Source organism: Stappia sp. ABD4_338 (genome assembly GCF_056312175.1).
The window spans coordinates 1,636,246-1,691,104 of the sequence record NZ_CM149982.1 but is presented as its reverse complement, the minus strand read 5'-3'; the positions used below and the strand labels follow the sequence as shown (position 1 = coordinate 1,691,104).

Annotated in this window: 60 protein-coding genes (2 of these 60 running past the window's edge); 26 read left to right on the top strand and 34 right to left on the bottom strand. The window is 63.4% G+C overall.

Annotated features, from left to right (window positions below):
• On the top strand, positions 1-405 hold the 3' portion of the coding sequence (locus ACYX4S_RS07840) for an acyl-CoA thioesterase (protein ID WP_476362496.1). Its footprint begins 33 nt before the window's first position; the window shows 405 of its 438 coding nt (coding positions 34-438); its start codon lies beyond the left edge, outside the window; its stop codon occupies positions 403-405.
• A gap of 99 nt (positions 406-504) precedes the next feature.
• Here ACYX4S_RS07840 and ACYX4S_RS07835 read toward each other — a convergent pair whose 3' ends face one another.
• From ACYX4S_RS07835 to ACYX4S_RS07815, 5 genes are all read right to left on the bottom strand, one after another.
• The gene (locus tag ACYX4S_RS07835; protein WP_476362835.1) at positions 505-1,089 is read right to left on the bottom strand and encodes a L,D-transpeptidase; all 585 of its coding nucleotides are present in this window, start codon (positions 1,087-1,089) and stop codon (positions 505-507) included.
• Positions 1,090-1,473: 384 nt separating this feature from the next.
• Positions 1,474-3,111 carry a fumarate hydratase gene (locus tag ACYX4S_RS07830; RefSeq protein WP_476362495.1) on the bottom strand — a complete coding sequence of 546 codons (1,638 nt, stop codon included), beginning with the start codon at positions 3,109-3,111 and terminating at the stop codon, positions 1,474-1,476.
• A 161-nt stretch (positions 3,112-3,272) separates the two neighbouring features.
• Positions 3,273-3,833 (bottom strand): YceI family protein, encoded by a 561-nt coding sequence (locus tag ACYX4S_RS07825; protein ID WP_476362494.1) that lies wholly within the window; start codon positions 3,831-3,833, stop codon positions 3,273-3,275.
• Between the two features lie 23 nt (positions 3,834-3,856).
• Positions 3,857-4,450, bottom strand: coding sequence for a cytochrome b (locus ACYX4S_RS07820; protein ID WP_476362493.1), 594 nt, complete (start codon positions 4,448-4,450; stop codon positions 3,857-3,859).
• Between the two features lie 59 nt (positions 4,451-4,509).
• A complete protein-coding gene (locus tag ACYX4S_RS07815; protein WP_293724629.1) occupies positions 4,510-5,085 on the bottom strand; it encodes a YceI family protein in 576 nt (191 codons plus the stop codon).
• Between the two features lie 356 nt (positions 5,086-5,441).
• Here ACYX4S_RS07815 and ACYX4S_RS07810 point away from each other — a divergent pair, with 356 nt between their 5' ends.
• A complete protein-coding gene (locus ACYX4S_RS07810) occupies positions 5,442-6,074 on the top strand; it encodes a glutathione S-transferase N-terminal domain-containing protein (RefSeq protein WP_476362492.1) in 633 nt (210 codons plus the stop codon).
• Between the two features lie 92 nt (positions 6,075-6,166).
• Here ACYX4S_RS07810 and ACYX4S_RS07805 read toward each other — a convergent pair whose 3' ends face one another.
• Together ACYX4S_RS07805 and ACYX4S_RS07800 are read right to left on the bottom strand one after the other, a co-directional pair.
• Positions 6,167-6,817 (bottom strand): L,D-transpeptidase, encoded by a 651-nt coding sequence (locus ACYX4S_RS07805; protein WP_476362834.1) that lies wholly within the window; start codon positions 6,815-6,817, stop codon positions 6,167-6,169.
• 139 nt (positions 6,818-6,956) lie between these two features.
• Positions 6,957-7,322: a gamma-butyrobetaine hydroxylase family protein gene (locus tag ACYX4S_RS07800; protein WP_422068870.1), complete on the bottom strand. Its 366-nt coding sequence runs from the start codon at positions 7,320-7,322 to the stop codon at positions 6,957-6,959.
• A 258-nt stretch (positions 7,323-7,580) separates the two neighbouring features.
• Between ACYX4S_RS07800 and moaA the strand changes: the two genes are divergently transcribed.
• Both moaA and ACYX4S_RS07790 read left to right on the top strand, forming a co-directional pair.
• The gene (gene moaA, locus ACYX4S_RS07795) at positions 7,581-8,582 is read left to right on the top strand and encodes a GTP 3',8-cyclase MoaA (protein ID WP_476362491.1); all 1,002 of its coding nucleotides are present in this window, start codon (positions 7,581-7,583) and stop codon (positions 8,580-8,582) included.
• 2 nt (positions 8,583-8,584) lie between these two features.
• Positions 8,585-8,923 (top strand): hypothetical protein, encoded by a 339-nt coding sequence (locus tag ACYX4S_RS07790; protein WP_476362490.1) that lies wholly within the window; start codon positions 8,585-8,587, stop codon positions 8,921-8,923.
• An 18-nt stretch (positions 8,924-8,941) separates the two neighbouring features.
• Here ACYX4S_RS07790 and ACYX4S_RS07785 read toward each other — a convergent pair whose 3' ends face one another.
• Together ACYX4S_RS07785 and ACYX4S_RS07780 are read right to left on the bottom strand one after the other, a co-directional pair.
• Positions 8,942-9,703 carry a DUF3306 domain-containing protein gene (locus ACYX4S_RS07785; RefSeq protein ID WP_476362489.1) on the bottom strand — a complete coding sequence of 254 codons (762 nt, stop codon included), beginning with the start codon at positions 9,701-9,703 and terminating at the stop codon, positions 8,942-8,944.
• On the bottom strand, positions 9,700-10,239 hold the full coding sequence (locus tag ACYX4S_RS07780; protein WP_422068874.1) for a DUF3305 domain-containing protein: 540 nt from the start codon (positions 10,237-10,239) through the stop codon (positions 9,700-9,702). The genes ACYX4S_RS07785 and ACYX4S_RS07780 overlap by 4 nt, the downstream gene beginning before the upstream one ends.
• Before the next feature lie 83 nt (positions 10,240-10,322).
• Here ACYX4S_RS07780 and ACYX4S_RS07775 point away from each other — a divergent pair, with 83 nt between their 5' ends.
• On the top strand, positions 10,323-12,662 hold the full coding sequence (locus ACYX4S_RS07775) for a 4Fe-4S binding protein (RefSeq protein WP_476362488.1): 2,340 nt from the start codon (positions 10,323-10,325) through the stop codon (positions 12,660-12,662).
• A 42-nt stretch (positions 12,663-12,704) separates the two neighbouring features.
• Here ACYX4S_RS07775 and ACYX4S_RS07770 read toward each other — a convergent pair whose 3' ends face one another.
• From ACYX4S_RS07770 to ACYX4S_RS07710, 13 genes are all read right to left on the bottom strand, one after another.
• Positions 12,705-13,928 carry a multidrug effflux MFS transporter gene (locus tag ACYX4S_RS07770; protein WP_476362487.1) on the bottom strand — a complete coding sequence of 408 codons (1,224 nt, stop codon included), beginning with the start codon at positions 13,926-13,928 and terminating at the stop codon, positions 12,705-12,707.
• Positions 13,929-14,006: 78 nt separating this feature from the next.
• Complete coding sequence (locus ACYX4S_RS07765; RefSeq protein WP_476362486.1) at positions 14,007-14,933, bottom strand: DMT family transporter; 927 nt, start codon at positions 14,931-14,933, stop codon at positions 14,007-14,009.
• A 22-nt stretch (positions 14,934-14,955) separates the two neighbouring features.
• Positions 14,956-15,972, bottom strand: coding sequence for a DUF6352 family protein (locus ACYX4S_RS07760; RefSeq protein WP_476362485.1), 1,017 nt, complete (start codon positions 15,970-15,972; stop codon positions 14,956-14,958).
• Complete coding sequence (locus tag ACYX4S_RS07755) at positions 15,972-16,460, bottom strand: DUF6505 family protein (protein WP_476362484.1); 489 nt, start codon at positions 16,458-16,460, stop codon at positions 15,972-15,974. The genes ACYX4S_RS07760 and ACYX4S_RS07755 overlap by 1 nt, the downstream gene beginning before the upstream one ends.
• 96 nt (positions 16,461-16,556) lie before the next feature.
• Positions 16,557-17,297 (bottom strand): biotin/lipoate--protein ligase family protein, encoded by a 741-nt coding sequence (locus ACYX4S_RS07750; RefSeq protein WP_476362483.1) that lies wholly within the window; start codon positions 17,295-17,297, stop codon positions 16,557-16,559.
• Positions 17,298-17,471: 174 nt separating this feature from the next.
• Positions 17,472-17,636: a hypothetical protein gene (locus tag ACYX4S_RS07745; RefSeq protein ID WP_293721510.1), complete on the bottom strand. Its 165-nt coding sequence runs from the start codon at positions 17,634-17,636 to the stop codon at positions 17,472-17,474.
• Between the two features lie 121 nt (positions 17,637-17,757).
• Complete coding sequence (locus ACYX4S_RS07740) at positions 17,758-18,945, bottom strand: formate dehydrogenase subunit gamma (protein ID WP_476362482.1); 1,188 nt, start codon at positions 18,943-18,945, stop codon at positions 17,758-17,760.
• A 44-nt stretch (positions 18,946-18,989) separates the two neighbouring features.
• Positions 18,990-19,151, bottom strand: coding sequence for a hypothetical protein (locus ACYX4S_RS07735; protein ID WP_476362481.1), 162 nt, complete (start codon positions 19,149-19,151; stop codon positions 18,990-18,992).
• 208 nt (positions 19,152-19,359) lie between these two features.
• A complete protein-coding gene (gene fdh3B, locus ACYX4S_RS07730) occupies positions 19,360-19,959 on the bottom strand; it encodes a formate dehydrogenase FDH3 subunit beta (RefSeq protein ID WP_293721506.1) in 600 nt (199 codons plus the stop codon).
• A gap of 83 nt (positions 19,960-20,042) precedes the next feature.
• Positions 20,043-23,024 (bottom strand): formate dehydrogenase subunit alpha, encoded by a 2,982-nt coding sequence (locus ACYX4S_RS07725; protein ID WP_476362480.1) that lies wholly within the window; start codon positions 23,022-23,024, stop codon positions 20,043-20,045.
• Between the two features lie 111 nt (positions 23,025-23,135).
• On the bottom strand, positions 23,136-23,327 hold the full coding sequence (locus tag ACYX4S_RS07720) for a twin-arginine translocation signal domain-containing protein (protein WP_293721504.1): 192 nt from the start codon (positions 23,325-23,327) through the stop codon (positions 23,136-23,138).
• Positions 23,328-23,440: 113 nt separating this feature from the next.
• The gene (locus ACYX4S_RS07715) at positions 23,441-24,130 is read right to left on the bottom strand and encodes a TorD/DmsD family molecular chaperone (protein ID WP_476362479.1); all 690 of its coding nucleotides are present in this window, start codon (positions 24,128-24,130) and stop codon (positions 23,441-23,443) included.
• A gap of 414 nt (positions 24,131-24,544) precedes the next feature.
• Positions 24,545-25,738, bottom strand: coding sequence for an Mrp/NBP35 family ATP-binding protein (locus ACYX4S_RS07710; RefSeq protein ID WP_476362833.1), 1,194 nt, complete (start codon positions 25,736-25,738; stop codon positions 24,545-24,547).
• A gap of 270 nt (positions 25,739-26,008) precedes the next feature.
• On the opposite strand from ACYX4S_RS07710, the gene ACYX4S_RS07705 reads away from it, so the two are divergent.
• The 10 genes from ACYX4S_RS07705 (at position 26,009) to ACYX4S_RS07660 (ending at position 34,575) form a co-directional block, all read left to right on the top strand.
• Positions 26,009-26,461, top strand: coding sequence for a BLUF domain-containing protein (locus tag ACYX4S_RS07705; RefSeq protein ID WP_476362478.1), 453 nt, complete (start codon positions 26,009-26,011; stop codon positions 26,459-26,461).
• Between the two features lie 159 nt (positions 26,462-26,620).
• Positions 26,621-27,094: a BLUF domain-containing protein gene (locus ACYX4S_RS07700; protein ID WP_476362477.1), complete on the top strand. Its 474-nt coding sequence runs from the start codon at positions 26,621-26,623 to the stop codon at positions 27,092-27,094.
• A 114-nt stretch (positions 27,095-27,208) separates the two neighbouring features.
• On the top strand, positions 27,209-28,141 hold the full coding sequence (gene fdhD, locus ACYX4S_RS07695) for a formate dehydrogenase accessory sulfurtransferase FdhD (RefSeq protein ID WP_476362476.1): 933 nt from the start codon (positions 27,209-27,211) through the stop codon (positions 28,139-28,141).
• Positions 28,138-28,764 carry a molybdenum cofactor guanylyltransferase MobA gene (gene mobA, locus ACYX4S_RS07690; RefSeq protein ID WP_476362475.1) on the top strand — a complete coding sequence of 209 codons (627 nt, stop codon included), beginning with the start codon at positions 28,138-28,140 and terminating at the stop codon, positions 28,762-28,764. Before fdhD ends, mobA begins: the two co-directional genes overlap by 4 nt.
• Complete coding sequence (gene mobB, locus ACYX4S_RS07685; RefSeq protein WP_476362474.1) at positions 28,761-29,303, top strand: molybdopterin-guanine dinucleotide biosynthesis protein B; 543 nt, start codon at positions 28,761-28,763, stop codon at positions 29,301-29,303. The genes mobA and mobB overlap by 4 nt, the downstream gene beginning before the upstream one ends.
• Positions 29,293-30,579 (top strand): molybdopterin molybdotransferase MoeA, encoded by a 1,287-nt coding sequence (locus ACYX4S_RS07680; RefSeq protein WP_476362473.1) that lies wholly within the window; start codon positions 29,293-29,295, stop codon positions 30,577-30,579. The genes mobB and ACYX4S_RS07680 overlap by 11 nt, the downstream gene beginning before the upstream one ends.
• 208 nt (positions 30,580-30,787) lie before the next feature.
• Positions 30,788-31,531, top strand: a complete 744-nt coding sequence (locus ACYX4S_RS07675; RefSeq protein WP_422070337.1) for an ABC transporter substrate-binding protein — start codon at positions 30,788-30,790, stop codon at positions 31,529-31,531.
• Between the two features lie 181 nt (positions 31,532-31,712).
• Positions 31,713-32,426 (top strand): ABC transporter permease, encoded by a 714-nt coding sequence (locus ACYX4S_RS07670; protein WP_476362472.1) that lies wholly within the window; start codon positions 31,713-31,715, stop codon positions 32,424-32,426.
• Positions 32,423-33,262, top strand: a complete 840-nt coding sequence (locus ACYX4S_RS07665) for an ABC transporter permease (RefSeq protein WP_476362471.1) — start codon at positions 32,423-32,425, stop codon at positions 33,260-33,262. The genes ACYX4S_RS07670 and ACYX4S_RS07665 overlap by 4 nt, the downstream gene beginning before the upstream one ends.
• A 140-nt stretch (positions 33,263-33,402) precedes the next feature.
• Positions 33,403-34,575, top strand: a complete 1,173-nt coding sequence (locus ACYX4S_RS07660) for a trans-sulfuration enzyme family protein (protein ID WP_476362470.1) — start codon at positions 33,403-33,405, stop codon at positions 34,573-34,575.
• Positions 34,576-34,578: 3 nt separating this feature from the next.
• Here the strand turns inward: ACYX4S_RS07660 and ACYX4S_RS07655 are convergent, their stop codons facing one another.
• Entirely contained in the window at positions 34,579-35,499 is a 921-nt protein-coding gene (locus tag ACYX4S_RS07655; protein ID WP_476362469.1) for a LysR family transcriptional regulator, read from the bottom strand.
• A 370-nt stretch (positions 35,500-35,869) separates the two neighbouring features.
• Between ACYX4S_RS07655 and ACYX4S_RS07650 the strand changes: the two genes are divergently transcribed.
• Positions 35,870-36,751 carry an NAD(P)-dependent oxidoreductase gene (locus tag ACYX4S_RS07650; RefSeq protein ID WP_476362468.1) on the top strand — a complete coding sequence of 294 codons (882 nt, stop codon included), beginning with the start codon at positions 35,870-35,872 and terminating at the stop codon, positions 36,749-36,751.
• Positions 36,752-36,827: 76 nt separating this feature from the next.
• Here the strand turns inward: ACYX4S_RS07650 and ACYX4S_RS07645 are convergent, their stop codons facing one another.
• On the bottom strand, positions 36,828-37,334 hold the full coding sequence (locus tag ACYX4S_RS07645) for a DUF302 domain-containing protein (RefSeq protein ID WP_476362467.1): 507 nt from the start codon (positions 37,332-37,334) through the stop codon (positions 36,828-36,830).
• A 130-nt stretch (positions 37,335-37,464) separates the two neighbouring features.
• A complete protein-coding gene (locus ACYX4S_RS07640; RefSeq protein WP_293721522.1) occupies positions 37,465-37,956 on the bottom strand; it encodes an Lrp/AsnC family transcriptional regulator in 492 nt (163 codons plus the stop codon).
• A gap of 202 nt (positions 37,957-38,158) precedes the next feature.
• Between ACYX4S_RS07640 and ACYX4S_RS07635 the strand changes: the two genes are divergently transcribed.
• On the top strand, positions 38,159-39,130 hold the full coding sequence (locus tag ACYX4S_RS07635; protein WP_476362466.1) for a sulfurtransferase: 972 nt from the start codon (positions 38,159-38,161) through the stop codon (positions 39,128-39,130).
• A gap of 99 nt (positions 39,131-39,229) precedes the next feature.
• Here the strand turns inward: ACYX4S_RS07635 and ACYX4S_RS07630 are convergent, their stop codons facing one another.
• Positions 39,230-39,901 (bottom strand): uracil-DNA glycosylase family protein, encoded by a 672-nt coding sequence (locus tag ACYX4S_RS07630; RefSeq protein WP_476362465.1) that lies wholly within the window; start codon positions 39,899-39,901, stop codon positions 39,230-39,232.
• A gap of 145 nt (positions 39,902-40,046) precedes the next feature.
• Between ACYX4S_RS07630 and ACYX4S_RS07625 the strand changes: the two genes are divergently transcribed.
• Positions 40,047-41,612, top strand: coding sequence for a sensor histidine kinase (locus ACYX4S_RS07625; RefSeq protein WP_476362464.1), 1,566 nt, complete (start codon positions 40,047-40,049; stop codon positions 41,610-41,612).
• 21 nt (positions 41,613-41,633) lie between these two features.
• Here the strand turns inward: ACYX4S_RS07625 and ACYX4S_RS07620 are convergent, their stop codons facing one another.
• Positions 41,634-42,677 (bottom strand): alpha/beta hydrolase family protein, encoded by a 1,044-nt coding sequence (locus ACYX4S_RS07620; RefSeq protein ID WP_476362463.1) that lies wholly within the window; start codon positions 42,675-42,677, stop codon positions 41,634-41,636.
• 141 nt (positions 42,678-42,818) lie between these two features.
• Here ACYX4S_RS07620 and ACYX4S_RS07615 point away from each other — a divergent pair, with 141 nt between their 5' ends.
• Positions 42,819-43,844 (top strand): helix-turn-helix domain-containing protein, encoded by a 1,026-nt coding sequence (locus ACYX4S_RS07615; protein WP_476362462.1) that lies wholly within the window; start codon positions 42,819-42,821, stop codon positions 43,842-43,844.
• Here the strand turns inward: ACYX4S_RS07615 and cobT are convergent, their stop codons facing one another.
• Complete coding sequence (cobT, locus tag ACYX4S_RS07610; RefSeq protein ID WP_476362461.1) at positions 43,845-44,873, bottom strand: nicotinate-nucleotide--dimethylbenzimidazole phosphoribosyltransferase; 1,029 nt, start codon at positions 44,871-44,873, stop codon at positions 43,845-43,847.
• A gap of 102 nt (positions 44,874-44,975) precedes the next feature.
• On the opposite strand from cobT, the gene ACYX4S_RS07605 reads away from it, so the two are divergent.
• From ACYX4S_RS07605 to ACYX4S_RS07590, 4 genes are all read left to right on the top strand, one after another.
• Positions 44,976-45,812: an adenosylcobinamide-GDP ribazoletransferase gene (locus ACYX4S_RS07605; RefSeq protein ID WP_476362460.1), complete on the top strand. Its 837-nt coding sequence runs from the start codon at positions 44,976-44,978 to the stop codon at positions 45,810-45,812.
• Positions 45,813-45,923: 111 nt separating this feature from the next.
• Positions 45,924-47,102, top strand: coding sequence for an alpha/beta hydrolase (locus ACYX4S_RS07600; RefSeq protein ID WP_476362459.1), 1,179 nt, complete (start codon positions 45,924-45,926; stop codon positions 47,100-47,102).
• A gap of 49 nt (positions 47,103-47,151) precedes the next feature.
• The gene (locus tag ACYX4S_RS07595) at positions 47,152-47,340 is read left to right on the top strand and encodes a DUF1289 domain-containing protein (RefSeq protein ID WP_476362458.1); all 189 of its coding nucleotides are present in this window, start codon (positions 47,152-47,154) and stop codon (positions 47,338-47,340) included.
• A complete protein-coding gene (locus tag ACYX4S_RS07590; RefSeq protein ID WP_476362457.1) occupies positions 47,340-48,056 on the top strand; it encodes a retropepsin-like aspartic protease family protein in 717 nt (238 codons plus the stop codon). Before ACYX4S_RS07595 ends, ACYX4S_RS07590 begins: the two co-directional genes overlap by 1 nt.
• Before the next feature lie 76 nt (positions 48,057-48,132).
• On the opposite strand, the gene ACYX4S_RS07585 is transcribed toward ACYX4S_RS07590, so the two are convergent.
• From ACYX4S_RS07585 to ACYX4S_RS07565, 5 genes are all read right to left on the bottom strand, one after another.
• Positions 48,133-48,966, bottom strand: coding sequence for a sulfite exporter TauE/SafE family protein (locus ACYX4S_RS07585; RefSeq protein WP_293721472.1), 834 nt, complete (start codon positions 48,964-48,966; stop codon positions 48,133-48,135).
• 66 nt (positions 48,967-49,032) lie between these two features.
• The gene (gene dusA, locus ACYX4S_RS07580; protein WP_476362832.1) at positions 49,033-50,067 is read right to left on the bottom strand and encodes a tRNA dihydrouridine(20/20a) synthase DusA; all 1,035 of its coding nucleotides are present in this window, start codon (positions 50,065-50,067) and stop codon (positions 49,033-49,035) included.
• Between the two features lie 273 nt (positions 50,068-50,340).
• Positions 50,341-50,760: a carboxymuconolactone decarboxylase family protein gene (locus tag ACYX4S_RS07575; protein WP_476362456.1), complete on the bottom strand. Its 420-nt coding sequence runs from the start codon at positions 50,758-50,760 to the stop codon at positions 50,341-50,343.
• Positions 50,699-51,124, bottom strand: coding sequence for a MerR family transcriptional regulator (locus ACYX4S_RS07570; protein WP_476362455.1), 426 nt, complete (start codon positions 51,122-51,124; stop codon positions 50,699-50,701). Before ACYX4S_RS07570 ends, ACYX4S_RS07575 begins: the two co-directional genes overlap by 62 nt.
• Positions 51,125-51,234: 110 nt before the next feature.
• Complete coding sequence (locus tag ACYX4S_RS07565; RefSeq protein WP_476362454.1) at positions 51,235-52,029, bottom strand: alpha/beta fold hydrolase; 795 nt, start codon at positions 52,027-52,029, stop codon at positions 51,235-51,237.
• An 83-nt stretch (positions 52,030-52,112) separates the two neighbouring features.
• On the opposite strand from ACYX4S_RS07565, the gene ACYX4S_RS07560 reads away from it, so the two are divergent.
• Together ACYX4S_RS07560 and pdxY are read left to right on the top strand one after the other, a co-directional pair.
• Positions 52,113-52,469 (top strand): MerR family transcriptional regulator, encoded by a 357-nt coding sequence (locus ACYX4S_RS07560; protein ID WP_293721464.1) that lies wholly within the window; start codon positions 52,113-52,115, stop codon positions 52,467-52,469.
• Between the two features lie 130 nt (positions 52,470-52,599).
• Entirely contained in the window at positions 52,600-53,448 is an 849-nt protein-coding gene (pdxY, locus tag ACYX4S_RS07555) for a pyridoxal kinase (protein WP_476362453.1), read from the top strand.
• A gap of 133 nt (positions 53,449-53,581) precedes the next feature.
• Here the strand turns inward: pdxY and ACYX4S_RS07550 are convergent, their stop codons facing one another.
• Complete coding sequence (locus ACYX4S_RS07550) at positions 53,582-54,769, bottom strand: citrate synthase family protein (protein WP_476362452.1); 1,188 nt, start codon at positions 54,767-54,769, stop codon at positions 53,582-53,584.
• Between the two features lie 82 nt (positions 54,770-54,851).
• On the opposite strand from ACYX4S_RS07550, the gene ACYX4S_RS07545 reads away from it, so the two are divergent.
• On the top strand, positions 54,852-54,859 hold the 5' end (the start) of the coding sequence (locus ACYX4S_RS07545) for a citrate synthase/methylcitrate synthase (protein ID WP_476362451.1). 1,099 nt of this gene lie beyond the right edge of the window; 8 of the gene's 1,107 nt are visible here — the first part of the coding sequence; the start codon lies at positions 54,852-54,854; its stop codon lies off the right edge, out of view.

The following is a 54,859-nucleotide window of genomic DNA, read 5'->3' as shown; positions in this document are numbered from 1 at the left end:
GCGTTTCCGGTTCTGCGCACGATCCCTACGCGCTGGATGGACGTCGATACCTACGGCCACGTCAACAACGTGGTCTACCTCAGTTTCTTCGATACGGCCGTGAATGCCTGGCTCATCGAAAACGGTGCGCTCGACCCGAGGACATCGGAGACGGTGTTTCTCGTGGTCGAGACCCGTTGCAGCTATTTTTCCGAACTCGTCTTCCCCGACGACGTGACCGCCGGAATCCGTGTGGCACGTCTGGGCGGCAGCTCCGTCACCTATGAGATCGCCCTGTTTCGTGGAGAGGCCGAAGAAGCATCCGCGCAGGGGAGCTTCGTCCATGTGCTGGTTGACGCCAAGACACGGCGCTCGGTTCCCATCGACGAGGCACGCCGCCGCCTTCTCGCCTCTATCACCGTTTGATCCGGCCGCTCGACGACGCATGCGAAAAGGGCCGGAGAAATCTCCGGCCCTTCCCAACACGTCGATCTTTCGGCTTCGCTTGCGCTCGGCCTTGCAGCCTCAGCGCTTGACCACGACGCGGGTTCCCACCTTGACGTTGTCATAGAGGTGGATGACATCGTCGTTCGCCATTCGGATGCAGCCCGAGGAGACAGCGGTTCCGATCGTCCAGGGCTCGTTGGACCCATGGATCCGGTACAGCGACGATCCCAGGTACATGGCGCGGGCACCGAGCGGATTGTTCGGACCACCTTCCATGTAGGCGGGAAGCTTGCGGCCCTTGCGACGCTCGCGCGCGATCATCTGCGGCGGCGGCGTCCAGCCCGGCCACTCGGCCTTGCGGGTGATGTTCTTGGTTCCTGCCCACTGGAACCCCTCACGGCCAACACCGATGCCGTATTTCATCGCCCGACCACCCGGCAGCACGTGGTAGAGACGGCGCTCTCCGGTGTCGATGACGATGGTTCCCGGCGCATAGGGGCCGTCATAGCTGACGCGCTCGCGCGGAATCGGCGACTTTCCACTCGGAACCCCGTAGGCGGAGTATTCCTTCCACTCGCGCGTGACCGGGTCGAAAAAGCGGCTGGCGGAGGCCGGCGTTGCAACAACGGCGGCCACGAGCATTACACCAAGCAAGCGAAACATGCGCATTCTGTCATTCCCATCCCTGCTCGGGGCTGCATGAAGAGACGGATCTCGAGCAACGCCCCTGCAACGAAAACGTGATCGGCTCAGGTCATCCGGAGCACGACGCTCCGAACAGGCCAGGCCCCGGTCTCCGCCACATCGGCAGTCAGGGAATTGGCCCATGTAAGCACTATCCCCGGGCGACGTTGCAGCGCGGTTAACGAAAGCCTGCCTCGAACCCAGAGTATGGCGAATGAAAGGCGAACGCTGTGGTGATCTGAATCACAAGGACGTGAGGTCAGTTGCAGGTTTCCCTGCATTTTGGGGGGCAAATGCCACGAAAAAGGCCGGGGCGATCCGCCGCCCCGGCCCACGCTTCGAGAATGTCCGCGCCTTGCAGCCTCAGCCGAGGTTCAGCTCCTTGAAGAAGTCGTTCCCCTTGTCGTCAATGACGATGAAGGCGGGGAAGTCCTCGACCTCGATCTTCCAGATCGCTTCCATCCCCAGTTCCTCGAACTCGACAACCTCGACCTTCTTGATGCAGTCCTGCGCGAGACGCGCGGCCGGGCCGCCAATCGAGCCGAGATAGAAACCGCCATGTGCCTGGCAGGCCCGGCGCACCTGGGCCGAACGGTTACCCTTGGCAAGCATCACCATCGACCCGCCGGCAGCCTGGAACTGGTCGACATAAGCATCCATGCGCCCGGCCGTCGTGGGACCGAACGCCCCCGAGGCATAGCCCTCCGGCGTCTTGGCGGGGCCAGCGTAATAGATCGGGTGGTTCTTGAAATAGTCGGGAAGCGGCTCGCCCTTCTCAAGCCGCTCGCGCAGCTTGGCATGAGCAAGATCGCGCGCCACGATCAGCGGCCCCGTGAGCGAGAGCCGCGTCTTGATCGGGTGGCGCGTGAGTTCAGCCAGGATCTCCGGCATCGGACGGGTCAAATCAACCTTGACCACATGGTCGGAAAGCGCATCGCTGGTGACCTCGGGCATGTACTTGTGCGGCTCGCGCTCTAGCGCCTCGAGGAAGATGCCTTCCTTGGTAATCTTGCCGAGCGCCTGCCGGTCCGCCGAGCAGGACACGCCGATGCCGATGGGAAGCGAGGCGCCATGGCGCGGCATGCGGATCACGCGGACGTCGTGGCAGAAATACTTGCCGCCGAACTGGGCGCCCACCCCCGTTGCCTGCGTCAGCTTGTGGATCTGCTCTTCCATCTCGTGATCGCGGAAGGCATGGCCAAGTGCGGAGCCGTGATCCGGCAAGGCATCCAGATAGCGCGCCGAGGCGAGCTTGACCGCCTTGAGGTTCAGTTCGGCGGAAGTGCCTCCGATCACCACTGCCAGATGATACGGCGGACAGGCGGCAGTGCCGAGCGTCAGGACCTTCTCCCTGATGAACTCGACGAGCCGCTCGGGCGTCAGCAGCGAGGGCGTCCCCTGAAACAGGAAGGTCTTGTTGGCCGACCCTCCGCCCTTGGCCATGAACAGGAACTTGTAGGCGTCATCGCCCTCGGAATAGAGCTCGACCTGTGCCGGCATGTTGTTCGCGGTGTTCTTCTCCTCGAACATGGAGATCGGCGCGAGCTGGGAGTAGCGCAGGTTCTTCTTGAAGTAGGCGTCGCGCGCGCCCTCGCCGAGCGCTGCCTCATCACTTCCGTCGGTCCAGACCCGGCGCCCCTTCTTGCCCATGATGATGGCCGTGCCGGTGTCCTGGCACATGGGCAGAACGCCATGAGCCGAGATGTTCGCGTTCTTCAGGAGGTCGAAGGCAACGAACTTGTCGTTCTCCGTCGCTTCCGGATCCTCGAGAATACGGGCGAGCTGTGCAAGATGCCCCGGGCGCAGGAAGTGATTGATGTCGGCGAAAGCCTCTTCCGCCAGGAGCTTCAACCCCTCGGGCTCCACCACCAGAACCTCTTCGCCACGGAATGTCTCCGTGGAAACGAAATCGGAGGTGAGCTTGCGGTAGGGCGTTTCATCCTTGCCCAGCGGAAAAAGGGTGGAATGATTGTAGGACGGCGGAGTTTTCGGCTCGGACATGGTTCTGCCTTGGCTGGGTCGGCGTGTTGCGGACCGGAAAGCGAACGGGATCGTGCCGACCTTCTACGCCAAAGGGCGCCGCCGCGCCAAGTCGGCGCGGCGAACAAATTCAACTCGCTGGACAACCGGTCCCGAAGAGACGCCGGGGTGTTCTCCCCGGATCAGCGGGTGGCGGTGATATCCAGTATCACCTTTACCTCGTCCGCGACCGTTCCGGTGGGAATGTCGGATCCGAGCGAATATGCGGTGCGTGCCAGCGGGACCTCGGCGGTGGCATGGGCCGTGTCGCCATCGATTTCCAGCGTGAACGGGAGAACGAAGGACTTCGACACGCCCTTGATCGTCAGTTCGCCGGAAGCCTCATAGGTATTCTCGCCGGTCCCGGTGATTTGCGACGACGTGAACACGGCCTCCGGGGTCGAGGCGACGTCGAACCACGCGCCCCCGGGCAGTGTGCCGTCGATCTGGGCCTGACCGGTCGCGGCCGACCCGGTGCGAACCCGCGCCTCGATACGCGCGGAAGCGAGATCGGAGGGATCGAGCGTGATATCGGCCGACCAGTCGGAGAAGGCGCCCTCTACCGGCGCGCCGTTCTGCATCGCGATGAAGGCAAGCCGGCTGTTGTCCCGGTCCACCGTCCAGGTGTCGGCAAACGCCGGAGAGACCAGAAATGCCAACGGCAGGAACAGTGCCGCACGGCGTGCAAGGGTCAATACAGTCATCAAGGTCTCCGTCAGAATGACAGTCAGATGCGCCCGGAAGAACCGGCGGCGCGCGTCGAGATCATGCGCCGAAGCACCACGTCCCGATTGATGAAATGATGCTTGAGTGCCGCGGCCACATGCAGCAACACCAGCACGAGCAGCAGGTTGCCGACGATCTCGTGCACACTTTTCAGCGTCGCCTCCGCAGCCGCCTTGTCACCAAGCGCGGCCGGCACGGGAAGATGGGGAACCGGCAGGACCTCGAAGAGAACCGTCGGAATGCCCCAGGGCGAAGCGGACACTATGAGCCAGCCGGACAGGGGCAGCAGGATCATCGCGCCGTAAAGGCCAGCATGCCCGAGCCTGGACGCGAGCCGCTCGTACCAGGGCATCCCATCGGGGAGCTCGGGTGACGGGTTCAGCGCGCGCCAGACAAGGCGCGCGAGAACAAGCGCCAGCGCGACAAAGCCGAAGGACTTGTGCCACTGGTACAGCGCGAAAGTGTCAGGCGCCATCGGGTCGAGATCGGTCATGATCTTGCCGAGCACGAAAAGCCCCGCCATCAGAAGCGCCATCGTCCAGTGAAAAGCGATCGCAACGGCCCCAAAGCCGCTGGTCGTGTTGCGTATCTGCATGGCCTGTCTCCGTGCCCGACAGGGCTCCCGGACGATTGTCGTCGTCCGGGAGGAACCCCTTACTTGGCCTGCAGCGCTTCGGCACTGAACGTGATCGTCACGTCATCGCCGACATAGGGGACGAACTTGTCCATACCGAAATCGGAGCGCTTGACGACGGTGGTTGCGTCGAGCCCGACGGCGGGAACCTTTGCCATCGGATGTTCGCCGATGGAGTTGACGGTAACATCAAAGGTGACCGGCTTCGTGATGTCCTTGATGGTCAGGTCGCCGGACACGGAAAGAGTGTCGTCGCCGGTCTTCTCGACCGAGGTCGAGACGAAGGTCGCCTTGGGGAACTTGGCGACATCGAAGAAGTCCGCGCTCTTGAAATGCGTGTCACGCTCGCCCCAGAACGTGTCGAGGCTGTCGATGTCCACGGTGAAGTTGATCTTGGAATTCGCCGGCTCGTCCTGGTCGATCACCAGATCTCCCTCCCAGGAGCCGAACCGCCCATCGGTCGTGGAATATCCAAGGTGGCTGTAGGAGAAGGCCAGATTGGCGTGGGACTTGTCGAACTCGTAGGCGACGGGCTCGGCAAGAACCGGGGTCGCGAAAACGAGGGCGGCAAGAGCCGGGGCGGCAAAGCGGATCATGCGATACTCTCCTGTGAGTTCGGCCAAAGCAAAGGCTTTGGCCTGTCATCTTGGGCGCGGGATCGTCCGCCCCGCGCGAGGGCTGTCCGCCAGCGGCGGCGACCCCCATGAGATCGTATGGCACTGCAACATCATCAACTGCGTGCGGCTGGAAAGACTGTCTTCGGAAATCGAACAATCACTCAAAGGCAGCACGGATTGTCACCCTTGCCCTGCGACACCTGTGCCGACACCGGTTTCGCTGGTTGAGACCGGCGCGCGGATCGGAGAATGTCTGACATCAAACGGGAAACACGCGGGCGACATCGCACCGATGCGGGCGGAGAAGGCCATGCGACCCTGGCAGGAGCGCAAGTATGATTGATCTCTACACCTGGACAACGCCGAACGGCCGCAAGGTGTCCATCATGCTCGAGGAATGTGGTCTCGAGTACGAGGTATTTCCCATCGACATCATGGGGCGCGAGCAGTTTGCCCCTGCCTTTCTTCACATCTCCCCGAATGGCAAGATCCCCGCGATCGTTGATCGGGAGGCTGGCCTCAGCCTCATGGAGTCGGGCGCGATCCTGCTGTATCTGGCCGAAAAGACGGGGCGCTTCCTTCCCGCCTCGGGCGCGGAGCGGCTTCGGGTCATCGAATGGCTGATGTGGCAGATGGGTGGCTTTGGCCCGATGCTCGGCCAGGCACACCATTTCCTGCACTTCAATCCGGGCAAGGCCCCCTACGCCGAGGAGCGCTACGGCAAGGAGGCGGAGCGCCTTTACAGGGTGCTCGACCGCCAGCTCGAGACGCATGAGTTCGTCGCTGGCGCCTACTCCATCGCCGATATGTCCATCTGGCCCTGGGCAAGCCGGTTCGAGTGGCAGGGCATAGACCTGGCCGACTATCCCAATGTCCGGCGCTGGTATCTCGACGTCGCGGGGCGCCCGGCCGTTCAGCGCGGATATGACGTCCCCGCGAGGACCAATCCGATCCCCCTGCCCGCCTGACCTCTTTCACGTGATATCGGACCAAACGCAAAACGCCCGCATCCGTAACGGTGCGGGCGCTTTTCGTCAGAGCCGGCGTGAATTGTCGGAACTCAGCCCAGGACCACGACCTTGGTTCCAAGCTCCACGCGATTGTAAAGGTCGATCACATCCTGCTGCCACATGCGGATACAGCCCGACGAGGCATTCGTGCCGATGGAGCGGGGCTGGTTCGTCCCGTGAATTCGGTAGAGCGTGTCTTTGTTGCCCTGCCAGAGGTAGAGCCCTCGCGCACCGATCGGGTTGCGCGGCCCGCCATCCTGTCCGTCGCGGTACTTTTCCAGCTTCGGATCGCGCTCGATCATCTCTGCTGGCGGGAACCACTTCGGCCATTCGCGCTTGAAGCGGATCACGGCATCGCCCTGCCAGGCGAAACCTGCACGCCCGACGCCGATCCCGTAACGGATCGCCCTGCCTCCAGGCTGGACGAGATAGAGAAACTTGTTGGCCGGGTCGACGACGATCGTTCCGGCCGGATGGGAGGTGTGGTAGCGCACCGTCTGACGAAGATAACGGGGATCCACCGACTGCCAGGGAATGGCGGGTAGGTTGAAACCGCCGTCACGCACCGGCCCATAGGCCACCGCGTAGTTGGGCTTGCCTTCGTCGGTGATGGTCAGACCGGCGTTGCGGATTGCCTGGGTCTTTGTCTGGCAGGCGGCGATGAGAAGCGGCAGGCCGAAAACGAGACCGCGGCGGCTCATCATCCCGGCGCGCTCTTCTGTGAATGACTTGGTGGGAGGCAAGGCTCATGGTCTCCGATGATTCCCTTGAAGACAACTATGCCGGTGAGTCTGCTTCCCTGTCGACGCAAGAACACGCCCGTCCGGGCCTGACGAGCGGTCAACGGTCCCGGCTCAGGCCTTTCTCTTCCAGTTCCTTCAGATAGCTCTCCCACAGCGTCTCGCGCTCCCGCGCGAAAGTCATGAACTGGTCCCAGGAATAAATGCCCGAATTGTGCATGTCGTCGAAATGCAGCCGGACGGCGTAATTTCCAACCGGATCGATCTTGAGGATCTCGACATTCCGTTTTCCCGGCACGGTCTTTCGCTGATCCGGGGAATGTCCCTGCACTTCGGCGGAGGGGGAATTGACCCTCAGGAACTCCGCGTCGAACGCATGGCTTTCGCCATTGTTGAAGGAAACCGTCAGGACCTTGCGGTCCTTGCTGAGGCGCAACTCGGTTGGCCAGGGTTTGTCATCGGCCACGTTCATTGCTCCCTTCGCGGCAGGTCAAGATTGAGATAGGTTCTCGCGGACGATACAGACCCGAGCCCCGAGAGCAAGGGCAGGAAAACCGAAATCGCCAAGATCGATTGACGGCCCCCTTCAATCGGATACCTTTCGAACTAAATGACAGGGAAACGACGGTCGATACAGTGTACGACCCGACCCGGAAAGATCCGGCGAGCAAGGCGGGCGATAGAACGCCCCGGCAGCCGACGGAGGAGCAAGGACGCCATTTCCATGTCCCAGCCGATGATCGACCCCTTCGGTCGAACCGTGAACTATCTGCGTGTTTCCGTTACGGACCGTTGCGACTTCCGCTGCGTCTACTGCATGGCGGAAGACATGACGTTCCTCCCCAAGCGTGAAGTCCTGAGCCTTGAGGAGCTGGACCGCCTCTGCTCGGCGTTCATCGACAAGGGGGTGCGCAAACTGCGCCTGACCGGCGGCGAACCGCTCGTGCGCAAGAACATCATGAGCCTCATCCGCAGTCTGTCACGTCACCTCGACAGCGGCGCGCTCGAGGAACTCACGATCACCACCAACGGATCGCAGCTCGCGCGCTTCGCGGACGAACTGGCCGCCTGCGGCATCAAACGCATCAATGTCTCCATCGACACGCTCGACCCGCAGAAGTTCAAGACCGTCACCCGATGGGGAGATCTCGGCAAGGTGATGGACGGCATTCGCGCGGCTAGGGAAGCCGGGCTCGCGATCAAGGTGAACATGGTCGCGCTCAAGGGCGTCAACGAGCATGAAATCGTGCCCATGATGAAGTGGTGCCACGAAAACGCTCATGACCTGACTCTCATCGAGACCATGCCGCTCGGCGAGATCAACGAGGACCGTACCGACCAGTATCTGCCGCTCGACCGCGTGCGCGCGATGATCGCCGAGAACCACACGCTCGAGGACATTCCCTACAAGACGGGAGGCCCGGCACGATACGTGAAGGTTCGCGAGACCGGGGGACGCGTCGGGTTCATTACGCCGATGACCCATAACTTCTGCGAAAGCTGCAACCGCGTGCGGGTGACATGCACCGGCATGCTCTACATGTGCCTTGGGCAGGAGGACAATGCGGACCTGCGTGCCGCGCTGCGGGCCTCCGAGAGCGACGAGTTGCTGTATCAGGCAATCGACGAGGCTATCGGCCGAAAGCCCGAGGGACATGACTTCGTCATCGACCGCAACAGGCCGCAGGTGGCGGTATCGCGGCACATGAGCGTCACCGGGGGCTGACCGTGGCGCAGGACGTGAGGACAACGTCCCCTTCCCGCCCCCATCCCGACCACCTGACTGCCAGGATTGCGGCCTTCGCCCTCGCCCTTGGCGGGCTCGCCCTCATGGGCTGGATCGGATTCTTCGGGTTCGCGGGCGTTGCCCTCACGCCCTTTGCGAACATCGTAGCTGGCAGTGAAGCGACGGCGAGCGGCAATCCAGCCCTGGAAGCCTGTCTGGCCGAACGCGTCGGGGCGGTCGACGCCATGCGTCGCGACGGCGTGGTCTCGGACGCGCAATACGACACGTTTCGCGCACGTGCCGTCAGCTATTGCCGTGCTGAGAATCCTCCCCCGCTGTAAGACAAGCCGGAACTGCTCCTACTCAAACCGCATCCGGCGCCTGGAAGGTGGACGTACAGGCTTTTTTTGCGGACGCGTGACCGGCTCACTTTCTTCAGGACCCAGAAATACGGCCTCCGGATCGTCGGGCTCACTCGCAAGCTCGGCGGATACGATCTCTCGCGGCGGATCATCCGAAAAATCGATTGCCTCACCGTCAGACGATGCGTCTTGCATGTCGTCACCGGGCGCTTCTGCCTCGGTTTTATCAGAAACAGACTCCACCACAGGCACGTCGTCCGCGGCCCCGTCCTCCGCCTTTTCATCCATCCAGCCGAAACCACGGCCGACCTGCCACGAACTGCGGAACCCTTCGCTCAACACCTCGACGTTGCGGAAGTCCTCATCGTAGTCATTCAAGCCGTCGACGCAGGCCAGAACGGGATCAGACGTCCAGAGCTTGCGCAGTGCCCGGCGCTTGAGTTCACGGCTCACACCTTGCTTCAAAAATGCCGAATAGTCCGATGAAATTTCGAGACTATCGATATCTATGGCTTCAGCCGCTTCCTGATTCTCGACGCCGATGCGAGCCGCCTCCTCGGCCGGGGTTTCTCCGGTCTCTGCCGGGGCATCTTCGACCGGCGTTTCCTGCCTCGTCTCGGCGGGGACATCCGATGCGTCGACCACAGGCCGTCCGTGGGCAGCCTCCTGCTTCAGTCGCGACCAGCGCCCGAGAAATCCGCCACGCTCATCTGCCTCGTCGGCCCCCCTGCTGTCTCGTCCGTCGCGCCGGATGCTCACGCCTGGCCCTCCTCCGGATCGTGACGAAGTGAGGTATAAACCGGGTCCTTTCCGAAAATCTGCTTCTCGATCTGCACCTTGTCACGGCGCCGCTTGCGGAATGCCGGCGCCTCCGGAATCTCGCTCAAAAATCGCGCCATCCATGCAAGGGTCGCGCGCGGCATCTCGATCTTTTCGACAAGACCCTCGGCGCTGTCGAGCGCTCCCTGGGCCTCATAGGGGTCCGCCGTGACCCCGCGCACGCGAAACGGCGGCTGTGCTCCCGGTTCGTCGTCCAGCATCACCCACAACTTGGGCGCCCCGGTTTCGATGTTGGCGTCATACGCCTCGACCATCTTGTGGTGAAGCGTCAGCGGATGGGGGGCGTTGAGATACCTCACGCGGCCCTCGCCCTCCTCGCTCATGAGCATCCAGCCATCCGTCTCCGGCGCATCGGTGACGACATCGGCCACGCGCCAAATCCAGTCAGCCCAGGGCGAGGTCGCGGGCTCGCGTTCAAGGATGACGCCGAAGAATGTGGTGGTCTCGCGTTGCACGCCGATTCCCTTGTTCCAGCCAGTTGTTCACAGCCGCAACTCACGCGAGCCGACAGCTTGAAGGCCGCTCTTTCCGGTCACGATTGCCCGCCGCCCCGCACAACCGAAGGAGACGCACAAGAACGACACAGGATACACTTTCCTGTCCCGTGGAGCCGGAAATATACCGTCGCCGATTTTGCGGCGGAACGCCTGATTTTACAATAACTCCCTACGGGAAGGATGATTGGCTTCTGACTTCCGGCTATTGTTCCGCAATCCGCTGTGCACGATTGTCGCCGGGACCACTCAACGGCAATGCGACCAATCAGGCCATCGGAACCAGACAACAATGGCGCAACGGGGCCGGAGCGCTCCGGTACCGAACGCCGTGGAGGATACCCATGCCGTCGACCCCATCCCGGGTGCTCCTGTGCAACTGCGAAAAGACGATGTCGCTCGACCCGGCGAAAATGCCGGGGATCGATCCCTCGACACCCGTGCATACCCAACTCTGCCGCGCGCAACTCGAGAGTTTCGAAAAGGCCGTCGAGACCGGGGAGCCTCTTCTTGTCGCCTGCACGCAGGAAGCGCCCCTCTTTGGCGACGTCGCGGAGGAAAAAGGCGGCGAGGCACCGGTTTCCTTCGTGAACATCCGCGAACGCGCAGGCTGGACATCGCGAGGCTCCGACCCTTCTGCCAAGATCGCGGCTCTCCTGGCGGAGGCGCGGGTGACGCCCGCACCGGCTTCCCTTCATACGATCGAGTCAGGTGGGGTCTGCCTTGTTTACGGAGCTGGCCAGGCCGCACTTGATGCCGCTCTCGCCCTCGAAGGCAGGTTGTCCGTCACCCTTCTCCTGACCGACGCGACAGACGTACTGCTGCCTCCGGTTCTCGACGTTCCCGTTCACACCGGCAGGGTCCGAAACGTTGAAGGTTCGCTCGGCGACTTCACCGTCACTGTCGACAAGTATGCCGACATGCTTCCATCATCGCGGGGCGCGCCGCAATTTGCGATGGCGCGCGACGGCGCGCGCGCGAGTTGCGATCTTGTACTGGATATGACCGGCGGAACGCCCCTGGTTAGCGCGCCCGGTCACCGTGACGGCTATCTCCGGGCGGACCCGCGCGACCCTGCCGCAGTTGCCCGTGCGCTCTTCGGACTGTCCGACATGGTAGGCACGTTCGAAAAACCGCTCTACGTCCACTATGACGCGGATATCTGCGCACATGGGCGGTCGGGAAAGACCGGCTGCCGGGCGTGTCTCGATGCCTGCCCGGCCGGCGCGATCACCAGCGCCGGCTCCACGATCGCCATCGACCCGGGCCTGTGCGGCGGCTGCGGCAGCTGTTCCGCCAACTGCCCGACAGGTGCCGTCAGCTACCAGTATCCCCAACGCGACGCGATGATCGAGCGCATTCAGGTTCTGCTCGGCACCTATGAAAGCGCAGGCGGCAAGGCTCCCGTATTGCTTGTTCACGGGGAACGTCACGGCGATCAGGTCATTAACGCCCTCGCGCGTTTTGGTGAGGGATTGCCCGAAAACGCCCTGCCTCTTGCAATGCATGCCCCGACCGCACTCGGGCACGATGCGCTGCTGGCCGCCGTACTGGCGGGAGCACGTCGGATCGTCTGTCTGAGCGACCCGGCACTTGTACCGGAACTTGCCCCCCTTGAACGCGAGATCGCACTCGCGGAGGCGCTTCTCGCCGGCATGGGATACGAGACGGACGGGCTTTTCGAAATCCTTCCGACAAGTGACCCCGATGCGCTGGCGAACGCCCTTTCGCCCGCCAAGGGCAAACTGCCCGCTCGCTCCGTGCGACCCGCACCGCTTGGCGGCAAGCGCGAGGTCGCACGCACGATGATCTCGGGCCTGCTTTCCGGCGTGCCGGAACACGAACCGATCATCGCCCTTCCGGCAAGCGCCCCCTATGGCCGCATAGCCATTGACGGCGAAGCCTGTACGCTTTGCCTGGCCTGCGTTTCGTCCTGCCCGGCGTCCGCCCTTTCCGACAACCCTGACCGGCCGCAGGTAACGCTGACCGAGGCATCCTGCGTTCAATGCGGACTGTGCGCCACCACTTGCCCGGAAAGCGCGATTGCCCTGGAGGCCCGCTACGACACGACACCCGCGGCATTGCGGCCTCATGTCCTCAACGAGGAAGACCCAGCAACCTGTGTTTCGTGTGGCAAGCCATTCGGAACGAAATCGTCGATCGCGCGTATTCGCGAGAAACTGTCCGGTCACCACTGGATGTTCCAGAGCCCGGAGCAAGTCGCCCTGATCGAAATGTGCGACGACTGCCGCATCTCCGCGCAGTGGAACATGAAGAACACGCCGCTTCGCTCCGGAACGCGGCCCCGCCTCGTTACGACGGACGACTACCTGGCGGCGGAAGCGAACGGGCTGACCGCCGACGATTTCCTGAACGAGGATTGAGGCCCGCCAGCGGTCATACCGAAACCCGAACGGACAGGCGGCTCACGCCGCCTGATCCTCCAGGATTCGCGCCGCAATTCCGGCAATCACGGTCACGACGCACGATGACGCCATGACGAGAACCATGGGCCAGATCGTGCCAGGCCAAAGGACTCCGGAAAGAAGCCAGCCGCAAAGAGCCGAAGCAACGGCCCCGGCCCCGATCTGAAGCGATCCGGAGAAGCCGGAAGCAGCCCCGGCCAGATCCGGCCGCACACTCACCGCGCCGGCGATCGCATTGGGCAACGTCATGCCATTGCCGATACCGACAAGGAACATGGGCAGGAACAGCGAAAGCGGGTGGATGTAGCCGAGACCGAAGCTTGCCGCGATCGCACCGACCGCAATCACGACGGTCACATTGCCCGCATTGATCATGCGGCCCAGACCGACACGGGCCGAGAAGCGGCCCGACAGCCAGTTCCCGACGATGTATCCGCCCGCCACCATCATGAAATAGAAGCCGTATTCGGACGGCGTCATGTCCAGAAGCTTCACGGAGACGAAAGGGGCTCCCCCGAGAAACGTGAAGAACACGCCCGAGGTAAAGGCCGCCGTGGTGGCATAGGCAAGGAAAAGCGGTGAGCGAAGCAGCACAGCGTAGGTGCGCGCCAAGCCGCTCAGCCCGCCTTCGCGAACGCGGGCGTGATTTGTCTCATGAAGTTCGAAATACGCCCAGGCAAACACCGCAAGCCCGGCAACCAGCATCAGCCAGGAGTTGGTTCGCCATCCGAATTGCTCGTGCAGCAGACCGCCGATGGCCGGTCCTATCATGGGGGCGACCGCAAGCCCCATCGTGACATAGCCGATCATGCTCGCCGCCTGCGAGCGGTCATAAAGATCCCGAACGATCGCACGGCCCAGCACGATGCCCGCGCATCCTCCCACGGCCTGCAACACCCGCCCCGCGATCATGACCGAGATCGTGTCCGCAAGCGCGCACACAAGGCTGCCGGCAACGAAGATGCCAAGTCCCCAGACGAGCACCGGCCGCCGGCCATGCCGGTCGGACAAGGGACCGATGGCAATCTGTGCCACGGCGACGGCAGCCAGATAGAGCGAGAGGATAAGCTGGACCACACCCGCGCTCGTGTCGAACACGCCCGCCAGCGAGGGCATGGACGGCAAATAGATGTTCAGCGCAAGGGGATTGACGGCGGAGACGGCAACGAGCAGGGCGATCGTGGGACGCCGCGCCGCGACATCCGTCGGAAGGCTTTGGGTCATGCGCTTTCCTAGGGTGCTTTCAACGTTCTTGGCAAGAGAGAAGCCGCGCAACCGCGCAACCATGCGATGCGTTCGACCTCACCGCAGCGGCGTGGCCTTTGCGGCCGGTCCCGGCTTGCGCAGCAACTTGCGTTCACGCATCAGGCTGTAAAGGCCGGTCACGACAAGAATTGCGATGCCGATGAGAGTCTGACCGTCGGGGACGTCACCCCACACAAGATAGCCGATCAGAATGGCCCACAAGATGATCGAATACCGGAACGGTGCCACCAGCGAGATATCACCGGTGCGCATCGCGCTGATGATGGACACGAAACCGACGAGAATGAAGCAGGCCGCCGCTGCCAGCGCCGCCATGTCGCCAGCCCTCGGCGTCACCCAGGTCTCAACGCTGGAAAGCCCGGCGCCGGCGGCCGCGACACCGGACAGCGAGGCAAGCGTGATGATGTAGGTGGGGATGTTCCGTGGCGTGCGGCTCGTCAGCAGGTCGCGCGAGACAACACAGACCACGGCCGCAAGAGCCCACAACGACCAGGCGTCGAACCCGGCCATGCCCGGCCGGACAATCAGGAGAACTCCGCCGAAGCCGACGGCGATGGCGCTCCATCGGCGCCACCCGACCGGCGCTCCCAGAAACAGGGCCGCACCGGCCGTGATCGCAAGAGGCTGCACCTGCATGATCGCCGTCGCGTTGGCGAGCGGCATGTTGAAAAGCGCCTTGAGGTAAAACAGGGCGCCGAGAACCTCCGCCAGGACGCGCAGACCGATCAGCGGATTGAACACAAGGCCGAGCTTGCGGATCGAACCGTCCAGAAAGCACAGGACAAGTAACAGCGAGATCGCCATCAGGCCGCGCAGAAACATGATCTGTCCCAGTGGCAGATGGTCGGCCGTCAGCTTCGTCAGACTGTCGTTGAAGATGAAACCGGCCATGGCAGCCAGCATGAAGAGAATGGCCCGGCCATTCTCGCCGGAACTCACACCCGAAGTCGGGCTGGATGACATGAAACGGTCTTTCGGTAGCCGCTCAGTTGCGGCGCCGCAGTGGCAGGTTGGTCAGCAGGTTCTGCGGTTTCATCCGCAGCTTGCCGTCGCTCCCCATGGCCAGACCGAGCCAGACCGGCTTTCCCCGCATGGTTTCGACAACATCGCCCCGCTCCTCGAAATCGAGCCGGAACAGGGCAATGATCCGGGAAAGTGCGCCCTCGTCAAGCATCTTGCCTTCATACAGGGCGTTGAGAAGGCGAGTTGCCTCCGCATCCAGTCCAATGTGCCAGGACCAGCGTTCATCACGGATTGACTGCTGCGGTTGCACCCGCACGCGCAAACCGTGGAAGTGAGCGACCCAGGTCTCCAGAACGCGCGCGAAGGCATCAAGCGCCGGTTCGGTGAATCGGAAGTCGATGGCGGTATCGAACCGGTCCGACCTCTCCCAGTAGAGGTCGCGATTGTCCTCTCCCAGAACATCCAGCGAAAGCCCGCGCATGGGCGTGCCGCTCTCGGCCAGAAGCGCCCCGAGCCCTCCGAAGCCGCCGGTCTTCGTCCAGTTCTCGACAATTTCCGCATCCGCGAGCATGAGTTGCCCATCGCCCGTGGTAACGACCTGTTCCCGGAAGAAAAGTTCGCCAGCGCGTGCCCGCATCGGGTCGGCGATCCTGCGCAACATGTTGTGCACGATGAGATGGACCAACTGATCCAGGAAAACGGGCGGGATGCTCAGTGGCGTCGGCGAGGAGAACAGCGCGGCGTAGGCGGACTCCACCGTTCCATGCCGCACGAGGTGATCGCGAAACGCCAGAAGGAGCCGGTAGTTTTCGGCCGCGTCCCTGTCCTGGATTGCAGCGATCTCCGCTTCATCGACCTCCGCGAAGGGCTCCGCCATCAGACGCTCGAATAGCGCATGCTCGGCAAGACAGCTTTCCTCGACGGGATGGATTTCCGGGCGTGTGTAATAGGCGCGCAGGAAATCCGGCGTGACGGTCAGCCAGCCGTTGCGATCACGCTCGAGCAAGTGAATGCCTGATGATTTCCAGAAATTCGGCATCACTCGTCCTCGCTCACATCCCACACTCGCGCATGATCTCCGGAACTGTCATGTGCCACGAGATGAAAGCGCTCACGGATGGTTCCGTCCTCGTCCATCTCGCGTTCGATCGCCAGCAGGGCATTGACCTCGAGACCCGAGGCGATCTCGCAGGCATCGGCGATCTCTGCCTCGGCCACCTCTCGCGCCGCATCCACGGACGGCGCGCCATGCTCGGCGGCGAAATGTTCCGCCAGACGCTCGACAAGCGCCGCCCGGTCGTCGTCGCCGATTTCGGCCGGTGTCGCCAGTGTGGTCCAGCCGAAGTTTCCAAGAGACAGAAAGCCGGAGACGAATGCCTGACGCTCCTTGCCGGAGAGCCCCTCGTCGGTGAAGGCACGAAAGGCGAATGTGCCCGGAATGACCCAGTCATCGGGCTCGGCCGCAAGCGGGAACACCCGTGTGTCCGACAGGTCGAGGCGGATCGCCTTCAGCATTCGGGTGGTCATGATCGTGCTCCGGGATGAGTGTTGATGAGGCAGGAAACCTACTTTCGTGCCGTTCAAGGCCTCGTCGGGCGAAAAGGCGGGCGCCCAGGTGTGGCCCTACAGGGTTTCCATCTCGGCCAGCGCCGCATCGAGCATCACGACGCGGGTGCCATCGATGGGCCCCTCCTCTTTCAACAGCAAGTTGCCCTGCCCGTCGAGACCGAGAAAGACACCCTCCACCATTCCGTGGCTGACCTCCACGGCGATCCGTTCGCCATAGCCTTCCGCCCGATAGAGCCAGGCGTCGCGCACCGGAGAGAAACCGTCATGTTCCCAGGTCTGGATCCAGCTCAGGAGGTGGCGGCAGACGGCCTCGAGAATGCGCCCACGGTCCAGTTCGCCCGCCTGTTCTCCGGCAAGGCTCGTCACCCCGGGAATCTCTCCCGGCTCCACCGTCGTTTCCGTCTCGGCGATCTGTATTTCCACCCCGATCACAAGCCAGAATGGGGCGCCATCCTCGTCAAGCGCCTCACTCCAGCAGATGCGGACACGGCCAAACTCACCGCCGTTGGCAAGCAGGCGCGCGGGCCAGCGGTGCGTGAGAGCTAGCTCCGGACGAACGCAGGCCCCAAGTGCCTCGACCACCGCGACCATGGTGAGGAACAGCATTTCCGGGCATCGCGCGGGTGGAACGGTAGGCTCCAGAACGATCGCGGCGGCGAGCCTGTCTTGCGCCCGCGACCACACCACATCACCGGCACGGAACTCCCCCTTCCCTGCACCGGCCGTCGCGTGGGCGAAGGGATCGCATTCCGGATCCACCGGATGACTGGCGAGGATCGGCGGTAGAACGGGCATGACACCCGGATCCGCGTCAGGACCGGCAGCGTGCGACAAGAGTTGGCCTCGGTGTTTCAACCATTGCAAGCATTGTGTTGACCAAACGGCATTCGATCAATCGGCCGCCACGGGGGGAGCGGCGGCAGAAGCTCATGGACTTGCTTCGGAGCGGGAACAGGCGCCTCGCATGTCTCACTCGCCCGGGCGCTTGCCGTCACCGGGCGAAAGACGAACAGCTCCAGGATTGTCGCTCGAGTAGATCGTGGCGGAGGAATAATCCAGGCCGTAGGACAGGAAGAGACCGGCCCCCACACCGATTACCGCCACGGCGATCACGGCACATGCAAAAGCCTTCATCGCGTAGGTGTCCTCTCAAGGAAGGGCGCGGACCGGTCGCGTGGTGCCGCCGCCCGTTTCAGGAAGGCAACGGGCACGATGCGCCCGGCCGAACTTTTCAAACGACGCAGGTTCCCATCGCCTATTCGGCGGGCTGTGCCGAGGGCCCCTGCCCTCCCGACCGGGTCTCGCGGGCCTGCACTTCTTCAACCCAGAGCGAATGGTGTTCCTTGGCCCAGTTCAGGTCGACTTCACCGGAGCCCATCGCATCGAACGCCCCCTCCATGCCGAGCGAGCCGATGTAGATGTGGGCAATGATCACGCAGACCAGAAACACACCCATGATCGAGTGCCAGAGTGTCGCGAGCTGCTGCTCCTGCAGCACCGTGAGCGGCGTCGCCAGTTCCGTCCCCGCCACAGCATTCACCAGGGCGAACGTGTCGGAAAAGAAATGGGTGGTGTAGGGAAACAGCAAGGACCAGCCGGAGATGGAGATCGAGGCGCCACCAAGGATAGTCAGCCAGAAGATGACCTTCTGGCCGGCATTGAACTTCTTCGCCGGCGGATGAAGATGCTTGGAGAACAGCCCGCCGGCCTGCAGCACCCACTTGATGTCCGTGCGGTCGGGAATGTTGTGCCGCACCCACATCAGAAAGATCATCACAAGGCCTGCCATGAACGCAAAGGCCAGATAGTTGTGCAGGTGCTTGCCCCACCACGTCACCAGCGAGAACGCGTCCGGGCCGATCACCGGCAGCAGTACATACCGGCCGTACATGACATTCAGGCCCGTCAGTCCCAGGACAACGAAGGAGACGGCGGTGAGCCAATGTCCGAACCGCTCGATCGCCTCGAAGCGGGTAATGGTCTCATCCGAGCGGCCGTGCTCGATCCGGATGCGTCCACGCAACGCGAAAAAGAGGCAAAGCATGACGACCATGCCGAGCAGCGCCCAACTGCCGTAAAGCGCGATCGGGCCGTTCTTCAGAGCGCGCCAGAGTTCCCCCTCCGACTGCACCAGCGTCGCGGACTTCTCGTCGGGAATGGAGACCTTGCCGGCGGCACCGCTGCGCACGGCACGCCAGAGGTCGGAATCCGAAGTCGTCCCGAGCGTGTTTCCAGGGACATGTCCCTGCACCGGGTTCTCGCTCGGAATTTCCTGCGCGACACCCTGCTGGGCCAGCGCGGGCCCGCTCGCAGCCAACAGGCCGCCAAGAACCGCACCGAGGCAAAGGGCGAGCACAACCGGGCGGCAACACCTCACGCCGGACTCGGCGAAACGGCGTACCGCCTGCAACAGGCCATGCCCCGGGATCGAAAGTCCGGACATTCTCTTGCTCCTCTCCGGGCATGCACCCGGGCTTGCCGTTCAGGTCAGAACTGCTGGCGCAGACCGCGGTGGCGCAGTTCGCGGCGTTCCTCATCCGTCAGCGGTCGATCCGCCTTGCCTTGGTAGACGCCTTTCTCAAGATGCAACGGTCGGTTCTGCTCGTCCTCCCGACATCCCGGCACCAGCGCCAGGACGATCGCCGACATGGCCAAGGCACCCCATCCTGCACGTGCGGATCTCACATCAATGCTCCTGCTTCATGTCGCCCGGCGCCCGCCGGGGAACCCCGCCTGCCTGCACCACAGGGATGCCCGGTGCCCCGGACATCCCTGTCTTGCGGCCATGCTGGCCTGCATCCGGTCAGAAAAGGCCCGTCCGTCCCTGGGCTCTTCCCTTGAGCGCGGGCTGTCACCTTCAGATATTGCCGGCCTTCTGCTCATAGGCAGTGCCCCAGCCCCAGGCACCCGAGCCGAACCCGCGGGCAACGATGCGCTCGCGATAGATCGACGACACGACGTCGCCGTCACCGGCAAGAAGGGCCTTGGTCGAGCACATCTCGGCACAGAGCGGCAGCTTGCCCTCCGCGAGACGGTTGCGGCCGTACTTGGCGTATTCGGCCGAAGAGTTGTCGGCCTCCGGGCCACCAGCGCAGAAGGTGCACTTGTCCATCTTGCCGCGTGAACCGAAGTTGCCGGCCTGCGGATACTGCGGCGCGCCAAAGGGGCACGCGTAGAAACAGTAACCGCAGCCGATGCAAAGGTCCTTGGAGTGAAGGACCACGCCCTCCTCGGTCTGGTAGAAGCAATCCACCGGGCAGACGGCCATGCAGGGCGCGTCGGAACAGTGCATGCAGGCAACCGAAATGGATCGCTCGCCCGGCTTGCCGTCATTGATGGTGACAACCCGGCGGCGATTGATGCCCCACGGCACCTCATGCTCGTTCTTGCAGGCGGTGACGCATGCGTTGCACTCGATGCAGCGCTCGGCGTCACAGAGGAATTTCATCCGTGCCATGATCTCTCCTCGTCATTTTCCTGAGGCTCGGGCCCGCGGCGAAGGCAGCTTCGCCGGCCGCGGGCGGCCATATGTGTCAAGCCTCAGCCGATGCGCTCGATGCGGCAAAGCGTGGCCTTGGTTTCCTGCATCTGGGTGACGCTGTCGTAGCCGTAGGTCTGGGCGGTGTTCGTCGCCTCGCCGAGCACGTATGGATCGGCGCCCTTCGGGTACTTGCTGCGCTGGTCCTCGCCCTGCCAGTGACCGCCGAAGTGGAACGGCATGAAGGCAACGCCGGTGCCGACACGTTCGGTCACCATCGCCATCACCTTGACCTTGCCGCCCTCGGGACCGTGCACCCAGACCATCTCGCCATCGCGGACGCCCAGATCGTTGGCATCCCGGGTGTTGACCTCGATGAACATGTCCTGCTGCAGCTCCGCCAACCACGGGTTGGAGCGGGTTTCGTCGCCGCCACCTTCGTATTCCACCAGGCGTCCCGAGGTGAGAATGATCGGGAAGTCCTTGGAATAGTCCGTTTTCTGGATCGACTCGTAGCGGGTCGGGACACGCCAGAAGGTCTTGTCCTCGTAGGTCGCATACTTGTCGAGCAGGTCACGGCGTACCGTGTACAGAGGCTCGCGGTGCAGCGGCACCGGATCGGGGAAGGTCCACACGACCACACGGGCCTTGGCGTTGCCGTAGGGGGCGCAACCGTGTGCGATCGCAACGCGCTGGATACCGCCGGACAGGTCGGTCTTCCAGTTCACGCCGCCAACCTTCTCGTCGTAGTCGGACGGCATGTCGCCTGTCTGGGAGGTCTCGCCGACCTCTTCGGAAGACGGACGAGCATCACGCATTCCCGCGACCCATTCGATCGTCTGGCGCTCGTAGGGCGTGAGGTCCTTGTCCCAGCCAAGCTTGATCAGCATGGCCATGGTGAACTCGGGATACCCGTCCTCGATCTCCGACCCCACGGGCCAGGAGCCCTCGGCGAGCAGGTTGTCCCCATTGCGCTCGACGCCGAAGCGGGCCCGGAAGCCCATGCCGCCTTCGGCGACGGGAAGTGAGGTATCGTAGAGAACGGCCGAGCCGGGATGGTTCATCTCCGCGGTTCCCCAACACGGCCACGGCATGCCGTAGAAGTCGCCGTCGGCCGGGCCGCCGCGCGCGCGCAGCGTGGTGCGGTCGAACGTGTGCTGGTTCTCCATGTGGAGCTTGAGGCGTTCCGGCGACTGCCCGGTGTAGCCGATAGTCCACATGCCCCGGTTGAACTCGCGGGTCAGGTCCTCGATGAGCGGCTCTTCGCCATTGACCTCGATGTTCTTGAAGAGGTCTTCCGCGAAGCCGAACTTTTTCGCCAGAAGATAGGCGATGACATGGTCGGGCTTCGACTCGAACAGGGGCTCCACGACCTTCTCGCGCCACTGGATCGACCGGTTGGACGCCGTCACCGACCCGTAGGTCTCGAACTGGGTCGTCGCCGGCAGGAGATACACGCCGTCCTTGCGGTCATGCATGATCGCCGACATCGTCGGGAACGGGTCCATGATGACGAGAAGATCAAGCTTCTCCATCGCCCGCTTCATATCCGGCAAACGGGTCTGCGAGTTCGGGGCATGGCCCCAGAAGACCATCGCGCGGGTGTTGTCCGGCTGGACGAGGTTTTCCTTGTCCTCCAGCACGCCGTCGATCCAGCGCGACACCGGGATGCCGGTCTCGAACATCATCTCGCGATCCGAGCCGTCCGGCTTCTTCATGGTCGCGAAACGGCCGGCAAGGTTGTCGAAGGAAACGTCCCAAACGCGCGCCCAATGCCCCCAGGACCCCTTGGACAGGCCATAGTAGCCAGGCAGCGTGTCGGCGAGGACACCAAGGTCCGTCGCGCCCTGCACATTGTCATGACCACGGAAGATGTTGGTGCCGCCACCGGCCTTGCCCATGTTGCCGAGCGCGAGCTGCAGCGCACAGTAGGCACGGGTGTTGTTGTTGCCGTTGGTGTGCTGTGTGCCGCCCATGCACCAGATCAGCGTGCCCGGACGGTTGTTGGCCAGCGTGCGCGCGACGCGCTTGAGCTGCGAGCCCGGAACGCCGGTGACACGCTCGACCTCGTCGGGCGCCCAGTTGGCGACCTCGGTCTTGATCTCGTCCATGCCCCAGACACGCTGGCGGATGAACTCCTTGTCCTCCCAGCCATTCTCGAAGATATGCCAGAGGATGCCCCAGACGAGCGCGACGTCGGAGCCCGGGCGGAACCGGACATACTCGCTCGCGTGCGCCGCGGTGCGCGTGAAGCGCGGATCACAGACGATCAGCGGCGCATTGTTCTCTTCCTTCGCCTTGAGGACGTGCAGAAGGGAAACCGGATGCGCCTCGGCGGGGTTGCCGCCGATGATCAGGATCGCCTTGGAATTATGGATGTCGTTGTAGGAGTTCGTCATCGCGCCGTAGCCCCAGGTGTTGGCAACACCCGCGACCGTGGTCGAGTGACAGATACGCGCCTGGTGGTCGACGTTGTTCGTCCCCCAGAAGGCAGCGAACTTGCGGACAAGATAGGCCTGCTCGTTGGAATGCTTGGCGGAGCCGAGCCAGTAGACGCTGTCGGGTCCGCTTTCGTCGCGGATCTTCATCATCTGGTCGCCGATCTCGTTGATCGCCTGCTCCCAGGACACCCGCTCCCACTTGCCGTTCACGAGCTTGGTCGGATACTTGAGCCGCCGCTCGCCATGAGCGTGCTCACGCACGGACGCGCCCTTCGCACAATGAGACCCAAGGTTGAACGGGCTGTCGAACCCCGGCTCCTGCCCGGTCCAAACACCGTCCTGCACCTCGGCCAGCACCGTGCAGCCGACCGAGCAATGCGTGCAGACGGTCTTCTTGATCTCTGCCGTCGCAGCCGTCGGACCGGCGGCTTTCGCCTTGCGAACCATTCCGCCCGTCAGGGTGCCGGCTGCGGCGAGACCGCCGGCGGCAAGACCCGAGCGACGCAGGAACGCGCGACGGTCCATCGCGCTAGCGCCCATCGCCTCGATGGCGGAGGCAAGCCGCGTTCGGCTGGCGACGGAACTCGTCTTCTTCCTCAGCATCCCGTTTCTCCCTCGATCCGCCGGCGGCCAGGGCCTTACCCGCACCGACGTCCTGTTTGAATTGTCTGGGCCACCGCGCCGGACCAGCCGGCGCACGGCATCATCAGTCGATCAGAAGCGCGCCGTCTCGTAGGCACGCTTCACGTGATCCGTCTCGCGGTAGCCCGCCGCCTTCTCGGACGGGGCCTCGGCCGCCTCGGCACCTCCGGCCACAAGCGTCATCGGTGCCGCCGCCGCACCAAGGCCCGCGAGCTTGAGAAAGCTGCGGCGATCGGCTTCCACGGCCGTGTCCTTGCGTTTCATGCTTCTCTCCTCATGCTCGGCCCGGTCACCACTGTCTGGCCTCGACCACGCCGGTTGTTCAGTCTGGTCGCCGCACCTGGAACTTCCCGGCGCGACGTCTGGGTGAGAACGGGTCAGGTGGCCCGAGCCGCTCCCTCGTCTTCGAACATCGTGTTCAGGTCCGCCTCGACCGCCATGAAGGACACACCGAGCCGGCCGATCGCCGGATAAAGGTCACCAACGGATGTGGCGGCAAGGTCGCGGAAGAAATACGGAGCCCAAATTCCCAGGTGGTCCCGGAAGAAGGTCGACGCGTCATCCCCCGCCCCTGAGCCGAAGTCTCCCAGGATCAGCCCCGCCATGATCTGGCACTCGGCGGCGATGTGATCCTCCGGCTCCTTCACCTCGGGATCACGCTCAATGCCGAGGCGCCGCATTTCCGCGCGCAACCTCGCAAGCGGCTTTTCGTTCAAAAAGCCGGTAAGGTAGAACGATCCATAGGGAATGAGCTCACCGCGTCCAACGCCGATGAAGAGGTCGTGGTAGTCGCGGGCCAAGCGGGCAGGATCAGCTTCGCGGGTCAGGCGAACAACATCGGCGAGCGCCATGCCGACATCGCCTTCCGCGCCTTCAAGGGCACCAACGACGGAAAGCCACTCGGAGCCGACCGGCGCTTCCAGTGAACTCGCCAGAAGGCCGTAAAGCGTCGCACGGGCACGGTCCTCCTCGCCTATCGGCGAAAGGCTCGCGCCACCATGGCCCATCGTATTGTCGACCGCGCCCGAAACAGCCTTCGCCGAACGGACATCGCTGCCTGCCGTCATGCAATTCTCCCTCATTGTCAGAATAACCGGTCCTATGCCGTTGCGGCAAACGCTTTCCGTGCTGCAACGCCAACGTCAAAAATCATTTTTCATCCATGAAAACAGTTATTTGACGAACAAAAGAACATAAAAAGACACGGGACACAGTCTCTGCCAGGCGAGATGAATTGTGCATCGCACAATCGTCCGATTCCGATTGGTAACCACTCCGTTCAGACATTCGCGATTTTCGCGGTGGCACCTGGGAAACACACGCCAACAGAACAATTCGGACAGAATCTCTCAGGTTTAAAAGTCACTTCGCACCGGCCTCGCCTCACGCAAACGCGAACGCCCGCTGTCGGCCACCTGCAACAGGCACCCGACAGCGGGCGTTCAATCTTCACTCGCACGACGTTGTCGGAAACCGACGTCTCAGCTCTCGATCACGATATTCGGCGCGGCGCGGTGACCATCTTCCCGGTTACGTTCGATCTCGGACTGAACCTTGGTCGCGATATCGCGGTAGATGCGCGCATGAGGGCCATCGGGCGCGGATACCGTCACCGGCGTGCCCGCATCGGAAGTCTCGCGGATTTCCATGTCGAGCGGAACTTCGCCAAGGAACGGAACACCCAGACGCTCGGCCTCCGTGCGCGCGCCGCCGTGACCAAAGATGTCATGGCGATTTCCGCAATCGGGGCACAGGAAATAGCTCATGTTCTCGATGATCCCGAGAAGTGGAACATCCACCTTGCGGAACATGTTCAGCCCCTTGCGCGCATCGATAAGCGCAAGGTCCTGCGGCGTCGAAACAATCACGGCACCGGCCAGCGGCACGTTTTGCGCCATGGTAAGCTGTGCGTCGCCCGTGCCCGGCGGCATGTCGACCACCAGAACGTCGAGATCACCCCACTCCACTTCACGCAGCATCTGCGTGATGGCCGATATCACCATGGGACCACGCCAGATCATGGGCGTTTCCTCATCCACGAGGAACCCCATGGACATCACCTTGATGCCATAGCCTTCAAGCGGCTTCAGAATACGGCCCGATACGGGTTCAGGGCGCCCGGTGACATGGAAAAGCCGGGGGATGGACGGGCCGTAGATGTCGGCGTCCAGAACGCCGACCTTCAACCCGTTGGCCTGCAAGGCAAGCGCCAGGTTGCAGGTGGTCGTGGACTTGCCGACACCGCCCTTGCCCGAGGCCACGGCAATGATCGACTTCACCCCGGGAACGCCGGGCTTCGCCGTCGAGCCACCCGCCTTCGCGCCAGCCCCCGCTCCTCGCGCCTGCATGGGCGGGGGAACGCTGCCGGCGTCGCCCGCCGCGGGCGCCGGACGCACAGGCTGGGCCTGCTGCGGCTGCCCCCCGCCGCCCTTGCGCTCGGATGTCAGCGCCACCAGTGCCTTTTCGACACCCGGCATTTTCGCCACAACACGTTCGGCGGCCTGTCGCAGCGGTTCCAGTTCCTGGGCCCGTTCGGCGGGAACCGTGATCGAGAAGATCACCCGCCCCTCGGAAATGAAGACCTCGGACACCAGCCCCAACGAAACGATGTCTCCTTCCAGGTCGGGTCCCTTGACCTTGGAAAGCTCCTTCAGAACGTCCTCGCGCGTCGGCATCCCGCTCCCTCGTGATTTCCAGAACATGTTTTCCTCGTTCGTTCTTGATGCGCAACGTAAGGGGAAAGTGCCTTCCGTCAATGACGGATCGCGCCACCGCGCCTCCTGCTTCCACATGCCGCGTTTCGTGAAATCTGTTTCAGCCTGTCGAAAATCGTGATGCGAAAGATCGTATTTTAGTCCTTGCGGCAGCCCTCGCTTAACCGTTCCCACAGGTTGTCGTGCGCACAATCGGGGCTTGAGAGAATGCTCCACGTCAGGACAAGAAAGATGCCCCTCTCCGCACTGTGCTTTTCCGCCCGCATCGACTGGTCAGCGGTCTCGGGCTCCGTTGAAGCCGAACTCGAGGCAACCCTCGACCGCGCCCGCAAACTCAACCGCCTGAATGGTGTGACGGGTGCATTGCTTCTCTCCTCCGACAGCATCGTGTGCTGGCTGGAGGGCAACTCGCGCGGCCTCGCGGACACACGTGACTGCGTCGGGCGCGACTCCCGGCTGTCGGACATCACGGAGATTGCGCAAGGCGAGATCAGCGAACGCGTGTTTTCCCGCTGCTGGCTCTATTTCGCCGACCTGCGCCGGAGCGGCACGGCGGATGGAACGCCCATCGACACCGCAAGCCTGACCTCATCTCCCGACATTGCGGCAGCCGCAAGGATCATCGCGCCGCTGACGGAACGCCTGGCGCCCGCTCGCCAGACCCAGCGCGCCATGCTGGTGTAGACTAAGGATTCGGGGGCGGCTTCGACCGCCTTCTCGTCTCCGCAACCGCTCCCTTGGATCGTGCTTGCCGCCAAGTTAATGAATTGATTTCAGAATTCCCGCACCGAATTACAGAACCCCAACAGGTGCCGACTATCGTGCTGTCCCATGATGATCTCGATGGGACCAACGAAAATGTCGATCTCGCGGCTTTGCTACCGCAGTGCGCTGACCTTTGCCGAAATGACGCTATCGCTCGAGGAGGAGCTCGAGCGGATCGTTGCCACGGCGCGCACCAACAATGCCCGTACGGGGCTGCGCGGTGCGCTGATCATGAATGGCACCACCTTCTTCCAGGTTCTTGAAGGACCCGCCCACGCCCTCGAGGCGACCTTTTCCCGAATCGAGGCTGACCGCCGCCATCACGACCTGACAGTGATCGACCGCCGCATCGATGCCGTGACGCTGTTGCCGAACGCTCCGCTGTTCTTCTGCGACACGCTCGACGCTCACGACGGTGTTCTTGCCAGCCTCGCCATGCCGATCATGCAGGCTCCGGAGCTGGTCTCGCACGATGACCTTATCTCGGTTTCCGTCTTTGCATCCGCCCGCCTGTCCCGATCGCACGAAGTTTCCCGACGCCTCAGCGCCTGATCTCTCGACACGGTCCCCCGCCCCTCCGGCACCCTTGCCAGACCCTGTGAATGCTCCCTAGTTTGTCGGCTTCACGAAGCAGCGCACGGGGCACATCCCGGCGGAGGGGATTCAGTGCGGCGGGACAGCACAACAGACGGCAGCAAGCACGCTCTTCGAGCTCTACCGGAGTTCCTGATCCACCCGGATCCCGAGGATTCGCGCCTGTCCGTCCCCGTCTCGGGTTTCGACCAGACCGGCGCGGAGGTGGAAATCAACGTGGTCACGGAGCGCGCTCTGACGCTCTACCTGAACTCACAGGAGATCGTCACGATGATGACGATCGGCGACCGGCCGGACCTCCTGGCCGTAGGCTATCTACTGAACCAGAACATGCTGCGCGGGGATGATCGCATCACCGGCATCGACTACGACGACGACCTTGAGGTCGTGGTCGTGCGCACCGAGCGCGAAACCGACTATGAGGACAAGCTGAAGAAGAAGGTGCGCACCTCGGGATGCGCCCAGGGAACGGTCTTCGGTGACATGATGGAGCGCTTCGACGACATCCGCCTGGATCCGGACGCGCGGCTTCGCACATCGGCCCTGCACAAGCTCACCCGCACGATCAACACCGCCCCCTCGCTTTATCTTGCAGCCGGCGCCATTCACGGCTGTGTGCTGTGCCAGGAGGATCGGGCGGTCGCCTACATGGAGGATGTCGGCCGGCACAATGCGGTGGACAAGATCGCCGGCTGGATGTGGCTCGAGAACATCGCGCCGCAGGACAAGGTCTTCTACACCACCGGTCGCCTGACATCCGAGATGGTCATCAAGACGGCAATGATGGGTATTCCCATTCTCGTGTCGCGCTCGGGTTTCACGGCATGGGGCGTGGAGCTTGCCCGCCGTGTCGGCCTGACGCTCATCGGACGCGCTCGCGGCCAACGGTTTATCGTCCTGTCAGCTCCCCAGCGCGTGATTCACGATGCGGACCCGTCCCAGGCGGAGGCCGAACCTGCTCGCAGCCGGCGAAAGGGTGCGACCTCGGGCAAGGAGATGTCATGACCGCTTCCGATACCACAATCGGCTGCATCCTCGCGGGAGGGCTCGCGCGGCGCATGGGTGGCGGTGACAAGCCGATGCTTGTGCTTGATGGCCGACCGATCCTGAGCCACGTCGTTGACCGCTTGCGACCGCAGGTGGACACGATGATGCTGAACGCCAATGGCGACCCGGCACGGTTTTCGGAATTCGGCCTTCCCGTCGCGGCGGATCCTGTTGGAGGCTTCGCCGGTCCCCTGGCGGGTGTGCTGGCGGGCCTGCGATGGGCGCAGGAGCATCAGCCTCGCATCGAGGGTATCATCTCGGTTGCCGGAGACACGCCCTTCTTCCCGACCGACCTGACGGAACGCCTTCTGGATGCCAGGGCCGGCGAACGCGACCGGATCGTTCTGGCCCGCTGTGGCGGACACAACCACCCCGTCTTCGGATACTGGCCGCTTGCACACGCGGATGCGCTCGACGCCTTCCTCCGGGAGGGAACGACCGGGAAGGTCCTGGCATTCGTGGACATGCATCCCAACGCCCGCGCGGAGTTCGAGGAAGACGGCCACGACCCGTTTTTCAACATCAACACACCGGAAGACCTGACGCAGGCCGAAGCTTTCGTGCGGAAAGGCTCCTCATGAGCGAAAAGCACGCTCCCGTTGTCGGTGTTTCCGGCTGGAAGAACTCGGGCAAGACCACCCTTGTGGAACGCCTCATCGCCGAGTTGACCCGGCGCGGCCATAGGGTCGCGACGGTGAAGAAAGCCCATCACAACGTGGACGTGGACACGCCGGGAACCGACAGCCATCGCCACCGCCTGGCCGGCGCCCGAGAGGTTGCTCTGGTGAGTTCGAAGCGTATCGCCCTGATGCGCGAACTCGGCGAAGACCCGGAGCCGACGCTCGAGGAGGTGCTCGACCGGCTTGCCCCCTGCGACGTTGTTCTCGTGGAAGGCTACAAGAAGTCCGGTCACCCCAAGATCGAAGTGCGGCGAAAGGCGTCGGCGCGCGACGGCGCGCTTGAGGGCAGCGTACCGAACGTGCGCGCAATCGCAGCCGATCACGCCGTCGAAGCGACCGCCTTGCCGGTTTTCGATATCGACGACGTCGCCGGGATCGCGGACTTCATTACGGACCTTTGCGCATTGAACGACAAGGGAGACGACGCGGGTGACAGGTGAACGACGCCTTCTCGACGACTGCTTTCTACACGACCGCGACAGGCTGACACACGCCGAGGCGCTGTCCATCCTCAAGGAGCGTGTCACCTGCGTTGTCGGCCACGAGAGGATCGCGCTTGCCGAAGCGAACGGCCGTATTCTCGCGGAAACGGTGTCCGCCCCCCGCGATGTCCCCCTGACCGACAACGCCGCCGTCGACGGGTTTGCCTTCCGGCATGCCGACCTGCCTGCAGGCGGCGGCACTCTCCCGGTAAGCACCAGGATCCCGGCCGGACATCCGGCCATCTCCGCCCTTGCACCGGGCACGGCGGCACGCATCTTCACCGGAGCCGTCATGCCGCAGGGCGCGGACAGTGTCGCAATGCAGGAGGACTGTCGCGTTCACGACCTGGATGGGGGACGGAGCGTTGAAATCCCCGGCGGGCTGAAAGCCGGAGCAAACAGGCGACGTGCCGGCGAGGACATTGCGGCGGGAGCCGAACTCCTTTCGCCCGGCACACGGTTGCGCCCCCAGGACCTTGCCGCCATCGCCTCCACCGGCGCACCGGAAGCAACAGTCTTCCGCCGGCCCCGGATTGCACTTGTCTCGACCGGTGACGAGATACGCCGTCCCGGGGAGACGCTGCCCGACGGAGGCGTCTACGATTCCAACCATTTTCTGCTCCGGGCCCTTGCCGGCACGGCTGGCGCGGACACGACCGATCTCGGTGTGATCGAGGACCGCGCGGACAGTCTGGCTGACGCGCTCTCCGGGGCCGCAAGCTCGCATGACGTGATCCTGACGACAGGCGGGGCCTCGCATGGCGAGGAAGATCACCTTGTCGAGACACTCGACCGCCTCGGCAGGCGCCACATGTGGCAACTGGCGATCAAGCCGGGTCGGCCCATGAGCTTCGGACAGATTGGCGATTGCGTCGTTCTGGGCCTGCCGGGAAACCCCGTCGCCGCGATGATCTGCTTCCTGCTTTATGCACGCCCGGTGATCTCGGCACTCGGGGGCGCGGGCTTCACCACGCCACGACGCTTCCAGATTCCCGCGGCCTTTCAGGTCGACCGGAAGAAGCCGGACCGGCGCGAGTTCTATCGCGGCCGACTGGCGAGAGACGACCGTGGCAACACGGTGGTGGAGAAGTTCGAACGTGACGGCTCCGGGCTCATCTCGGGATTGCGCGCAGCCGACGGACTTATCGAAATCCCCGAGGTTGCGACGGAGGTTGCCCGCGGCTCGCTCGTGGACTTCATCCCCTTTTCCGAGTTCGGCCTCGCCCCGCGCTGAGTCCAGGACAGGCCCGGTTCCCGGACTGAACGGAGAAACTTTCATCCCCTGAAAAAATGAACACGCTCCCCAACGTAAGGCTATTGAACTTCCTTCGGGGATGGTGGGAATATGAAAGCTCGAAGGAACGCGAAGCCGTTCCACGAAAAATCGAGGGACCACAGGGGAACAACACATGCGTCTCATGAAGATTGCAGCAGTCGCGGCCATGATTTTCGGTGCCGTGAGCGGTGCGCAGGCCAAGGACTGGACCAAGGTGCGTATCGGGACGGAGGGAGCCTATCCCCCGTTCAACTATCTGACTTCCGACGGCACGCTGACCGGCTTCGACGTGGATATCGCCAAGGCGCTTTGCGAGCAGATGAAGGTTGAATGCGAGTTCGTCACGCAGGACTGGAACGGCATCATCCAGGCCCTGAACGCCGGCAAGTTCGACGCCATCATCGCTTCCATGTCGATCACCGAGGAGCGCAAGAAGGAAGTCGATTTCACCAACAAGTACTACAATACGCCTCCGGCGATCGCCGTCCCGAAGGACAGCGACATCACCGAGGCGACCGCTGCCGCTCTCGACGGCAAGCTGCTGGGCGCCCAGTCTTCGACGACCCACTCCAACTACGCCGAGGCCAAGCTTCCCGACGCGGAGCTGAAGCTCTATCCGACGCCGGACGAGTACAAGCTCGACATTTCGTCGGGCCGCCTCGATGCGGTCATCGATGATGTCGTGGTGCTGTCGGAGTGGCTGGGAACGGACGACGGCGCCTGCTGCAAGCTTCTGGGAACACTGACGCCGGATCCCGTCATCAATGGTGAGGGTGTGGGCATCGCCATTCGCAAGGGCGAGGACGACCTGAAGGCCATGTTCAACGATGCCATCAAGGCGATCCGCGAGAACGGCAAGTATGCCGAGGTTCAGAAGAAGTACTTCGACTTCGACGTTTACGGCGACTGATAGCGGAAGCGCGGTCGGGACGGCAGAACGTTCATCGAGGACCACTCCCGGTCCCCGGTTGAAGTGATGTACGCCGCCCGACCGCATTTCCAGCGTTCGCCGTTTTCAAGCCGTCCGCACCGCTGAGCGATCGGCCGGACCCGCATGGTCCGGAACCGGTCCGGCCAACCGACCCGGCCCGATGAACGAAGCACTCACACTCCTGTCCTTCGGCCCGAACGGCTGGGGCGACGAAATCGCGTATGGCGTGTTCGTCACGATCAGCCTCGCGGTGGCCACGCTGCCGCTTGGTCTTTTGCTCGGGTTCCTGATTGCTCTTGCGAAGCAATCCCCGGAACGCTCCCTCAGGACCGCCGCGGACATCTACACCACGATCTTTCGTGGTCTTCCCGAGCTTCTGACGCTGTTCCTCGTCTACTACGGCGTCCCGATCCTGCTGAACCAGATGGTCAGGATCTTCAATCCTGAGGCCAGTCTCGACGTGAACTCCTTCGTCGCGGGGATGGTGGCACTCGCGGTGGTGTTTTCCTCCTACGCCTCGGAAGCGTTTCTCTCGGCGTTTCGCGGCATTCGGCAGGGGCAGTATGAGGGCGGCTTCGCTCTCGGCCTGAACCGCTCGCAGACGATGCGCCTCATCATTCTGCCGCAACTGATCCGCCTTGCCCTTCCCGCGCTCGGTAATCTCTGGCTGATCCTGCTCAAGGATACGGCTCTGGTCTCCATCGTCGGCCTCAACGACCTCCTGCGCTGGACGGGTGTTGCCGCGCGCGTCGAAAAGGAACCTTTCCTCTTTTACGGGCTCGCGTGCCTGATCTATCTCGCGCTCGCGATTGTTTCTTCCGTAGGTCTCTCACGGATCGAACGCTGGAGTGGACGCGGGGAGGTCCGCCGATGACCGCCTATGTCCAGAAGGCGTCTCTGCCCCCTGCCCCGCCACCTCCGGCACCCGCGCGGCGCTGGTCGGCCACGCGGATCACCGGCAACGTTCTGATGGCCCTCTGGATCGTCGCCGGCATCTGGCTGCTGACCTATCTGGGCGGCCGTGTCGGCGGAGACTTTCTGGCCAACTACTGGCAGCGCTATGAGGACGGTGTCCTCACGACACTGAAGCTTGTCGGCGCCTCCATGGTGATCGGAGCGGTGATCTCGATTCCAGTGGCCATGGCCCGAGCCTCGCGCAACGCTCTTCTCGCCGTGCCGGCCTTCGCCTACGTCTATTTCTTTCGCGGCACACCACTCATCGCCCAGACCTTCCTGATCTACTACGGTTCCGGCAGCTTCCAGCCGCTGCTGAAGGATGCCGGACTGTGGTGGTTCTTTCGCGATGCCTGGTACTGCGCGATCTTCGCCTTTTCCCTGAATACCTCCGCTTATCAGGCGGAAATCCTGCGCGGCGCCATCCGCAACATAGACCGCGGCCAGTGGGAGGCGGCAAAGGCGCTGGGGCTCGGACGTTTTGTCACCCTGCGCAAGATCATCCTGCCCCAGGCCATGATCGTGGCGTTGAGGCCTTACGGCAACGAGCTGATCCTGATGATCAAGGGCTCCGCCATTGCCTCGATCATCACCATCTACGACATCATGGGCGTGACGGGGCGGTCCTTCTCGCGCACCTACGACTTCCAGGCCTATATCTGGGCAGCCGTCCTCTATCTGTTGATCGTGGAGACACTGCGCCGGATCTGGGACCAGTTGGAAAAGCGCCTGACCAGGCACCTCGTGCGCCGCTGATGAAGCTCCCCGACAGCACCGGCCTGTTTCGCGCGTCGGTCAAACATGCTTTATCTGGGCGGTGAAACCCACCTTGACCGATGCGTGCGCCTGCAGGGCCAACCTGCCGCGCGCCGTGCGGTCTTCACCGGACCAATAAGATGCAAGACCCTCGCAACGCGAAGATTTCGCCCGCTTCCCGCCTTGCCCACGGTGGCGGTGGCATCGATCCGCAGACCGGAGCCGTGGTCCCGCCGATCCAGACGGCAACAACCTTCGCACGCGACGAAAGCTATCGGCTCACGAGCCCCTCGCACCTCTACTCACGCGACGACAATGACCTGACCCGCCAGACGGAGGCATTGATCGCGGACCTGGAGGGTGGCGCCGAGGCGCGTCTCTTTGCTTCCGGCATGGCTGCCATTGCCGCGACGGTGCGCATGGTCCGCCCCGAGCAAACGATCCTCGTGCAGTCGGGCATCTATTGGGGAACCACATTGTGGCTGCGCAAGCACTGCCAGCACGCAGGCATCGCCCTGATCGAGGCCGACGCGACCGACACGGAACGCTTCTGCGAAACGATCAGTGAAAGCGGTCCGGCGCTGGTGCTGATCGAGGTGCCGTCAAACCCCTATCTCGGCATGACGGACATCGCCTCGATTGCAAAGGTCGCCAGCAACGCGGGGGCTGTGACTGCCGTGGACGCGACCGCCGCAACACCGATTCTCATGCGCCCGCTGGAGCTTGGTGCCGATCTGGTCCTCCATTCCGCAACCAAGGCCCTGAACGGTCATTCGGATGTTCTGGCCGGGGTCGTCTCCTGCCGCGACGCGGACAGCGATGCCTGGAAGTTCATCCGCGAAGAACGCCACGACGCCGGAGCGGTGCTGCCGGCCTTCGAAGCCTATCTTCTGCTGCGCGGCCTGCGGACCCTCTCGCTCCGCATCGAACGCATGTGCTCGAATGCCCAGGCGATTGCCGAAGCGCTTCAGGCCCACCCAATGGTCGAGACCGTCCTGTATCCCGGACTGCCGACCCATCCGGGGCATTCTCTGGCGACCCGGCAGATGCATGACGGATACGGCTACCTGATGTCCTTCATTACCAAGGGCAGCGCACAGGACGCACTTGGCGTCGTGGGACGGCTCAAGCTGATCAAACGCGCCACCTCGCTCGGTGGCGTCGAAAGTCTGGTCGAGCACCGGCGCACGATCGAGGGCGATGCCAGCGGCATTCCCGAGGGATTGATACGCCTGTCAGTCGGCATCGAAAGCGCCGACGACCTGATCGCCGACCTGATGCATGCACTGTCGCCCCTCGCCGCTGGCGAATGAACCTCACCCTTCGGAGTGCGCGGCGGCATCACCCGCCGCCCGCATTCCGTCGCGAGACGCGTGCGCCCGCAGCCAGGACATGAAGACCTTCAGCGGGGCCCGCTTAACTCCGGGCAACGTCACCATGTGAAAGCCGTAGCCCGGATCCTTCTTCTCGAAGAGGACGCGAAGCGCTCCCGAGGAGATGAGTGGCTGGATGAAGGCCTTCGAGGCAATCGAGATGCCATCCCCGTTCCGGAGCCCCTCCAGCAGCATGTAGCCCGGCATGTGGGTGATATCGATCTGAGGCGGCGGACGGACTCCCTGGCTCTCGAACCATGCCGAGATCTCGTCCGTGCCGTATTCCTGCATCCAGGGAAAGTCCGCGAGGCTGGACGGGTCATCGAAAACGCGGTCTCCAACGAGACTCCGGGCCGCGACCACGACGGTCGGTGTGTGCATGAGTGCCTCGGACTCCAGCCCGGGCCATTCGCCGGAGCCGTAGCGAAGCGCCAGATCGATCCCCCCCGGCTGGAGATCCACGATCTCGCCCGTCGGATTCATGCTCAGTTCGATCCCCGGGTGCAGATGGCGAAACTCCGACAGGCGCGGCATCAGCCAGTGCACGGCAAAGGATGGCGTCATCGTGACCTGAAGCGGACGCGCCTGCCCGGCCTGCGAAAGCTCATCAACCGCTTTGCGGATACCGCGAAAGGCCGTGTCGAGATGCCCGGCGAGTTGCCTGCCTTCATCGGTCAGGCAAACACCGCGCCCTTCCCGACGTACCAGCCTGCACCCGAACCAGTCCTCCAGCGAGCGCACCTGCTGGCTGATGGCGGCATGACTGACGTTCAAACGGCGGCCGGCCGCCGAAAGCGTCCCCTCCTCCGCGACGGTCGCAAAAGCACGAAGTGCCGACAGCGGCGGCAGGTGCGTCCAGTCCATATGTAATCTCATCTAACATATTAAAGATCTTCCTGACTCGCCTGAATGAATGTGGATCGGCATGTTTCAGCCAGTTTCAAACATGCAGGAGGCAGGACGAATGATTACCATTCTTGCAGATACCATGATGATCGCAACCCTCCGCGAAGCAGGAGCGCCGCACGGGGGAACGCGGGCACCCCGCCCGACCCCGCTTGATACGAAGCCCCTTGCGCCGGTCCGCGAGACGGATACGGCAAGGCGTCGGGTGACCTGACATCAGAGGGCCGATGCGCTAAACAGGATGGTGAGCGGATGACGGGCGGGGCTTAAGGCCTTTGCCCGTCTCCGGAAACAGTACAAAAGCTCACCAGATAGGGAATGAAGCGCGATGGCGAAGGTTGCATTCATCGGTCTTGGGGTCATGGGGTATCCGATGGCCGGTCACCTGAGAACCCGTGGCGGACATGACGTGACGGTCTACAACCGCACGGCCACAAAGGCTGAAAAGTGGGTCTCGGAATTCGGCGGAAGCCACGCGAAGACGCCGGCGGAAGCCGCCCGCGACTGCGACTTCGTCTTCTGCTGCGTCGGCAATGACGAGGACTTGCGCGCCGTGACAACCGGTCCTGACGGTGCCTTCTCGACGATCAAGCCCGGCGCGATCTTCATCGACAACACGACCGCTTCGGCCGAGGTCGCACGCGAACTGTCAGCTGCGGCGGCCGAAAAGGGCTTCGCCTTCCTCGACGCCCCGGTTTCCGGCGGTCAGGCCGGTGCCGAGAATGGCGCATTGACGGTCATGGTCGGCGGCGACAGTTCGACCTTCGACACTGCCAAACCCGTGATCGACTGCTTTGCGAAGATGGTTGGACTGATGGGACCGTCGGGCGCCGGACAGCTCGCCAAGATGGTCAACCAGATCTGTATCGCCGGTCTCGTTCAGGGCCTCTCCGAGGCGATCCACTTCGCGAAAAGCGCCGATCTCGACGTCGAGAAGGTGATCGGCGTCATCTCCAAGGGAGCCGCGCAGTCCTGGCAGATGGAAAACCGCTGGGAAACCATGCGTGACGGCAAATTCGACTACGGCTTTGCCGTCGACTGGATGCGCAAGGATCTGGGCATCTGCCTGAAGACCGCGAACGAGACCGGAGCCCGGCTTCCCGTGACCGCCCTGGTGGACCAGTTCTATGCCGAGGTCCAGGCCATGGGCGGCAACCGCTGGGATACATCGAGCCTGATCGCCCGGCTGGAAAACGCCAGCGCCAAATAGCCGCTTTGGACGGCAGGCTATCTTCAGGACGCACGAAACGCCCGGGACACGAGTGCCGGGCGTTTCACATTTCGCGCTACTCCCCCGCCGCTTCCGCGACGATCTCCGAAAGCAGCGCGTTTACATCCGAAAGCGCCTTGCGCGAGGCACCGGAGCCGGTCTCTTCCAGCTTCCGAAAGCCGACAGTCACCCGACCCGGTGTGTCCGGTGTCTCAAAGGCAAAGACCACATAGGGGCAGAAGGCGATATTGCCCGCCGACGCTTCCATGGCCGCACGCGACAGCCGGGCGGAACAGAACATCATCGCGTCCGCGTTCTCGAACACGACCTTGTCCGATCCGACATCCGCTCCGGTTCGAGCGAGCATTTCGCCAATATGCGAGACGTGATCGATGACCAGCCCGCGATTGATGATCGCGTTTTCCATGTCGAAACGAACGTCGTCGTAGGGCCGCTCGACCGTATGCGACACGACCCCCTCAGGCAGTTCGGGAGCCGATTGCGCGAAGGCCGCCGGTGCAAGCGCGCAAAGCACTCCGGAAAAAGCCGCCTGACGCATCCATCGCCCTGCTTCCTTCCGCATGATCAGCCCTCCCGATTTCGCTTCCGATGCCGAAACGCGGCGCATTCGCCACTCCCGGAAATGATACCGCCTACAAGGAGCCGACACCACTACATATTAAGAATTTCGAATGTGAAGCAAGGCAGACGTCTCAGCTCTCACGCTCCGTTCGCGGCTTCTCGGTCGGGATATAGGCCAGCGGTAGTTCGCTGGTCGACTTGATCTGCTCCATCGCGAAGGAAGTCGACACATCCGAAATATCGATCTTGGCGATCAGCCTTTTGTAGAAAGCGTCATAGGCCTCGATATCCGGCACCGCGACGCGCAGCAGATAGTCGACCTGCCCCGCCATGCGATAGAACTCGATGACTTCCGGGAACTCCGAGATCACATCGGCAAACTTGCGCAGCCAGTCGTCATTGTGCCGCGAGGTGGTGATCGCCACGAAGGCCGTCACCTTCACGTTGACTTTGCGCGGATCGAGGATGGCGACCCGGCGCTTGATGACACCATCCTCTTCAAGCTTCTGGATGCGGCGCCAGCAGGGCGTGGTCGACAGCCCGACGCGCCGCCCGACCTCGGCAACGGGAATGGTACAATCCTCCTGGAGGATCGAGAGAATGCGTCGGTCTATGCGATCGATCATGATCGAGTCCTGCGTTGGGCTGCAGTGACAGGATTCATTTTCCAATGAAATCCAATCCAACGAAGCCGATTTTCTTCAAGGCCCTTCATCATGGAGAAATTCGGATTTTTCTTCCAATATCCAGCCTGATTTCGCTTGCCGCTTTTTCAATCCGATGTCAACTCACTCCTTGAAAATCAGCATTTCAGGGAGTTTTCCCATGTACGCCCTTCGCAAGGTCGCGGGCCTTGTCGCCCTGGCCGTTTCGCTCGCCGTCACGCCGGTCGCGGCGGCGACCAACATCACGCCGCTCGTTTCCACCGACTGGCTCGCGGAGCACCTCGGAGAACCGGATATGGTCGTTCTCGACATTCGGTCTCCGTTCGCGGGTTCCGGCAAGAAGGATTATCTTGCCGGGCACATCCCGGGGGCGCTCTGGAGCGAATACCCCGGATACTGGCGCACCGACCGCGAGAGCGTTGTCGGCGTACTTCCGTCCGTGGAAAAGCTGGAGGCGGCCCTCTCCGAACTGGGCGTCGCGGACGGCAAGACCGTCGTGATCGTCCCCGCCGGCGGCAACAGCAGTGAATTTGGCGCCGCCGCGCGCATTTACTGGACGCTGAAGTATCTGGGCCACGACGACGTCGCGATCCTTGATGGCGGCCACCGCCGCTGGAAGGAAGAGGAACGAGATCTGGAAGCCGGCCCCGTCGCGCCTATCGGAGACATGTTCATCGCCGAACCGCGCGCCTCTTACCTCTCGGCGACCTCGGACGTCGCGCGTCGCATGAACTCCTCGACCGTCCTGATCGACGGACGTCCGGCCGCCCAGTTCTCAGGAAAGGGCAAGCATTCCAAGGCGACCCGCTTCGGACGCATTCCCGGCGCGGTCAACCTCGACCAGGCGACATTCTACGACGACAAGGCCGGGCGGCTGAAGGATACGGCGACCATCGCAAGACTCGTCCCTGAGAACCTCGCGGACAAGAGCGTGGAGATGGTCTCCTACTGCAACACCGGCCACTGGGCGGCAACCAACTGGTTCGTCCTGCATGAGCTTCTCGGCTATGAGAACGTATCGCTCTACGACGACAGCATGGTCGGCTGGTCTCAGGACGAGAGCCTGCCCATGGCATCCGAGCGAACCATGATGGACGACATCAAGGCGTTCCTGAGCGGCCTCGCGGGCTGAAGCCCGAGCCTCGACAACGCTCCCAAGGCGACGAGCGACCGCACGCTCGCAGACCCGCCGCCGCCTCCTCTCCGTGAGAGGGGGCGGCGCGCGTTTGGCTCACGCCATTCCAAGAAGCGCGGCAACCTGTTCACGCAGCACCGGCAGGCACTCCTGCTCGAACCAGGGATTTCTTCTGAGCCAGGCATTGTTGCGCCATGAGGGATGAGGCAGCGCGATGGCCGGCCGGCCTTCCTTGCGTGTCGCGGCCAGCACGTCGCGCCAGTCGGCCACGGTGGCGCTCAGTGTGCTCCGGCGATGCTCGCCGAGATGATAGGCTTGGGCATACGACCCGATCACGATACGCAGCCCGATATTCGGCATGGCCGCGAACACCCGGTCATGCCAGAGCTTTCGACACTCCGGCCTCGGCGGACGATCGCCTCCCTTTGCATCCAGACCAGGAAAACAGAAGCCCATCGGCACGATGGCAACCCGGCCCGGGTCGTAGAAAACCTTAGGCGCGATCCCCAGCCAGTCTCGCAAACGGTCGCCGCTGGGGTCGGTGAAGGGTCGCCCGGAGGCATGAACCCGGGTACCCGGTGCCTGCCCGCAAATTGCAACGCGCGCATGAGAAGACAGGACGCAGACCGGGCGTGGCTCATGAGGCAGCGGCTGCCTCTCCGGCTGCAGGACACACTGCCTGCAGTCCGAGATCCTTTTTCCCAGGTCGACCAGCGCTGCGTCTCCTCGCACCACGACGCCCCGGTTTTCGTCCTCGGCATCCTTCATGCGCCCGCCCCTTTCATCGCCGCGCCCGACCTCGCTACGCATTGTTAACCATGTCCTTGAGCCGCTTATTAAGAGTTGGTGACCATGATGGGGCGAGTTCAAGTGATCGGGTCAAAGACCTGGCAAGGGTTCGTCCGGGAATCATATGGCTAGCGACGAGACACGCAACGGCGATGCCCGAACCGCCTCCAACAGCGAGCGGGCACAGCGACGCCGGGACGTCGCGAAAACGGTGCGCAGCGCGCGCGAGCGCCTCGCATCGGTCGACGGCGTGCAGCCCAACTTCGAATACGATCTCCTGCTCACCTTTACCAAGAACAGGCTGAGCGCGGCGATCGCCCTCCCCCTGTTCTCCATGATCGTTGCGGGCATCTCGCTTCTCTGGATGCAACCGGCCGTGATTGCCGGCTGGCTCGCGTTCTCGCTCATCGCCCATGTCCTTCTGATGATGGCCTGCAGGCGCTTCGAACGCGAGGCCGCCGGAAACCAGACCCTGGCGACCTGGCGGCGGCAGATGATCGCGGGCGACCTGCTCTACGGTCTGACGTGGGCGGGCTTCTTTCTGCTGCAGTCGACGACAACGAACCAGGACGGCTCCGAAATCTTCCAGTTCGCGACGATGCTGATCGTCATCGCGATGCTGACCATGCTTTCCTCGAGCCTGCCACGTGCGCTGCTTGCCGGAACTCTGCCGATTACGATCGCGATCGTGGTTTCGTTTCTCAACCAGCAGACCGCGATCCACTACGCCATGATGGCCATGGCCATCGGCGCGCAAGGCTTCTTCGTGATGCTGGGCAACCAGCTTCATGCCTCGACGCTGACCATGCTCGCCTTCCGTGCGGAAAAGGATCATCTGATCAGCGAACTGGAACAGGCCAAGGCAATCTCGGACGAGGCACGGCGCCGGGCCGAGGAAGCCAATCTGGCCAAGTCCCGTTTTCTGGCAACCATGAGCCATGAACTGCGCACGCCGCTGAACGCGATTCTCGGCTTTTCGGAGGTCATGAAGAACGAACTTCTGGGGCCGCTCGAAAACCCGACGTACCGGGACTACGCCGGCGACATCCACTCATCGGGCGAGCACCTTCTCAATCTCATCAATGAAATCCTCGACCTTTCGCGCATCGAGGCAGGACGCTACGAACTGAGCGAAGAGGCCGTCGATCTGGCCGCGATCCTGGGCGACTGCCACAGCATGATGCAGATCAGGGCCAACAAGAAGACCATCACGATCAGCGAAGCGATCGAGAAGGAGCTTCCGCGCATCTGGGCCGACGAGCGCGCCGTGAGGCAGGTTCTGCTGAACCTGCTGTCCAACGCGGTGAAGTTCACCCCGACCGGTGGCGAAGTGCTCATTAAGGCGGGCTGGACCGCCGGCGGCGGACAATATGTGTCCATCCGCGACAACGGTCCCGGCATTCCCGAGGACGAAATCCCCATCGTCATGCAGGCGTTCGGTCAGGGGGCCATCGCCATCAAGAGCGCGGAAGCGGGAACGGGCCTCGGCCTGCCGATCGTCAAGGCGCTGGTGCAGATGCACGGTGGCACGTTCGATCTCAAGTCCCGCCTGCGCGAGGGCACCGAAGTGCTTGTCACCTTCCCCGCGTCGCGGGTGCTCGAGGCAATGCCCGCGCTCGACGAAGCCCCGACAGCGGCCGAGCCGAAGCGGCGGCGTGCCGCCGCAAGGCTCCTGCGCAAGGCGTCGTAAGACCGGTACGGTCCGGCTCGCCTATCGCCCCGGGAGGTCCAGAAACGCCGCGACGGCGTCGGCGACCTTTTCATGGGTCTCGGCACGGTCGGTTCCTTCGGGATCGTCGCAGATCGGATCGTCGCCCCACGCGCGAAGCCGGTCCGCCGCCCCCTCCTTGCACACCGCAAGAAATGTGAAGTGATGCGCCGGCGCGATCACCTCCCGCCATGCATCCGAAAGCCGTCCGGCGAGACCGCTTCCTCTCTCGCTCACATCGACCGCCGGCCAGATGTTCTCATCGCCGAGATTCACGAACAGGATGCTTGCCCGGACACGCTCGCGGCTTTCGGGTTGCACCGCATACGTGAGGCCCGGATCGACGGAAACGATCCTCGAGAAGCGAACGTCGAGCATGTCGGCGGAAAAACTCTCCGGAATCTGACGCAGGTTCACGCCGCCTTTTTCGAAGAAGGCACAATCCTGCGAGACCCGACCAACCTTTTCGCAGTAAGCGGCAAAGGCATCCGCATCGAACCTGAGACCGCCCAGTCCGAGTACCGTGCTTCCTCCGAGCGAAAAGCCAAGTGCGGAAATCCGGTCCCGGTCGACATATCCAGCCAGTTGCGGGTCCGAGAGAACGGCATCCAGCGCGGCCGCAAGATCAGCGGCACGGGGCGCGAGGCGAAGCGTACGGCGCGGCGAGGAATCGCCTGATGTGGTACCGGGATGATTGACGCCCACGACGATGGCCCCTCGCCGCGCCAGCCGCGCGGAAAGCCATGCCAGTCCGTCCATCGCGCCTCCGGAGCCGTGGGACAGCAGAACCAGCGGGTGGCGACCATCCGCGACAGCCGCACCCACAAGGGCCTTCTCGCCGGAAAAGATGACATTCTCGCCAATGGTGACGGGATAGGTTGCACGTCCGGCGGGATACCAGAGGGACACTGCGAGCGGTTGAGCTCGATGGCGTGCGGGAACATCCATCCGGTCATAGCCGGGAAGATCGAGCAGGTCCGCTTTCACCGGGATCGGCGCCACGAACGACAGGGCAAGAGCAAATGCAACGGCGGATTTGAAGGACATCGGACTTCTCCAGGTCAAGCACCTGCACAGGAAGCGCCGACAATTCTCCGGTTGCGTCCTCGAACCGGATAGAGGACGACGTCAAAACGGTTTCAGGACCTCATGCTGCCCAAGTCCGCACACCCACATGAAGACGTCAGAATGCTCCTCTTGCCCATTCCGCTTGCCGTTGCCCTGGTTCTTGCCTTCCTCGCCGCGCGGGCGGCGTTGCTTCGCGAAGGACCGCGTCTGTTCCCCGTGCTTCTCGGCGTGGCCGCTCTCCAGGGCGTGGTGATTTCCCTTGTGCAGCACTACGGCGTGAGGGAGCTTCTGTTCCTGCAGCCGGTCACGGCGGCATCCGTGCCTCCCCTCGCCTATCTCGCTTTCCGGCAAGCGGCGGTGAGCGCGCCCCGCTGGCCGCGAGACTTCACGCACCTCCTTACGCCGCTGCTCCTTCTGCCGGCACTGCTTGTCGGACAAAGCGGCTCACCGCTTCTGCCGGACGCGGTGCTGGTGATCATTTTCGTCGGCCACGGCGGTGCGATCCTGGTTCAGGCGGGCAGCGGAACCGGATTGCCCCTCGCCAGTCTTGGACAAGGCGCCCTGCCATCGCGGGTCTGGCAGGCCGTGGGGGCGGCATTGATCCTGTCAGCGGTCAGTGACGCGGCCATTGCCTACGCACTCCACGAGGGGCTGGCATGGCTGCGTCCTCTCATTGTCAGTCTGGTATCGTCCCTCGCCCTGCTGTCGATCGGGCTCCTGGCCCTCGTCGGCGGACGCCCGGAGCGTGAGGACGCGAGCACCGCGCCGGACGAGCGGCACACCACGACCGCACCGCGCACCACGGATCCGGATGATCTCGAGATCGTCGCCCGCCTCGATACGCTGATGAATGAGGAAAGGGTCTTCCTGGACCCGGACCTGACGCTTGCCCGGCTCGCAAGACGACTTGGCCTTCCGGCAAAGGTTCTCTCGGCGGCCGTCAACCGCACCACTGGGGAGAATATCTCGCGCCATGTAAACGCACGTCGCATCCGCCACGCATGCGAGTTGCTGGGCCAGGGCGAGAACGTTACCGCCGCGATGCTCGCGAGCGGCTTCAACACCAAGTCGAACTTCAACCGCGAGTTTCTGCGCGTTACCGGTAAGACACCGAGCGCCTTTCGGAGTACGCGCTCGGAAGCCTGATCAAACGGGGAACTTTCCGGTCACACCCGCATCCGCGAAGGTCGCCATGCCCGTGTGGGTCGAAACCGCCGCCTTGACGATGCCCGCCGCAAGCGCGGCGCCGGTCCCCTCCCCAAGGCGCATCCCGAGATCGAGCAGCGGTTCCTTGCCCATGTGCTCCAAGGCGCGGCCGTGTGCCGACTCGGCGGACCGATGGGCAAAGATGCAATGATCGAGCGCCGAAGGATCCATCGCATGGAGAACGGCCACGGCGGCGGTCGCGACGAAACCGTCGACGATCACGGGGATGCGCTGAAGCCGGGCGGCCAGAACGGCTCCGGACATGGCCGCGATTTCCCGCCCGCCGACACGGCGTAGCACTTCAAGAGGATCGCGAGTGCCGGCGATGCGCGCGACGGCTCCCTCGACCGCTTCACGCTTGCGCACCATTCCCTCGTCATCGACGCCCGTTCCCGGGCCGACCCAATCGCCTGGCGTGCCTCCGAAAAGGCCTGACAGAACCGCTGCAGCGACCGTGGTGTTCCCGATGCCCATCTCGCCGATGCAGAGAAGGTCGGTGCCGCCAGAAACCGCCTCCATGCCGAACGCCATCGTCGCGGCGCAGTTCGCCTCGTCGAAGGCATCCTCCTCGACAATGTCGGGCGTCGGCAGGTCCAGCGCCAGGTCGAACACCTTCAGTCCCAGATCATGGGCAATGCAGAGCTGGTTGATCGCGGCACCGCCAGCGGAAAAGTTCTCGACCATCTGGCGCGTCACGCTGGCGGGAAAAGCCGACACACCGCGCTCGGCGACGCCATGATTGGCTGCAAAGATCGCCACCACCGGACGCGTGATGCGCGGCTTGCCGCGACCGCTCCAGGCGGCAACCCACTCCGCAAGGCTCTCCAGACGACCGAGCGAGCCTGCCGGTTTGGTAAGCTGCACCTCGCGCGCGCGGACCTCGGCAATCGCCTCCTCGTCCGGACCAGGCATCTGGCGCACCAGATTGCGAATGTCGTCGAAGGGCAAGGCGGACGAAGAAAGGGACATATGGAAGGCTCCGATCGATCTCGGCAAGGCGGGCATTGGCGCCTGACGGGCGCCGATCTATAAACCGTCATGCAACGCATCGCAAAGTCGCATGAGGACAAAATGGAGCGCGCCGAAACGACACAAGCATCCGGCTCCCCATTTTCGCCCTCCCGGATGATTGCGGACCTCGCCGCGCTCCTGAGGTTCTTTTCCCGCGTTCCCGTTCCGCGCCTGGGCCGGCTTGACGATCCGGCCGCGCTGCCGGCCTTCCCCAGAGCCGGCGCCCTGACACCCGTCGCGGCCGTGTTCCTCGCTCTTCCCGGGGCGCTGACACTTTGTGTCCTGGCCGCGAGCGGCCTGCCCCCATTGGCTGTCGCGCTTGTCACGATCGGCGTTTGCATGGCGGTGACCGGCGCCCTGCACGAGGACGGTCTCGCGGATATCGCCGACGGGTTCTTCGGCGCCTCGACGCGTGAGCGCAGGCTGGAGATCATGAAGGACAGCCGAATTGGCGCTTTCGGGGCCCTGGCACTCGTGATCGGTGTCGGCCTGCGCGCCTCGCTTCTGGCCGCCCTTCTGGAGCGTTTCGGGATTGCCGGAGCCGGCCTTGCCCTGCTGGGAGCTGAAGCAGCCTCCCGCTCCGCCATGATCGTCCTCTGGTCGTCTCTGCCGCCTGCCCGGCCCGACGGGCTGTCTGCCGCCTGCGGCAAACCCGGCAAGTTCGCTGCCGTGGTGGCCCTTGGTATCGGCCTTGCCGCACTGGCCCCGCTCCCGGCTTTCACGGGCCCCGTTCCGCTCGCGGCCGCACTCCTTGCCACAGGCCTTCTGACATTCGGGCTGTGCCGCCTTGCGCTTGCAAAGATAGGCGGTCAAACGGGAGACGTTCTTGGTGCCTGCCAGCAGATCGCCCTTGTCGCGCTTCTTGCAGGATTGGCGCTTGAGCCCGCGACGGGATGAGTGCCGAACGCAGATACCTGTGATAAGCACAGACGACCGCAGACTGGCCGAGATACTTGGACAGAACCAATCCCTCACACCACGGGACGACCGTTCGGGATGCAGAGCCGGATGACGAGAAACCAAACCGGGACCGGCGCGTTCGCAATGCGCCACGTCAGGCGCATCGGCCTTCTTTCCGCGATGCTGATTGTGCTTGCCGCATGCGCGGTGCGCCCGGGCGATGGCAGCCTGCAGATATCCGACAAGCCGCTTTCGGGCGCCACGGATCACACCGTGCTTGTCGCGACCACCCGGAAGCGGGCGGAAGCGCCGGCGACCATCTTCTCACGCGGCCGCGCCGATCAACTCGACCATGCGATCGCGACGGTTTCCGTGCCCCCGACGCATGTTCCCGGCAAGATCGAATGGGCGAGCATTCCTCCCGGCGATCCCACAACGGACTATACATTGCGCAGCGCCAGCTATCTGGACGATGCGGGCTTCGTCGCGGCCCTCGACCGGGAGCTGCTGAAGCGCCCCAAGGGACAGCGCTCGGTATTCGTCTTCGTGCACGGGTTCAACACCCGCTTCCCGGAAGCGCTCTACCGGATGGTTCAGCTCAAGCATGATTCCAAGCTGCCCCAGGTGCCGGTTCTCTTCACCTGGGCGTCGGGAGGCAATGTCACCGACTATCTCTATGACACGAACAGCGCGACGATCGCGCGTGACGGGTTGGAACGCACGCTGCGGACGCTTGCCGCATCCAGGGCGGAGAAAATCAACATCCTCGCCCATTCGATGGGCAACTGGGTTCTGACCGAGACGATGCGTCAGATCCGCATCTCCGGACGCCCGCTTCCCCAGTCCAAGATCGGCATCATCGCAATGGCGGCTCCCGATCTCGACATCGACGTGTTCCGGGCGCAGATGGAGCGCATGGGCAAGCCGCCGAAGCCTTTCGTCATCCTCGTTTCGAAGGATGACCGTGCACTGAAGGCGTCCAACCTGCTCGCCGGCGGGTCGGGCCGTCTTGGCTCCTATCAGGACGAGGAAGAACTCGCGCGGCTCGGTGCCGTCGTCATCGACCTCACGGATGTGAAGGCGGGGGACGCCGCAAACCACGGCAAGTTCGCGCAAATCGCCCAGGCCGCGCCGGAACTGCGGCAGGCCCTCTCGTCGCTCAGGCTCGAGCGGCGTGTCGGCACCACGGAGACGACGGTGGACGCTGTCGGCAACACCGCCAAGGCGGCGGTCACATTCCCGCTGAAGATCCTCACCGCACCGATCACGGCCTTGTCCGGCCGCTGACAAGACCCCAGATGATTGCGCTGACGTGAAACGCGGACCAAGAGGCGAGATGAGCGTGACGATCGAGACACCCTGCATCAAGGTCTGCCGCATCGATCAGTCGCGCGGCATCTGTACGGGTTGCCTGCGCACGCTCGAGGAAATCGCGGGCTGGGGAAGCTATACGCCGGCACAGCGCCGCGAGATCATGAACGCCCTGCCTTCCCGTGATCTCACGGGCCTTCGGGAGACCGGGTGATGCGCGGCGGTGGCATTCTCGGCACGCTGGTGCTTGGCATTCTCATCATCATCATGGTCGGCGCGGTCGCGGCATTCCTGCTCGGCGATACGATGCCGGGGTCGGAAACCTGGGCCTCGGACATGGGGCCGCGGGTCGTCTCTCTTCTGGCACTGGGGATTGTGATCGGCGGCGCGATGATTGCCAGCCCGCCCGCTCTGCCGACCGTCGTCCGTTCGGTGTTTTCCTGGCTTGTGATCGGCGCGGTTCTCGTTGGCGGCTACGCCTACCGTCACGAGCTTGAAGGGGTCGGCCGGCGTATTGTCGGAACACTGATGCCGGGATATGCGATCACGGATCCCGTGTCCGGGACGATCACGGTGATGCGCGACAGGAGCAGCCACTACCGCATCCAAGGTGCCGTCAACGGCGCTCCCGTGGAGTTTCTGTTCGACACCGGAGCCTCTGCCCTGACGCTCAGGAACGAGGATGCGAGCGCGGCGGGCATCGACACCGGACGGCTTTCCTGCACGATCCCCGTTTCCACGGCGAACGGTCGCAGCCAGGTGGCGGCAATCCGCGTGAACGATCTCTCCATAGACAGACTGCGCCTGGACAATATCCGCGCGTTCGTCGCCAGACCCGGCGCCCTGGAAACCAGTCTCCTCGGCATGTCCGTCATGGACCGGCTGAAAAGCTGGCGTGTCGAGGGGGATCGTTTGATCCTCGAGCCCTGACACGCGCATTGGATACGAAACGCCCCGGCCAGTTTCTGGCCGGGGCTGACTTTGCCTGTATGTCCTGAAGGGGACCTCAGCCGGCCCAAAGGCTCCAGGCGAAACGTGCCGCGACGCTCAGCAGGAACAGGCCAAAGAAGATCTCCAGCGCGCGCTTGGGCAGCGCATGGGCGATCTTGACGCCGAAGGGCGCCGCAAACGTCGTGATCGGAATGATCAGCGCGACACCGAGCAGGTTCACGTAGCCGAGCGAGAACGCAGGCAGGTCCGGGTGTCCCCAGCCGGCCCACACGAGACCGATCACGCCGGGAATGGAGATCAGAACGCCGGTGCCCGAGGAAGTTGCCACGGCCTGATGGATCGGCCGGCCGAAGAGGGTCATGAATGTGTTGTTCATGACGCCGCCGCCGATGCCCATCAGGGTCGAGAAAAATCCGATCAGCATGCCGCAGATCGCACGCACGGGATTGCCGGGGATGTCGGAACCCAACCGCCAGCTCTCGCGGTTCAGGAGCATCCTGAGACCGACCGCGACCGCAATGCCGGCAAAAATGGCCTTGAGTTCATCGCCGGAAACATAGGCGGCGACGAAGCTCGCGACAATGGCACCGGCCGGCACGGGAATGATCCAGCTCTTCAGAAGTTCGAGATCCGCTGCACCGCGCTTCTTGTGCGCGAGGAAGGAGCGGATCGACGTGGGAACGATAATGCCGAGCGATGTCGCCACCGACACATGCATGCGCACGGACTCGTCGACGCCCAGCCAGGTCAGGAACTGGAACAGGACGGGCACCAGAACCGCCCCGCCGCCAATGCCGAAGACACCGGCCAGAAGGCCGGCAACGGCGCCCGACGCAAGCAGCGCGAAAGCAAGGCCGATGACCTCGCCGTTGATAGACGACAAATCCATGAATGCCCCCGAGGATGGCTCGCCAAGGGATGGGGAGAAGAGGTGCCGGAGGACGCGGGCGGCGAGCTACCGCGCGACGGCCCTAGTGTGGTCTAACTGCCCCGCCTCGCCGCTTTTGTCCAGCCCGCCCCGTCCGATCTCGGCAATCGCGGCATCGAGCACCTCGATCCCGGCACCCGGTCTGACGGCATCGACGGTCAGCCGTCGGCGCCACGCGCGTGCGCCCGGAACGCCGTGATAAAGGCCAAGCATGTGGCGCATGAGCTGATTTGCGCGCGCGCCCTTCGCGAGTTCGTCCTCGACAATGGGACGAAACCGCTCGATTGCCTCGTCCCTGTCTGAAACGGGATCTTCTTCGCCGTGAAACCGGCTGTCGACTCGCGCCAGGATCCAGGGATCATGATAGGCAGCACGCCCGAGCATCACCCCATCGACATGGGCAAGATGCGCTTCAGCCTCGTCCAGATCGGCGATCCCGCCGTTGATTCCGATGTAAAGGTCCGGCAGACGCTGCTTGAGTCGATAAACCCGGTCATGGTCGAGCGGTGGGATGTCCCGGTTTTCCTTCGGCGACAAGCCTTTCAGCCACGCCTTGCGTGCATGGACCCAAAGCGCATCGACGCCGGCCTCGACCACCCGGTCAGCCATCGCGTCGAGCGCCGGTTCCGGATCCTGATCGTCGACACCAATACGACACTTCACCGTGACAGGGATCGAAACGACAGCCTTCATGGCCGAAACGCATTCGCCCACGAGGTCAGGCTCGCGCATGAGGCATGCACCGAACCGCCCCGATTGCACACGATCGGAGGGGCAGCCGACATTCAGGTTGATTTCGTCATAGCCGAAATCCGCCACGATGCGCGCCGCCTCGGCCAGTTCCTTCGGGTCGGAACCGCCTAGCTGGCAGGCGACGGGGTGCTCAAGATCGCGGAAACCGAGCAGCCGTTGACGGTCTCCATGGATCACGGCAGCGCCCGCGACCATCTCCGTATAAAGCAGCGCATTGCTGCTCAATTGCCGGTGGAAGGCACGGCAAAAGCGGTCCGTCCACTCCATCATGGGCGCCACGGAGATCTTGTGTGACTGATATTTCTTCATCTTGCTTTTCATCAAACTGCATCGTCGCAGCGAACGTACTTCGCTCCGCGAACCGAGGCTGAAGCCTGGCGAACCTATACACGTCACCCGAACCACAGCCAATACATTCGGCAACCGGCGACCGGAACCAATTCCCCGGGGCTTTGATTTGCGGCACCGCTCCGCTCAGACAGTGTGTCGATCCCGGATGCCCACAATTACTTCGGCATGTCGCCCCCTTTGCCAGAGAAGTGCGGACGGCCGCCCCTTGCGGGGCGACGATCACGCGCAAGCTCAGACTGAAGCCTCTTCCTCCCCACCTTCCCTCAGTGCATAGACCTCTTTCGCCGCGAAGAGCCCGTTCAGCGCGGCGGGAAAGCCGGCGTAGACCGCCATCTGCATCAGGATCTCGGTGATTTCTTCCCGGCTCAGGCCGACATTCAATCCGGCTTCAATATGCACCTTGAGCTGGGGACGTGCCGTCCCCATCGCCGCCAGCGCGGCAATGGTGGCGATCTCGCGGTCGCGCAACGACAGGCCCGGACGCGAGTAGATATCGCCGAAGGGGAACTCGAACAGATAGGTGGCGAAATCCGGCGCGATGTCGGCCAGCGCCTCGATCACGTTCCTGCCTGCCTTGCCGTCTATGGCCTCAAGAGCGCGCTGCCCGCGCTCCAACCTGCTTTCCTGCGAGGGTGTGTTTTGTATCGTCATGGAAATGCGTCCCTTTCTCTGCCTCGACATAAGTGTCGATCTTGGTGTCGAGAACGAGAAGGCAGGCCTGCAAATCGGCCATATGCGCCCGCACCTGTTCGCGATGCGCTTCCAGGATGCGCCGCCGCTCCGGCCCGGTGTGTTCGCCCTCCTCACGCAATGCCGCGTAGCGCAGCATCTCGCGGATGGGCATGCCGGTGGTCTTCAGCCGGTCGAGGAAGTCGATCCAGACGAGGATAGACGCGTCGTAATCGCGTCGTCCGCCGGCATCGCGATCCGCAAAGGGTAACAGCCCGATCCGTTCGTAGTAGCGAATGGTGTGGGCCGTGAGACCACTGCGTTTCGCGAGTTCACCGATTTTCATGACACCTGCCTCTCATCAAGACGCAATCGAGGCTAGGGGTTCGAGTGCGCTCCAAGTCAAGCGGTTCTTGTTCCGGCCTCGTGAACCACACTCCGGCGACAGGCGAGGTATCACTTCGCTTCCTCGAGGAAGGTCCGTATCGCTGAGGCAACCTCGACCGGACATTCCATCGGCGAAAGATGCGGCCCCTCGATCCAGCCCAGCCGTGAACCTTCGATGCCATTTGCAAGGGCGATGGACGCGGAGGGAAGAACCATCTGGTCATGGCGATTGCCGAGCACCAGCGTCGGCGCCCGCACGTCGGCAAGATCCGCCGAAATGTCGATCTCCCTATCGAGAACCGCCTGACGCGCCATCCCCTCCCAGTTCGTGGAAGCGACCATCTGCTCCACCACGGCTTCCAGAGCTCCCATTGTCGCGACAAAATCCGCACTGAATCCCGTCAGAAGGATCAGGCGAGCCAATGCCTCGCGATCCCGCGCCACCAGGTCGATCCAGTGATCGAACTGCAGGCGCGACCGCGGGTCCATCCCGGTGACAAAGCCGCCCAAACTGACCAGGTGTCGCACACGGTCGGGATGCCGCGAGGCCAAACGCACGGCGACAGCCGCCCCCAGAGAGAAGCCGACGAGGTCGAAAGTCTCGACACCGGCGTGATCGACCGTGGCCAGGACCTGTCCCGCCAGACGATCCAGTGTCAGCCGCCCGGACAGGTCGGTGGTAAGCCCCGAGCCTGCATAGTCGGGGCGCAGAATGCGCCGTCCCGGCAAGTGACGAATGACCTCGCCCCAGTTTGCTTCTCCGTCGCCGCCGGTGCCGTGCACCAATACAAGCGGTGCTCCCCCGCCACTGTCGCGATATCCGACCTGCGCATCACCCAACTGAACATACTCGGTTTTCGACATTGTTCCGGTCTCCGTCTTGATCCGTCATGCAATCTCCTGCACCCTCACAACGCTGTCAGGGTCAAGGGGGAACGGAACCGGAAATGCAGATTGGCGAGATTTCCGAGCGCAGCGGCGTGAGCGTGCGGATGTTGCGGTACTACGAGGCTGAAGGCCTTCTCACACCGCACCGGCGCGACAGCGGCTATCGCGACTATTCGGACGCGGATCTCGAGGAGGCTTGCCGGATCCGGCAACTGGCCGATGCCGGCCTGACCATCGACGCCATGCGCGACCTGCTTCCCTGTATCATCAGCCCCGAACCCCGCTTCGATCCTTGCGAGAACCTGCGTGCGCGGTTGTCCGGCGAGCTTGAAAAACTCGACAGAAAGCTCGAGGACATCGGGCGCTCCCGCGACCTGATAGCAGGTTATATTGACAGTCTTGGCCCCACCTCCTGAACCCGCCTGCCAGCCCGCTGCCGAATAACCACGATCATTCGCCTCGCCCGCCTCACCGGGAGACAAACGTCATCTCCCGGTAAGTGCTCGCCTGTCGGCATGCGCAAGCCCCCGAACCGGACACCATCAGATGCCTCATCCTCCCTTCGTGATCTCGATCCAGAGCCAGGTGGTCTTCGGCCACGTGGGCAATTCGGCCGCTCTTTTCCCGATGCAGGCAGCGGGGCTGGAGGTCGCGGCGATCCCGACCGTGATCTTCTCCAACACCCCCGATTACCCCACCCTGCGTGGCCGCCCTCTGCCGCCGGAGTTCTTCTCCGACCTCCTGCAGGGCGCTCGCGAACGGGGACTGGCGGAGCGGGCGCGGTTTATCGTCTCTGGCTATATCGGCTCGCCGGAGGTGGCCGAGATGGTCGCCGACTTCGTGGCCGAGGCGAAAGCCCTCAACCCGCAGCTGACCTATCTCTGCGACCCGGTGATGGGGGACGACGGCCCCGGCCTCTACGTGCCAGAGGCCATTGCGGACATCATGCGCGACCGACTGCTGCCGCAGGCGGACCTCGCCACGCCGAACCCGTTCGAACTGTCCTGGCTCACGGGTCGGAGGATCCGCACCCTCACCGACCTCCAGCCGGCGAAAGAAGCGCTGCGGATCTCCCAAACCGGCCACCTGATCGTTACCGGATGCACGTTGGACGATACCTCCGAGGGTTGGCTCGAGAGCATCATTCTCGGTCCCGACGGCATCAGCCGGCATCCGACCGAGCACCTGCCGATCGCCCTGCCCGGTACGGGCGACCTGTTCTCCGGACTGGTCGTGGCCGGTCTGGGCAGCGGTCACGACCTGCCGCACGCGGTTGAAATGGCTCAGATGCTTACGGCCCGCGCACTTGGCCGCGCACAGGCACTCAGGGCCGGGGAAGTGGTCCTCAGCGACCCCGACTTCCGTCGCGTGCTGTTGAACCTCAGCCCCGAGTAACCGCACCGTATCTCAGTGGCGGAGAGGAAGGCTGCGCGTTCCGAAGACCCCCTCCGCACCATCGAGATACGGCCCTTTCATTTGGTCTGGGCAGCTGGAAACGAGCAGAAACGGGACTGGCCGGTCACGAGGCTCACGATTCCGGCGGCGGCCCGCTATATCGGGCGCGCGGCCGGATGAGCTTGCCTTCTCCATATTGTTCCAGGGCGTGGGCGATCCACCCGGCCGTCCTGCCCACCGCGAACAGGACGTGCCCGCTTTCCGGCGGCAAGTCGAATGCCCGGCAGATCGAGGCAAGTGCGAAGTCGACGTTCGGCGGTTTGCCGGTGGCCTCCGCCATCACTTCGATCAGCGCCGCCTGGTCGGCATTCTCCGGCAACAGCGGAAGCAAGGCTGCGGCTCTCGGGTCGCCTTCCGGATAAAGCGGATGACCGAACCCGGGTATCCTCTCGCCCCGGCGCAGACGCGACTCGACGACCGCTTCCGCGTCACCGTCACACTCCTCGAGCAACCGCACCGCGAGACTGGTCGTCCCCCCGTGCAGGGGACCGCTGAGCGCCGAAAGACCCGCATTCAGACAGGCGCCGAGCGAAGCGCCGGTCGACGCCACCACGCGTACGGCAAATGCCGAGGCATTCAGTTCGTGATCCGCCAACAGCACGAGCGCGCGCCTGACCACATCCGTCGCGGCAACATCGAGACCCCAGACCGCCGCGAGATGCTCATGAACGGGACGGTCATCCGGCATCGCTCCGACGGCCGCCCCGGCGATAGCGCGCAACAGCGCCGCGCCACCGGACCAGAGTGTCCGGTTGCCACGTTGCCACGCGGTTGCCCGCCCTACCGAAACGAAAGGCAACAGGATCTGGCAGCGCTCCGTCAGGGGCAACCGCGTCACCTGCTCCAGAAGCACGCTGTCCCAGCATGGACCCACGCGCCCTCCCCCATCAAAGGGATCGACGTCACCGCACGACCACAACAGCCGCGCCGTATCCTCGAGCGACGCGTGCCCGGCCCATTTCACCGCCTCCCGTCCCCGGTAGTGAAGACGTCCGTGATCAATCAGTGAAATGCCCGACGACAGGACAGGGAAGCCCCAGTCGAGTGTCGTCTCCGCGACGTCGCGCGGTCGCCGGCCAACACTCTTGCGATGCCGCATCCGGTCAACGTCATGCGCGTCATAAAGGCGTCGACGCGGATCATCCACGCCTTCGACCGCCCTGATAAGTCCACGGCTCACGTAGGAGTAGAGCGTCGCGCGGCTGATGCCGAGCCGTTCTGCCGCCTCTTCGGCGCTGAGGAGGGAGTCTGTTTCAGCCATCTTCTTACATTGATTTTATGAATCAAGATTGATCAATATAGAATGCGTCATCATCCTGCTGCCTGTCAAACAGGAGAAACAGATGATCAA

Bases quoted from the DNA above. Each gene is read 5' to 3' on its own strand.
- ACYX4S_RS07835 (WP_476362835.1), bottom strand. From the start codon at position 1,089: ATGTTTCGCTTGCTTGGTGTAATGCTCGTGGCCGCCGTTGTTGCAACG.
- ACYX4S_RS07830 (WP_476362495.1), bottom strand. From the start codon at position 3,111: ATGTCCGAGCCGAAAACTCCGCCGTCCTACAATCATTCCACCCTTTTT.
- ACYX4S_RS07825 (WP_476362494.1), bottom strand. From the start codon at position 3,833: ATGACTGTATTGACCCTTGCACGCCGTGCGGCACTGTTCCTGCCGTTG.
- ACYX4S_RS07820 (WP_476362493.1), bottom strand. From the start codon at position 4,450: ATGCAGATACGCAACACGACCAGCGGCTTTGGGGCCGTTGCGATCGCT.
- ACYX4S_RS07815 (WP_293724629.1), bottom strand. From the start codon at position 5,085: ATGATCCGCTTTGCCGCCCCGGCTCTTGCCGCCCTCGTTTTCGCGACC.
- ACYX4S_RS07810 (WP_476362492.1), top strand. From the start codon at position 5,442: ATGATTGATCTCTACACCTGGACAACGCCGAACGGCCGCAAGGTGTCC.
- ACYX4S_RS07805 (WP_476362834.1), bottom strand. From the start codon at position 6,817: ATGAGCCGCCGCGGTCTCGTTTTCGGCCTGCCGCTTCTCATCGCCGCC.
- moaA (WP_476362491.1), top strand. From the start codon at position 7,581: ATGTCCCAGCCGATGATCGACCCCTTCGGTCGAACCGTGAACTATCTG.
- ACYX4S_RS07770 (WP_476362487.1), bottom strand. From the start codon at position 13,928: ATGACCCAAAGCCTTCCGACGGATGTCGCGGCGCGGCGTCCCACGATC.
- ACYX4S_RS07765 (WP_476362486.1), bottom strand. From the start codon at position 14,933: ATGTCATCCAGCCCGACTTCGGGTGTGAGTTCCGGCGAGAATGGCCGG.
- ACYX4S_RS07760 (WP_476362485.1), bottom strand. From the start codon at position 15,972: ATGCCGAATTTCTGGAAATCATCAGGCATTCACTTGCTCGAGCGTGAT.
- ACYX4S_RS07755 (WP_476362484.1), bottom strand. From the start codon at position 16,460: ATGACCACCCGAATGCTGAAGGCGATCCGCCTCGACCTGTCGGACACA.
- ACYX4S_RS07750 (WP_476362483.1), bottom strand. From the start codon at position 17,297: ATGCCCGTTCTACCGCCGATCCTCGCCAGTCATCCGGTGGATCCGGAA.
- ACYX4S_RS07745 (WP_293721510.1), bottom strand. From the start codon at position 17,636: ATGAAGGCTTTTGCATGTGCCGTGATCGCCGTGGCGGTAATCGGTGTG.
- ACYX4S_RS07740 (WP_476362482.1), bottom strand. From the start codon at position 18,945: ATGTCCGGACTTTCGATCCCGGGGCATGGCCTGTTGCAGGCGGTACGC.
- ACYX4S_RS07735 (WP_476362481.1), bottom strand. From the start codon at position 19,151: ATGTCGGCGATCGTCCTGGCGCTGGTGCCGGGATGTCGGGAGGACGAG.
- fdh3B (WP_293721506.1), bottom strand. From the start codon at position 19,959: ATGGCACGGATGAAATTCCTCTGTGACGCCGAGCGCTGCATCGAGTGC.
- ACYX4S_RS07725 (WP_476362480.1), bottom strand. From the start codon at position 23,024: ATGCTGAGGAAGAAGACGAGTTCCGTCGCCAGCCGAACGCGGCTTGCC.
- ACYX4S_RS07720 (WP_293721504.1), bottom strand. From the start codon at position 23,327: ATGAAACGCAAGGACACGGCCGTGGAAGCCGATCGCCGCAGCTTTCTC.
- ACYX4S_RS07715 (WP_476362479.1), bottom strand. From the start codon at position 24,130: ATGACGGCAGGCAGCGATGTCCGTTCGGCGAAGGCTGTTTCGGGCGCG.
- ACYX4S_RS07710 (WP_476362833.1), bottom strand. From the start codon at position 25,738: ATGCCGACGCGCGAGGACGTTCTGAAGGAGCTTTCCAAGGTCAAGGGA.
- ACYX4S_RS07705 (WP_476362478.1), top strand. From the start codon at position 26,009: ATGCCCCTCTCCGCACTGTGCTTTTCCGCCCGCATCGACTGGTCAGCG.
- ACYX4S_RS07700 (WP_476362477.1), top strand. From the start codon at position 26,621: ATGGGACCAACGAAAATGTCGATCTCGCGGCTTTGCTACCGCAGTGCG.
- mobA (WP_476362475.1), top strand. From the start codon at position 28,138: ATGACCGCTTCCGATACCACAATCGGCTGCATCCTCGCGGGAGGGCTC.
- mobB (WP_476362474.1), top strand. From the start codon at position 28,761: ATGAGCGAAAAGCACGCTCCCGTTGTCGGTGTTTCCGGCTGGAAGAAC.
- ACYX4S_RS07675 (WP_422070337.1), top strand. From the start codon at position 30,788: ATGATTTTCGGTGCCGTGAGCGGTGCGCAGGCCAAGGACTGGACCAAG.
- ACYX4S_RS07670 (WP_476362472.1), top strand. From the start codon at position 31,713: ATGAACGAAGCACTCACACTCCTGTCCTTCGGCCCGAACGGCTGGGGC.
- ACYX4S_RS07665 (WP_476362471.1), top strand. From the start codon at position 32,423: ATGACCGCCTATGTCCAGAAGGCGTCTCTGCCCCCTGCCCCGCCACCT.
- ACYX4S_RS07660 (WP_476362470.1), top strand. From the start codon at position 33,403: ATGCAAGACCCTCGCAACGCGAAGATTTCGCCCGCTTCCCGCCTTGCC.
- ACYX4S_RS07655 (WP_476362469.1), bottom strand. From the start codon at position 35,499: ATGGACTGGACGCACCTGCCGCCGCTGTCGGCACTTCGTGCTTTTGCG.
- ACYX4S_RS07650 (WP_476362468.1), top strand. From the start codon at position 35,870: ATGGCGAAGGTTGCATTCATCGGTCTTGGGGTCATGGGGTATCCGATG.
- ACYX4S_RS07645 (WP_476362467.1), bottom strand. From the start codon at position 37,334: ATGCGGAAGGAAGCAGGGCGATGGATGCGTCAGGCGGCTTTTTCCGGA.
- ACYX4S_RS07635 (WP_476362466.1), top strand. From the start codon at position 38,159: ATGTACGCCCTTCGCAAGGTCGCGGGCCTTGTCGCCCTGGCCGTTTCG.
- ACYX4S_RS07630 (WP_476362465.1), bottom strand. From the start codon at position 39,901: ATGAAGGATGCCGAGGACGAAAACCGGGGCGTCGTGGTGCGAGGAGAC.
- ACYX4S_RS07625 (WP_476362464.1), top strand. From the start codon at position 40,047: ATGGCTAGCGACGAGACACGCAACGGCGATGCCCGAACCGCCTCCAAC.
- ACYX4S_RS07620 (WP_476362463.1), bottom strand. From the start codon at position 42,677: ATGTCCTTCAAATCCGCCGTTGCATTTGCTCTTGCCCTGTCGTTCGTG.
- ACYX4S_RS07615 (WP_476362462.1), top strand. From the start codon at position 42,819: ATGCTCCTCTTGCCCATTCCGCTTGCCGTTGCCCTGGTTCTTGCCTTC.
- cobT (WP_476362461.1), bottom strand. From the start codon at position 44,873: ATGTCCCTTTCTTCGTCCGCCTTGCCCTTCGACGACATTCGCAATCTG.
- ACYX4S_RS07605 (WP_476362460.1), top strand. From the start codon at position 44,976: ATGGAGCGCGCCGAAACGACACAAGCATCCGGCTCCCCATTTTCGCCC.
- ACYX4S_RS07600 (WP_476362459.1), top strand. From the start codon at position 45,924: ATGACGAGAAACCAAACCGGGACCGGCGCGTTCGCAATGCGCCACGTC.
- ACYX4S_RS07595 (WP_476362458.1), top strand. From the start codon at position 47,152: ATGAGCGTGACGATCGAGACACCCTGCATCAAGGTCTGCCGCATCGAT.
- ACYX4S_RS07590 (WP_476362457.1), top strand. From the start codon at position 47,340: ATGCGCGGCGGTGGCATTCTCGGCACGCTGGTGCTTGGCATTCTCATC.
- ACYX4S_RS07585 (WP_293721472.1), bottom strand. From the start codon at position 48,966: ATGGATTTGTCGTCTATCAACGGCGAGGTCATCGGCCTTGCTTTCGCG.
- dusA (WP_476362832.1), bottom strand. From the start codon at position 50,067: ATGAAGAAATATCAGTCACACAAGATCTCCGTGGCGCCCATGATGGAG.
- ACYX4S_RS07575 (WP_476362456.1), bottom strand. From the start codon at position 50,760: ATGACGATACAAAACACACCCTCGCAGGAAAGCAGGTTGGAGCGCGGG.
- ACYX4S_RS07570 (WP_476362455.1), bottom strand. From the start codon at position 51,124: ATGAAAATCGGTGAACTCGCGAAACGCAGTGGTCTCACGGCCCACACC.
- ACYX4S_RS07565 (WP_476362454.1), bottom strand. From the start codon at position 52,029: ATGTCGAAAACCGAGTATGTTCAGTTGGGTGATGCGCAGGTCGGATAT.
- ACYX4S_RS07560 (WP_293721464.1), top strand. From the start codon at position 52,113: ATGCAGATTGGCGAGATTTCCGAGCGCAGCGGCGTGAGCGTGCGGATG.
- pdxY (WP_476362453.1), top strand. From the start codon at position 52,600: ATGCCTCATCCTCCCTTCGTGATCTCGATCCAGAGCCAGGTGGTCTTC.
- ACYX4S_RS07550 (WP_476362452.1), bottom strand. From the start codon at position 54,769: ATGGCTGAAACAGACTCCCTCCTCAGCGCCGAAGAGGCGGCAGAACGG.